42 protein-coding genes are annotated in these 52,201 nt (G+C 71.8%); 27 read left to right on the plus strand and 15 right to left on the minus strand.

The window, feature by feature from the left end:
* The 3 genes from FHG89_RS24835 to nrfD all read left to right on the plus strand — a co-directional run.
* Nucleotides 1-1,412: molybdopterin dinucleotide binding domain-containing protein (locus tag FHG89_RS24835; protein ID WP_167517516.1), on the plus strand; the 1,412-nt coding region annotated here is incomplete at its 5' end.
* Nucleotides 1,413-1,415: 3 nt separating this feature from the next.
* Nucleotides 1,416-2,459, plus strand: coding sequence for a 4Fe-4S dicluster domain-containing protein (locus FHG89_RS24840; protein WP_139586826.1), 1,044 nt, complete (start codon nucleotides 1,416-1,418; stop codon nucleotides 2,457-2,459).
* Nucleotides 2,456-3,466, plus strand: coding sequence for an NrfD/PsrC family molybdoenzyme membrane anchor subunit (nrfD, locus tag FHG89_RS24845; RefSeq protein WP_139586827.1), 1,011 nt, complete (start codon nucleotides 2,456-2,458; stop codon nucleotides 3,464-3,466). Before FHG89_RS24840 ends, nrfD begins: the two co-directional genes overlap by 4 nt.
* A gap of 14 nt (nucleotides 3,467-3,480) precedes the next feature.
* Here the strand turns inward: nrfD and FHG89_RS24850 are convergent, their stop codons facing one another.
* From FHG89_RS24850 to FHG89_RS24875, 6 genes are all read right to left on the minus strand, one after another.
* A complete protein-coding gene (locus tag FHG89_RS24850) occupies nucleotides 3,481-5,040 on the minus strand; it encodes an OFA family MFS transporter (RefSeq protein WP_139586861.1) in 1,560 nt (519 codons plus the stop codon).
* A 243-nt stretch (nucleotides 5,041-5,283) separates the two neighbouring features.
* The gene (locus FHG89_RS24855) at nucleotides 5,284-6,111 is read right to left on the minus strand and encodes an alpha/beta fold hydrolase (RefSeq protein WP_139586828.1); all 828 of its coding nucleotides are present in this window, start codon (nucleotides 6,109-6,111) and stop codon (nucleotides 5,284-5,286) included.
* Nucleotides 6,108-6,980 carry an SDR family oxidoreductase gene (locus FHG89_RS24860; RefSeq protein WP_139586829.1) on the minus strand — a complete coding sequence of 291 codons (873 nt, stop codon included), beginning with the start codon at nucleotides 6,978-6,980 and terminating at the stop codon, nucleotides 6,108-6,110. The genes FHG89_RS24855 and FHG89_RS24860 overlap by 4 nt, the downstream gene beginning before the upstream one ends.
* Nucleotides 6,970-8,463: a flavin-containing monooxygenase gene (locus FHG89_RS24865; RefSeq protein ID WP_139586830.1), complete on the minus strand. Its 1,494-nt coding sequence runs from the start codon at nucleotides 8,461-8,463 to the stop codon at nucleotides 6,970-6,972. The genes FHG89_RS24860 and FHG89_RS24865 overlap by 11 nt, the downstream gene beginning before the upstream one ends.
* Nucleotides 8,463-8,762 carry a DUF4873 domain-containing protein gene (locus FHG89_RS24870; protein ID WP_139586831.1) on the minus strand — a complete coding sequence of 100 codons (300 nt, stop codon included), beginning with the start codon at nucleotides 8,760-8,762 and terminating at the stop codon, nucleotides 8,463-8,465. The genes FHG89_RS24865 and FHG89_RS24870 overlap by 1 nt, the downstream gene beginning before the upstream one ends.
* Nucleotides 8,759-9,487 carry a TetR family transcriptional regulator gene (locus FHG89_RS24875; protein ID WP_139586832.1) on the minus strand — a complete coding sequence of 243 codons (729 nt, stop codon included), beginning with the start codon at nucleotides 9,485-9,487 and terminating at the stop codon, nucleotides 8,759-8,761. Before FHG89_RS24875 ends, FHG89_RS24870 begins: the two co-directional genes overlap by 4 nt.
* Nucleotides 9,488-9,535: 48 nt before the next feature.
* Between FHG89_RS24875 and FHG89_RS24880 the strand changes: the two genes are divergently transcribed.
* Nucleotides 9,536-10,426, plus strand: a complete 891-nt coding sequence (locus FHG89_RS24880; protein ID WP_139586833.1) for an AurF N-oxygenase family protein — start codon at nucleotides 9,536-9,538, stop codon at nucleotides 10,424-10,426.
* Between the two features lie 28 nt (nucleotides 10,427-10,454).
* Here FHG89_RS24880 and FHG89_RS24885 read toward each other — a convergent pair whose 3' ends face one another.
* Nucleotides 10,455-11,054, minus strand: a complete 600-nt coding sequence (locus FHG89_RS24885) for a winged helix-turn-helix domain-containing protein (RefSeq protein ID WP_139586834.1) — start codon at nucleotides 11,052-11,054, stop codon at nucleotides 10,455-10,457.
* A 236-nt stretch (nucleotides 11,055-11,290) separates the two neighbouring features.
* Here FHG89_RS24885 and FHG89_RS24890 point away from each other — a divergent pair, with 236 nt between their 5' ends.
* Nucleotides 11,291-15,661 carry a S8 family serine peptidase gene (locus FHG89_RS24890; RefSeq protein ID WP_244295804.1) on the plus strand — a complete coding sequence of 1,457 codons (4,371 nt, stop codon included), beginning with the start codon at nucleotides 11,291-11,293 and terminating at the stop codon, nucleotides 15,659-15,661.
* Between the two features lie 70 nt (nucleotides 15,662-15,731).
* Here the strand turns inward: FHG89_RS24890 and FHG89_RS24895 are convergent, their stop codons facing one another.
* On the minus strand, nucleotides 15,732-16,238 hold the full coding sequence (locus FHG89_RS24895; RefSeq protein WP_139586836.1) for a winged helix-turn-helix domain-containing protein: 507 nt from the start codon (nucleotides 16,236-16,238) through the stop codon (nucleotides 15,732-15,734).
* 237 nt (nucleotides 16,239-16,475) lie between these two features.
* On the opposite strand from FHG89_RS24895, the gene FHG89_RS24900 reads away from it, so the two are divergent.
* Genes FHG89_RS24900 through FHG89_RS24915 form a run of 4 tightly spaced genes read left to right on the plus strand, consistent with a single transcriptional unit; the run spans nucleotide 16,476 to nucleotide 20,140 of the window.
* Nucleotides 16,476-17,417 (plus strand): phosphatase PAP2 family protein, encoded by a 942-nt coding sequence (locus tag FHG89_RS24900; RefSeq protein WP_167517517.1) that lies wholly within the window; start codon nucleotides 16,476-16,478, stop codon nucleotides 17,415-17,417.
* Between the two features lie 28 nt (nucleotides 17,418-17,445).
* Nucleotides 17,446-18,141 carry a response regulator transcription factor gene (locus FHG89_RS24905; protein ID WP_139586838.1) on the plus strand — a complete coding sequence of 232 codons (696 nt, stop codon included), beginning with the start codon at nucleotides 17,446-17,448 and terminating at the stop codon, nucleotides 18,139-18,141.
* Nucleotides 18,138-19,598 carry a sensor histidine kinase gene (locus FHG89_RS24910; protein WP_139586839.1) on the plus strand — a complete coding sequence of 487 codons (1,461 nt, stop codon included), beginning with the start codon at nucleotides 18,138-18,140 and terminating at the stop codon, nucleotides 19,596-19,598. Before FHG89_RS24905 ends, FHG89_RS24910 begins: the two co-directional genes overlap by 4 nt.
* Nucleotides 19,595-20,140 carry a hypothetical protein gene (locus FHG89_RS24915; protein ID WP_139586840.1) on the plus strand — a complete coding sequence of 182 codons (546 nt, stop codon included), beginning with the start codon at nucleotides 19,595-19,597 and terminating at the stop codon, nucleotides 20,138-20,140. Before FHG89_RS24910 ends, FHG89_RS24915 begins: the two co-directional genes overlap by 4 nt.
* On the opposite strand, the gene FHG89_RS24920 is transcribed toward FHG89_RS24915, so the two are convergent.
* Genes FHG89_RS24920 through FHG89_RS24930 form a run of 3 tightly spaced genes read right to left on the minus strand, consistent with a single transcriptional unit; the run spans nucleotide 20,133 to nucleotide 23,400 of the window.
* Entirely contained in the window at nucleotides 20,133-21,137 is a 1,005-nt protein-coding gene (locus tag FHG89_RS24920; RefSeq protein ID WP_139586841.1) for a D-alanine--D-alanine ligase family protein, read from the minus strand. The genes FHG89_RS24915 and FHG89_RS24920 overlap by 8 nt on opposite strands.
* Entirely contained in the window at nucleotides 21,134-22,276 is a 1,143-nt protein-coding gene (gene alr / locus FHG89_RS24925; protein WP_139586842.1) for an alanine racemase, read from the minus strand. Before alr ends, FHG89_RS24920 begins: the two co-directional genes overlap by 4 nt.
* Entirely contained in the window at nucleotides 22,273-23,400 is a 1,128-nt protein-coding gene (locus FHG89_RS24930; protein WP_139586843.1) for an acyltransferase family protein, read from the minus strand. Before FHG89_RS24930 ends, alr begins: the two co-directional genes overlap by 4 nt.
* A gap of 59 nt (nucleotides 23,401-23,459) precedes the next feature.
* Between FHG89_RS24930 and FHG89_RS24935 the strand changes: the two genes are divergently transcribed.
* A complete protein-coding gene (locus tag FHG89_RS24935) occupies nucleotides 23,460-24,419 on the plus strand; it encodes an LLM class F420-dependent oxidoreductase (protein ID WP_244295807.1) in 960 nt (319 codons plus the stop codon).
* 89 nt (nucleotides 24,420-24,508) lie between these two features.
* Here the strand turns inward: FHG89_RS24935 and FHG89_RS24940 are convergent, their stop codons facing one another.
* Entirely contained in the window at nucleotides 24,509-26,770 is a 2,262-nt protein-coding gene (locus tag FHG89_RS24940) for a catalase (RefSeq protein ID WP_139586844.1), read from the minus strand.
* A 206-nt stretch (nucleotides 26,771-26,976) separates the two neighbouring features.
* Between FHG89_RS24940 and FHG89_RS24945 the strand changes: the two genes are divergently transcribed.
* The 10 genes from FHG89_RS24945 to FHG89_RS24990 all read left to right on the plus strand — a co-directional run bounded on the left by FHG89_RS24945 (nucleotide 26,977) and on the right by FHG89_RS24990 (nucleotide 38,272).
* Nucleotides 26,977-27,834: an alpha/beta hydrolase family protein gene (locus FHG89_RS24945; RefSeq protein WP_139586863.1), complete on the plus strand. Its 858-nt coding sequence runs from the start codon at nucleotides 26,977-26,979 to the stop codon at nucleotides 27,832-27,834.
* A gap of 131 nt (nucleotides 27,835-27,965) precedes the next feature.
* Nucleotides 27,966-28,748 (plus strand): ABC transporter ATP-binding protein, encoded by a 783-nt coding sequence (locus FHG89_RS24950; RefSeq protein ID WP_139586845.1) that lies wholly within the window; start codon nucleotides 27,966-27,968, stop codon nucleotides 28,746-28,748.
* Complete coding sequence (locus tag FHG89_RS24955) at nucleotides 28,745-29,467, plus strand: ABC transporter ATP-binding protein (RefSeq protein WP_208761099.1); 723 nt, start codon at nucleotides 28,745-28,747, stop codon at nucleotides 29,465-29,467. Before FHG89_RS24950 ends, FHG89_RS24955 begins: the two co-directional genes overlap by 4 nt.
* A 29-nt stretch (nucleotides 29,468-29,496) precedes the next feature.
* Nucleotides 29,497-30,375 carry a branched-chain amino acid ABC transporter permease gene (locus FHG89_RS24960; RefSeq protein ID WP_139586846.1) on the plus strand — a complete coding sequence of 293 codons (879 nt, stop codon included), beginning with the start codon at nucleotides 29,497-29,499 and terminating at the stop codon, nucleotides 30,373-30,375.
* Nucleotides 30,372-31,484: a branched-chain amino acid ABC transporter permease gene (locus FHG89_RS24965; protein ID WP_139586847.1), complete on the plus strand. Its 1,113-nt coding sequence runs from the start codon at nucleotides 30,372-30,374 to the stop codon at nucleotides 31,482-31,484. The genes FHG89_RS24960 and FHG89_RS24965 overlap by 4 nt, the downstream gene beginning before the upstream one ends.
* Before the next feature lie 83 nt (nucleotides 31,485-31,567).
* Nucleotides 31,568-32,854, plus strand: a complete 1,287-nt coding sequence (locus FHG89_RS24970; RefSeq protein ID WP_139586848.1) for an ABC transporter substrate-binding protein — start codon at nucleotides 31,568-31,570, stop codon at nucleotides 32,852-32,854.
* A gap of 246 nt (nucleotides 32,855-33,100) precedes the next feature.
* Nucleotides 33,101-33,712 (plus strand): TetR/AcrR family transcriptional regulator, encoded by a 612-nt coding sequence (locus FHG89_RS24975; RefSeq protein ID WP_139586849.1) that lies wholly within the window; start codon nucleotides 33,101-33,103, stop codon nucleotides 33,710-33,712.
* 63 nt (nucleotides 33,713-33,775) lie between these two features.
* On the plus strand, nucleotides 33,776-36,595 hold the full coding sequence (locus tag FHG89_RS24980) for a helix-turn-helix transcriptional regulator (RefSeq protein ID WP_139586850.1): 2,820 nt from the start codon (nucleotides 33,776-33,778) through the stop codon (nucleotides 36,593-36,595).
* A 46-nt stretch (nucleotides 36,596-36,641) separates the two neighbouring features.
* Nucleotides 36,642-37,790, plus strand: coding sequence for an acyl-CoA dehydrogenase family protein (locus FHG89_RS24985; protein ID WP_139586851.1), 1,149 nt, complete (start codon nucleotides 36,642-36,644; stop codon nucleotides 37,788-37,790).
* A 17-nt stretch (nucleotides 37,791-37,807) separates the two neighbouring features.
* Nucleotides 37,808-38,272: a MaoC family dehydratase gene (locus tag FHG89_RS24990; protein WP_139586852.1), complete on the plus strand. Its 465-nt coding sequence runs from the start codon at nucleotides 37,808-37,810 to the stop codon at nucleotides 38,270-38,272.
* Nucleotides 38,273-38,320: 48 nt separating this feature from the next.
* Here the strand turns inward: FHG89_RS24990 and FHG89_RS24995 are convergent, their stop codons facing one another.
* Both FHG89_RS24995 and FHG89_RS25000 read right to left on the minus strand, forming a co-directional pair.
* Nucleotides 38,321-39,316 carry an acetylxylan esterase gene (locus tag FHG89_RS24995; protein ID WP_139586853.1) on the minus strand — a complete coding sequence of 332 codons (996 nt, stop codon included), beginning with the start codon at nucleotides 39,314-39,316 and terminating at the stop codon, nucleotides 38,321-38,323.
* A gap of 14 nt (nucleotides 39,317-39,330) precedes the next feature.
* Nucleotides 39,331-40,368: a LacI family DNA-binding transcriptional regulator gene (locus tag FHG89_RS25000; RefSeq protein ID WP_139586854.1), complete on the minus strand. Its 1,038-nt coding sequence runs from the start codon at nucleotides 40,366-40,368 to the stop codon at nucleotides 39,331-39,333.
* Nucleotides 40,369-40,681: 313 nt separating this feature from the next.
* On the opposite strand from FHG89_RS25000, the gene FHG89_RS25005 reads away from it, so the two are divergent.
* The 6 genes from FHG89_RS25005 (at nucleotide 40,682) to FHG89_RS25030 (ending at nucleotide 49,732) form a co-directional block, all read left to right on the plus strand.
* Nucleotides 40,682-43,066 (plus strand): beta-xylosidase/alpha-l-arabinosidase, encoded by a 2,385-nt coding sequence (locus tag FHG89_RS25005; RefSeq protein WP_139586855.1) that lies wholly within the window; start codon nucleotides 40,682-40,684, stop codon nucleotides 43,064-43,066.
* A gap of 10 nt (nucleotides 43,067-43,076) precedes the next feature.
* Nucleotides 43,077-44,063, plus strand: a complete 987-nt coding sequence (locus FHG89_RS25010) for an ABC transporter permease (protein WP_139586856.1) — start codon at nucleotides 43,077-43,079, stop codon at nucleotides 44,061-44,063.
* A complete protein-coding gene (locus tag FHG89_RS25015) occupies nucleotides 44,060-44,968 on the plus strand; it encodes a carbohydrate ABC transporter permease (RefSeq protein ID WP_244295813.1) in 909 nt (302 codons plus the stop codon). The genes FHG89_RS25010 and FHG89_RS25015 overlap by 4 nt, the downstream gene beginning before the upstream one ends.
* A 43-nt stretch (nucleotides 44,969-45,011) precedes the next feature.
* Entirely contained in the window at nucleotides 45,012-46,649 is a 1,638-nt protein-coding gene (locus FHG89_RS25020; protein WP_139586857.1) for an ABC transporter substrate-binding protein, read from the plus strand.
* Nucleotides 46,650-46,815: 166 nt separating this feature from the next.
* Nucleotides 46,816-47,505 (plus strand): DUF624 domain-containing protein, encoded by a 690-nt coding sequence (locus FHG89_RS25025; protein WP_139586858.1) that lies wholly within the window; start codon nucleotides 46,816-46,818, stop codon nucleotides 47,503-47,505.
* An 88-nt stretch (nucleotides 47,506-47,593) separates the two neighbouring features.
* On the plus strand, nucleotides 47,594-49,732 hold the full coding sequence (locus tag FHG89_RS25030; RefSeq protein ID WP_244295818.1) for an alpha-glucuronidase: 2,139 nt from the start codon (nucleotides 47,594-47,596) through the stop codon (nucleotides 49,730-49,732).
* Nucleotides 49,733-49,740: 8 nt separating this feature from the next.
* On the opposite strand, the gene manD is transcribed toward FHG89_RS25030, so the two are convergent.
* Entirely contained in the window at nucleotides 49,741-50,949 is a 1,209-nt protein-coding gene (gene manD / locus FHG89_RS25035) for a D-mannonate dehydratase ManD (protein ID WP_139586859.1), read from the minus strand.
* 302 nt (nucleotides 50,950-51,251) lie between these two features.
* Between manD and FHG89_RS25040 the strand changes: the two genes are divergently transcribed.
* Nucleotides 51,252-52,201: extracellular catalytic domain type 1 short-chain-length polyhydroxyalkanoate depolymerase (locus tag FHG89_RS25040; RefSeq protein ID WP_139586860.1), on the plus strand; the 950-nt coding region annotated here is incomplete at its 3' end.

The raw sequence follows: 52,201 nt of genomic DNA on the forward strand, positions 1-52,201 counted from the left end.
GTGAGATCGTGCCAGAGGAGTGCCGGACGGAGGTGTTCTTCCTGCCCGCCGCCTCGCACGTGGAGAAGGAGGGCACGTTCACCCAGACGCAGCGGTTGTTGCAGTGGCGGGAGAAGGCCGTCGAGCCGCCGGGCGACGCGCGCTCCGAGCTGTGGTTCTTCTACCACCTCGGCCGCATCATCCGGGAACGGCTGGCGCAGTCGACCCGTCCCCGGGACCGGGCGCTGCTCGACCTGAACTGGAACTATCCGACGCACGGCCCGCACGCGGAGCCGAGCGCCGAGTCGGTGCTGTACGAGATCAACGGGTACGACGTGGCCAGCGGCCGGCCGCTCTCGAGTTCCACCGAGATGAAGGACGACGGCTCCACCGCCGGCGGCTGCTGGATCTACACGGGCGTGTACGCCGACGGCGTCAACCAGGCGGCCCGCCGCAAACCCGGCGCCGAGCAGTCCCTGGTGGCTCTGGAGTGGGGCTGGGCCTGGCCGTCGAACCGCCGCATCCTCTACAACCGCGCCTCCGCCGATCCGGACGGCAACCCGTGGAGCGAACGCAAGAAGTACGTCTGGTGGGACCCCGACAAGGGCGAGTGGACCGGCTACGACGTGCCGGACTTCGAGAAGACCAAAGCGCCGTCGTACCGGCCGCCGCCGAACACGGCGGGCGTGGCGGGCATCGCGGGCGACGACCCGTTCATCCTTCAGGGGGACGGAAAGGGCTGGCTGTACGCGCCCAGTGGTGTCCTGGACGGGCCGCTGCCGACGCACTACGAGCCGGTGGAGTCGCCGGTGCGCAACCCGCTGTACCGCCAGCAGGCCAACCCGACCCGGAAGGTCTACACCCACCCGATCAACACGCTGAACCCGAGCCCGCCGGAGGACCACAGCGACGTCTTCCCCCTCGTGTTCACGGTCAGCCGACTCACCGAGCACCACACGGCTGGTGGGATGAGCCGGACGGTGTCGCCGCTGGCGGAGTTGCAGCCGGAGATGTTCGTCGAGGTGTCGCCGGAGCTGGCGGCCGAACGCGGACTCGACCACCTCGGCTGGGCGCACCTGATCACCACCCGTGCGGCCATCGAGGCGCGGGTCCTAGTGACCGACCGCGTCACCCCGCTGCGGGTCGACGGCCGGGTCATCCACCAGGTCTGGGTGCCGTACCACTTCGGCTACGAGGGCCTCGTGACCGGCGACTCGGCGAACGACCTGTTCGGCATCAGCCTGGACCCGAACGTGCTGATCCAGGAGAGCAAGGTCGGCACCTGCGACATCCGGCCCGGACGACGCCCGAGAGGACCGGATCTGCGGGACCTCGTCTACGACTACCGGCGGCGGTCGGGGGACCTGAGCCACCGCTATCCACCGGTGGTCACGACCGACGTCGCCGACAGCAGCAGCGACCAGGAGGGCTGACCGATGCCCCACGCCAACGCCCTGTACGGGCCGCTGGACCCGGCGCCCGACGCCGGCTATGTGGACGCGCCACCCCGGATGGGGTTCTTCACCGACACCAGCGTGTGTATCGGCTGCAAGGCATGCGAGGTGGCCTGCAAGGAGTGGAATCTCGTCCCGGAGAGCGGCCTCGACCTGCTGGGCATGTCGTACGACAACACCGGGGCGTTGACAGCGAACTCGTGGCGGCACGTCGCGTTCGTCGAGCAGCCCCGCTCGACGGGCCAGGAGATCCCGGCGTTCGAGGGGCAACCGGACGGGCCGTCGGTCAGCCCGGCGACGGCGGCGGTCGGTGCGCGGACCAGCAGCGACACCGGAACGGATCCGGGCCTGCCGCCCGGCTCGCCCGCCGCGGCGACACGCATGTCGGCCGGGCCGGAGTTTCTGGGGATGCCTGGTGCGCAGCCGCCGGGGCGGGGTTCTGGTGCGCAGGGGCGGACGGATTTCCGCTGGTTGATGATGTCGGATGTGTGCAAGCACTGCACGCATGCGGCGTGTCTGGATGTGTGTCCGACGGGTTCGTTGTTCCGGACCGAGTTCGGCACGGTGGTGGTGCAGGAGGACATCTGCAACGGCTGCGGCTACTGCATTTCGGCGTGCCCGTACGGGGTCATCGATCAGCGCAAGGGTGATGGTCGGGCGTGGAAGTGCACGCTGTGCTACGACCGGCTCGGGGCCGGGATGACGCCGGCGTGCGCGCAGGCGTGTCCGACGGAATCGATCCAGTACGGGCCCTTGGAGGAGTTGCGCGAACGTGCTGCCGCCCGGGTCGAGACGTTGCACGAGCGGGGTGTGCCCGAGGCGCGGTTGTACGGGGAGGACCCGAACGACGGTGTGGGTGGCGACGCCGCGTTCTTCCTGCTGCTGGATGAGCCTGAGGTGTACGGGCTGCCACCGGACCCGATCGTGACCACCCGTGACCTGCCGGCCATGTGGAAACGCGCAGGCCTCGCCGCGATGACGATGGCCGCCGTCACGGTGGTCGCGTTCCTGGGCAGGCGGCCATGACGGACACGACATCGTCCGACGGGCACCGGCGGCGGGGACGCGGCGGGGACGGCGAACAGCTCACCGTCCCGCCCGCCGACTTCAGCTCCTACTACGGCCGGCCGGTGCTCAAACCGCCGGTCTGGAAGCACGACATCGCCGGGTACCTGTTCACCGGCGGCCTCGCCGCCGGCGGCGCGCTGATCGGTGCCGGCGCACAGGTGACCGGCCGTCCCGAGCTGCGCACAGTCGGCCGTTGGACGGCCCTCGGCGGTGTCACCGCCAGCACGTACCTGCTGGTTCACGACCTCGGGCGGCCGGACCGGTTCCACCACATGCTGCGGGTCGCGAAGCTGACCTCGCCCATGTCCGTCGGCACCTGGATCCTCGCCGCGTTCGGGCCACTGGCCGGGGTGGCGGCGGTCGCCGAACTCGCGCCGCTGCTCCCACAGCACGGCGTGCTCGGCCTCGCCCGCCGGCTGGCGCCCCCGGTCGGCCACGCCGCCGGTCTGGCCGCCGCCGCCGTCGCGCCGGCGCTGGCCACGTACACCGGGGTGCTCCTCGCCGACACGGCCGTGCCGTCCTGGCACGACGCCTACCCGTCGCTGCCGTTCGTCTTCGCCGGAAGCGCGCTCGCCGCCGCGTCCGGGGTCGGCCTGATCGCGGCGCCGGCCACGCAGACAGCCCCGCTGCGGCGACTCGCCCTCGCCGGCGCGACAGTCGAGATGGTCGGCGGACGGCGGCTGGAGCGGCTGGGTCTGACCGGTGAGCCGTACGCGCGTGGCCGCAGCGGCCGGATGATCACCGCGGGGCGCGTACTGCTCACCGTGGGCACCGCCGCGGCGCTGGTGAGCCGCTGCAGCCGGCTTCTGGCGGCGATCGCCGGCGCGGCCCTCGTGGCCTCGTCGGTGGCCACCCGGTTCGGCGTCTTCGAGGCGGGCCGGGTCTCGGCGCGCGACCCGAAGTACACGGTCGTGCCCCAGCGGGAGAGACTCGATGAGAAGAACGGCCCCGCGATCCGGCCCTGAACGGGCGCGACACGTCAGCTGGTGAACAGTTTCGCGGCGGTGATGGCGGTCTGGACGATGCCGTAGCCGAGCAGTGCCGCGACGAGCAGCCACGACACCCAGAGCCGCCCGGTCTGGGTACCGACGTGCTGCGGTACCGGAGGGTTGCTCTGCGGGCCGAGGGCGACCGGCTCGGTGACAGTGGCCTTGGCCACGGGTGACGTCGGTCCCCGGTCCGGCTCGTGGAACCGGTCGGGCACCGGACGGACCAGCAGGTTGGCGATGAAGCCGATGGCCAGAATGCCGACCATGGTGAACAGCGCGGGCCGGTACGCCGAGGCGGTGAGGGTGCCGGGCTTGCCCTGGGTGTCGAGGATCCCGTTGACGATCAGTGGGCCGGCGACACCCGCGGCCGACCAGGCGGTCAGGATCCGGCCGTGGATGGCGCCGACCTGGAAGGTGCCGAACAGGTCGCGCAGGTACGCGGGCATGGTGGCGAAGCCACCGCCGTAGAAGGAGATGATCGCAGCGGCGATCAGCACGAAGACGGCGGTCGCGGAGTGGCCGGCCACGGCGAGCAGCACGTACAGCACCATGCCGACGCCGAGGTACACCATGTAGATGGGTTTGCGGCCGATGAGGTCGGAGGTCGTCGACCAGACGAACCGCCCTGCCATGTTGAACAGGGACAGCACTCCCACGAAACCGGCGGCCGCCGTCACCGAGACGGTGGTGGCGGTCCCGTTGTCCCGGAAGAAGTCCTGGATCATCGGGCTGGCCTGCTCCAGGATGCCGATGCCGGCCGTGACGTTGCAGAACAACACGATCCACAGCAGCCAGAACGACCGGGTACGCACGGCATTCGTCGCGGACACGCTCGCCCTCGTCACCAGAGGGCGACTGGCGATGGTCGCGGGGTCGAATCCGGCGGGCCGCCAGTCCGGCGCCGGAACCCGGACGTTGAACGGGCCGAACATCATGATCACGAAGTAGCCGATGCCGAATGTGACGAAGAGCGCCACGAGCGCGTGGCCCGACGCGACGGCCGCCGGGTTGGCGGGGTTGTAGTCCGGGTCGTAGAGCGAGAGCAGTTGGCGTGCGAGCGGGCCGGCGACCAGGGCGCCGCCGCCGAACCCCATGATGGCGAGGCCGGTGGCGAGGCCCGGCCGGTCCGGGAACCACTTGATCAGGGTCGAGACCGGCGAGATGTAGCCGATTCCGAGCCCGATGCCGCCGATGACGCCGTACCCGAGATAGAGCAGCCACAGTTGGTCCGTGGCGATGCCGAGCGCGCCGACGAGGAAGCCGACGGCCCAGAAGCAGGCGGAGACGAACATCGCCCGGCGTGGCCCGTTGCGTTCCACCCACCGTCCACCCACCGCCGCGGACGAACCCAGCATGACGATGGCGATGCTGAAGATCGCACCGATCGCCGTCTGGCTGGTGTCGAAGTGCGCGATGAGGGAGTTCTTGTAGACGCTCGTCGCGTAGACCTGCCCGATGCACACGTGCACGGCCAGCGCCGCGGTCGGGATGAGCCAGCGGCTGTATCCCGGGGGAGCGACAGTGTGTCGAGGATCGAAGACCGACAGCATGGGCATCGTCCGAGCCTCCTGCGGCTGCGTGGGCCGGCGGCGGTACAGAGCTGTCCGGCGCGGCAGTTGACCGAGCGGCGCCGCGACGGTGGCGGCCCTCGGCGCACGTCTGGCGTCAGCCGTTGACCGGCTTCATCTCACGTTACGTGTCGTGAGGTTCACGTTTCGTGGTTACCGGGAAAGCGGCGCGGAGGCATCGGTGCGCCAGTGGTGGGGAGGCTGCCGTCTCCCGCTGCGCCGCCGCTAGGCGGCCATGGACGGGTCCGGTCCCTGCGCGCGGGGCACGGCGCCGGTGGTCTCCAGGATGAGCGCGGCGACCAGGTCCGGGTCGTCGCTCATCGGCACGTGTCCGCAGCCGGCCAGCGTCACCACGCGGGCCGCCGGCAGCCCGGCCCGGGCGCGCTCGGCCTGGTGGACGCCGAAGATGCGGTCGCGGTCGCCCCAGCCGATGGTCACCTGCACCGCCGCGTCGGCCAGCCGGAGGCAGTCGAAGCGGTAGTCGCGGGCGGCTCGGGCCACGGCGTTGAAGCCCACCGCTCGCCGCAGGGCGAGCGCGTCGCCCACCGCGCGGTCGACGTCCAACAGTGTCGGGCGGGCCATCAGCGGTGCGAAGCACAACGCCCGCAGGTACGCCGAGCGCAACGCGACCCGCATGATCGGGGTGGGCAGGCGCGAGTTGGCCCGCAGCATCCTGAGGATGGCCAGCGCCCGGCGCCGCTCCGCCGGTGTGAAGAATCCGGCGGGGGAGAAGGCGGTGGCCGACGCGACCGCCCCGGTGGCGGCGAGCTCCAGACCGATCGCCCCACCGAGGCTGTAACCGGCCACATGCGGACGCTCCAGCCCCCACTCGGTCAGGACGGGCAGCATCGCGGCGACGGTGGCGGCCATGTCGGCGGGCATCCCGGTGCCGGGCACCGGTGAGTTTCCGAAGCCGGGCAGGTCGAGGGCGATCACCTCGTGGTGGGCGGCGAGCCGGTCGAACACGGGCTCCCACGCCTGGTGGCGGTGACCGATGCCGTGGATGAGCACGAGCGGTTCACCGCTGCCCGCGCGACGGAAGTGGATGCTCATCCGCGCCCCTCCACGGACGACCTGCCGAAGGAGCGGCCGAGCTGGCGTACCTCGTCCTCCATCTGACCGACCATCGTCCGGCCGCCGAACCTGGTGATCAGCGCATCTGAGAAGCCGCTGAGCACCACCGGCCGCAGCGCCTGCACCAGGGCCAGCGACCGTGGCACGTACACCTTGCGTCTGCGGCGTTCGATGCCGTTCAGCAGGGCGTCGACGCACTGCTCGACGGGAACCACCGTGGACAGTGGCCACGGCAACCGGCGCAGCGTGGCGTTGAACGACGCCAGGTCGGCGCGGATGTCGCGGACCAGGTCGGTGTCGATCCAGATCGGATGCGCGGTGCCGACGGTGACGCCGGCGGCGCGGGTCTCCAGGCGCAGCACGTTGGCGAACTGCTCCACGCCCGCCTTGGACGCGCAGTAGGCGGCCATGCCGGGCATCGCCGTGAAGGCGGCGGCGGAGGAGACGATCAGGACGTGACCCCGGGCGGCGGTGACGTGCGGCAGGGCCGCGCTGACCGTGCGGATCGCGCCGCAGAGGTTCACCTCGACGGTACGCACCAACGCGTCGACCGGCCCCACGGCCACGGTGCCGAGGTTCGCGATGCCCGCGTTCGCGACGACCACGTCGACACCGCCGAACCGGTCCACGGTGGAGGCCACTGCGGCGTCCAGCGCCGCCTGGTCGGTGACGTCGCACTCGTACCAGTGCGCGTCGAGGACCTCGCCGAGCTGCCGGAGCCGCTCGCCCTCCAGACCCGCCAGGGCGACCCGGGCGCCCCGGGCGACGGCCGCGCGGGCCAGCTCGGCGCCGATGCCGCGTGCCGCCCCGGTGATGAAGATGGTCCGGCCCGCCAGGTCATACCGCATCGGCGTGCTCCCGTTCCGGTTCGTTGGGGCTGTGGTCGGCCGTGATGAGCCGGTGGTCGGCGGGGCGGAACCGGCGCAACCGCATCCGGAAGCTGGTGGCGAAGCCCGGCCAGATGGTGGTGTTGCGGCCGGTGGCGTCGAGGTACCAGCTCGAACAGCCGGTCTGCCAGACGGTGCCGGCCATCTTCCTGTCGATCTGTTCGGTCCAGCGTCGTTGCGCCTCAGTGGTCGGCTCGATGGCCTGCGCGCCGGTGGCCCGCAGGTGGCGCAGGGCCGCGAGCACCAGGCGCAGCTGCGCCTCGATCATCAGCACCACCGAGGTGTGCCCGAGCCCGGTGTTCGGGCCGAGCAGGAAGAACAGGTTGGGGAAGCCGGCGATTGTCGTGCCCCGGTACGCGTGCATGCTGGGCGCCCAGGCCGTACCCAGGCTGCACCCGCCGCCTCCGTGGATGCGCCGCACGACGGGGGAGTCGGTGACGTGGAAACCGGTGCCGAGGATGATCGTGTCCGCCGGGTGGTGCACGCCGTCGGCGGTGACCAGGCCGTCCGGCACGACCCGGGCGATGCTGTCGGTGACCACGTCGACGTTCGGCCGGGTGAGCGACGGCCAGTAGTCGTTCGAGATCAGGACCCGTTTGCAGCCCATCGCGTACCGGGGGGTGAGCTTGTCCCGTAGGGCCGGGTCGGTGACCTGGCGCCGCAGCGTCCGCAGGGACAGCCGTGCGGCGAGGCGGTTGACCGTCGGGTGCAGGAAGCCCAGGCCCATGGTCTCGCGGAGCAGGTAGAGCCCGGCCCGGGCGGCCCGCTGCGCGCCGGGCACGGTGCGGAACGCGGCCTGCTCGATCCGGCTGATCCGGCGCGAGCGCCTCGGCATGATCCACGCGGGGGAGCGCTGGAACAGCGTCAGTCTCTCGACGGCCGGCTGGATCCGCGGCACGAACTGGACCGCCGACGCGCCGGTGCCGATGACCGCGACACGGCGGCCGGTCAGGTCGTGGTCGTGCCGCCAGCGGGCGGAGTGGAAGACCGTGCCGGCGAACTCGTCGATGCCGGGCAGGTCGGGGATGGCGGGCTCGCTCAGGGGGCCGGTCGCCCAGATCAGCACCCGGGCGGTGTGGTCGCCGCCGGAGGTGCGCAGCAGCCAGCGTTGGCGCTTGTCGTCCCAGCGTGCCTCGTGCACCTCGTGGCGCAGCCGCACCTTCGGGCCGATGCCGAAGCGGTCGACGCAGCCGCGCAGGTAGTCCCTGATCTCCGGCTGGCTGGAGAAGGTGGTGGACCAGCGGGGATTGGGGGCGAAGGAGAAGGAGTAGAGGTGCGACGGGACGTCGCAGGCGCAGCCCGGGTAGGTGTTGTCCCGCCAGGTGCCGCCGACGTCGTCGCCCCGGTCGAAGACGAGGTAGTCGGTGAAGCCGGCCCGTTGCAGGGCGATGGCCGCGCCCAGGCCGCCGAAACCGGCCCCGACGATGGCAACGTCTGTCTCCATCAGTCCTCCAGATGCTCGGACGCGACGTCCGGTCCGGCCGGCGACGGCCAGGGCGGATCACCCACGCCGGTGATCCGTACGCCGCCCCACGGGTCGACCTCGGCCAGTCGGGCGGGTCGGGCCCGGTCGGCGATGCGCAGCTCGACGTCGCGGCGACCGGAGCGCAGCAGTCGTGCCACTGTCGGGTCGGGCTCGATGCGCCCACCCCAGTGGAAGCGGCCGTCGACGGGTTCCCACCGTCCGCTGAGGTGCGCCCGTACCGGGGTGCCCGCGATGCTCGCCGGACCGTGGTAGCTCACGGCACGATCCGCTCGTGGGCGCGGGTCAGCTCGGGCGGCAGGTCAGCGCTGGCCCGGACGCCCTCGATCCCGCTCCAGAGCAGGGTGGTCAGGTAGTCGGTGAGGGCGCTGCGGCTGATCGGCTGCCCGTGTGTGGTCCACCAGTCGCCGACCGCCTGCACGAAACCCACCAGGCCGTACGCCCAGGGCTCGGCCGGGCCGGCGTCCAGGCCGAGCGCGCGCAGCCGGTCGCCGATCACTCGGGCCAGCCCGGCGGCTACCTGCCGGCTGGTCCCGGCGACGACCTGGTGGATGCCGGGTTGCCCGGACTGGCTCATGAGGAACCGGTAGAGCGCGGGCTGTGACTCGATCACGCCGAGGTACGCGTCGATCGTCGCCTCGACCAGGGCGCGTTCCTCTCGGACCTGGTCGATCGCGGGCGCGATGGCGTCGACGACCCGGGCCGCCACCACCTCGCTCACCGCGATCCACAGCTGCGTCTTGTCGGTGAAGTAGCGGTAGAGCACCGGCTTGCTGACGCCGGCGATGGCGGCCACCTGGTCCATGTCGACCTCGGGTCCGTGCCGCAGCAGGGCCTGTACGGCGGCGCCGACGAGCGCCTGTCTGCGCTGCTCGCGATGGTCGGCCCAGCGGTCCCGGCGGCCGTTGCCCTTCGCTTTCGGGGCGCCGGCGCCGGATGCGTCAGGCGCGTCGGATCCATTGACATCCTTGCGCGGCGATTGCATGCTACTACTCGTAACAGTTACCGGTCGTCACGTCAATATGGAGGAACCATGGAGACGGCGGAACCCCAGGGCGCTGCGGTCGCCGAGCGACTGCTCACCTCGTCGCTGCGGACCAGCTACGACCCCGTGGTCGAGATCGACTGGGACGCCCCACACACCCCGGGCGCCTACTGGCTTCCGCCGCACCGCAGCAGCCTCTACGGCACCCCGCTCTGGTCCGGGTTGAGCGAGGAGCAGCGGATCGAACTCACCAAGCACGAGGTGGCCAGCGCCGCCAGCGCCGGGCTGTGGTTCGAGACGATCCTCATGCAGATGCTGATCCGGCAGTACTACGACGACGATCCGACCAGCCGGCAGGCCCAGTACGCGTTGACCGAGGTCGCCGACGAGTGCCGGCACTCGATCATGTTCGGCCGGCTCATCGAGGCGACCGGCTGCCCCGTCTACCGCGCGAACGCCGTCGACCACTGGCTCGGCCGGTACCTCAAGGCCACCGCCAGCGGCCCCCGGATGTACGCCGCGATCCTCATCGCCGAGGAGATCCTCGACGCGTTCCAACGCGAGATCATGGCCGACGAGTCGCTCCAGCCGCTGATCCGGATGGTCTCGCGCATCCACGTGGTCGAGGAGGCGCGGCACGTCCGGTTCGCCCGCGACGAACTGGCCCGCCAGGTCGCCGCCACCGGCCCGATCGGCATGGCGTTCGCCCGGTTGCTGGTCGGTCGCGCCGCCTACACGATCGCCAACCGCCTGGTGAACCCGAAGGCGTACGCCGCGGTGGGCATCGAGCCGGAGGTGGGTCGGGCGGCCGCTCGGGCCAACCCGCACTGGCGGGAGACCCTGCGCTGGTCGGCGTCGAGGGTGTACGACCACCTCGCGAGCGCCGGCCTGGTGGCTGGGCCGGGTCGGTTGCTGTGGACCCGCGCCGGGCTGATCTGACGCGCGAGCTGCCCACATCAGGCAGGTGTCAGGCGCGGCCGATCCGGGGTTTCTGCCGGTCGGTGAGCAGCAGACCGACGCCGCGTACCGCCTCGATCGTGGCGTTGGTGCCCAGGCTGAGCAGCTTGCGCCGCAGCCGCTTGACGAGGGACTGCACGTCCGCCTTGCGCTCGCGCCCCTCGTCGTGCCAGACCGACAGGTGCAGCTCGGCGTAGCTCCAGACCCGGACCGGTTCGGCGGTCAGGCAGGCCAGCAGGTCATGTTCCAAGCGGGTCAGGTCGACCTCGCGGCCTGCGTACCGTGCGGTGCAGCGGGCCGAGTCGATGACCAGGGCGGGTTCGGTGGTGGCGGCGGGCGCCGGTACGGCCGGTGGCGCGGTCGGAGTTCCGGGTGGTTGCGCCGGCGCCGCGATGAGCCGGCGCAGTTCGTCGAGATCGGCCACCAGCAGCAGGGGGGCGATGCCGTCGAGGCGCTCCGCGAGCCGGATGCGCTCGGCCGGCGACGGGGTCACCGCGATCAGCAGCGGGAACGGCTCGTCAGCCGGTTCCGCCTCGTCCACCGCAGCGTCCTCGTCCTCGGCCACCACACCGCCCGGGATCGAAGGGCATCCCTGCCCAGCTCTCGTCATGGTCCTGACAATGATGGGCAGGCGCCCCGCCAGCATGGCAACCGTTAGCGACAAGTTGCTCACGGCAAGTTCTTGATCGTCCTTTCTTCTCGATCATAGTGTCCACTCGGGCAACCGGCGTGACCCGCGCGGTGCATGGGGAGGTCCACCATGGCCCATCTTCACCCTGGGCCGTTCTGAGGGAGGCAGCACCGATGTTCAGACGTCCACAATGGCGGCGCACAGCCAGATCACTGGTGAGCGCCGGCGCGGCGATGATCCTCGCCGCCACATGTCTGGCCAGTACCGGCTCGGGCGCGCAGGCCGCGCCCGGTGGGATGGGCGTGGGCACCGCTCCGGGCGACAAGATCCGTCCGGACCTCGCCAAGCAGCTCCAGGCCAAGAGCGAAGGGGACTTCTGGATCCGGTTCACGGACCGGGCGGACCTGAGCAAGGCCAGCGCCGTCAAGGACTGGGCGAAGCGGGGCACCGCCGTCGCGGACGCGCTGCGCAGGACGGCCGCCGAGAGCCAGGGCCGGGTCCGCGCCGAACTGGACGGCTCGGGGGCGAAGTACCAGACCTTCTGGGCGACCAACGCCATCAAGGTCAGCAGCGGCTCCCTGGCGATGGCGCAGAAGTTCGCCAACCACGCCGAGGTGGAGGGCCTCTACGCCCCGGTCGCCTACAAGGTTCCCGAGACCATCAAGGGCACCGACGAGAAGACCGTGAACGCCCTGGAGTGGGGCGTCGCGAACATCAACGCCGACGACGTCTGGTCCCAGTACGGGGTCAGGGGCGAGGGCATCACCATCGCCAACATCGACACCGGCGTCCAGTTCGACCACCCGGCGCTTGTCAACTCCTACCGGGGCAACAACGGCGACGGCACGTTCGACCACAACTACAACTGGTTCAACGCCGCCGGATCGTGTACTGCCGCCCCCTGTGACAACGATGGACACGGCACGCACACGATGGGCACCATGGCCGGCTCCGCCGGCGCCAACCAGATCGGTGTCGCGCCCGGGGTCAGGTGGATCGCGGCGAACGGTTGCTGCCCCAGCGACGCCGCGCTCGTCGAGTCCGGTCAGTGGATGCTCGAGCCGACCGACCTCACCGGCCAGAACCCGGACGCCAGCAAGCGGCCGAACATCATCAACAACTCGTGGGGCACGCGGGATCCGTCCAACGAGCCCTTCATGGAGGACGTGACGCTGGCCTGGGCCGCCTCGGGCATCTTCGGCGTCTGGTCCAACGGCAACAGCGGACCGGCCTGCCAGACCAGTGGTTCGCCGGGCAGTCTGGCCAGCAACTACTCGACCGGCGCGTACGACATCAACAACAACATCGCCGGGTTCTCCAGCCGGGGTACCGGCCAGAACGGCGAGATCAAGCCCAACATCTCGGCTCCGGGGGTGAACATCCGGTCGAGCATCCCGGGCAGTGCCTACGGCAGTATCAGCGGCACCTCGATGGCGGCACCGCACCTGGCGGGCGCGATCGCGCTGCTGTACTCGGCGGCGCCGTCGCTGGTCGGTGACATCACCGCGACCCGGGCGCTGCTCAACGGCGCCGCGATCGACAAGTCCGACACCCAGTGTGGCGGCACCGCGGCCGACAACAACGTCTACGGCGAGGGCCTGCTGGACGCGCTCGCGCTGCTCAACGCCGCGCCCACAGGTGACATCGGCACGCTGGCCGGCACGGTGACCGACGCGGCCACCGGCGCCCCGATCGCCGGTGCGACGCTGACGCTCACCGGCCCGACCGCCCGGGAGATCACCACCGGGGCGGACGGGACGTTCTCGACCCAGCTCCCGACCGGCGAGTACCAGGTCGCCGTGGCGGCGTTCGGCTACGGCGGCACGACCAGGACGGCCACGGTCACCGACGGCGCGACCACGACGCTCACCGTCGCGCTCACGCCGGTGCCGAGCGTCAACGTCACAGGCGCCGTCACCGACGGTTCCGGGCACGGCTGGCCGCTGTACGCGAAGGTCACCGTGACGGGCGTCTCGGGCGTCTACGACTACACCACCCCGTCGAACGGCCGCTACAGCATCAAGCTGCCGGCCGGGCAGACGTACACCCTGAGGTACGAGCCCCAGTACCCCGGCTACCAGACCGTCACCAAGCAGGTCGTGGTCGGCTCGGGCAACGCCACCGCCAACGTCGCCGTGCCGGTGGACACCACCACCTGCACGACCGCGCCCGGCTACACCTTCGGGTCCGACGGTGAGTACGAGACGTTCGACGGCACGACCACGCCGGCCGGTTGGACGGTGGTGGACAACGCGGGTAGCGGGCAGGTCTGGAAGTTCACCGACGACGGCGGCCGGGGCAACCTGACCGGCGGCAGCGGCAACTTCGCCATGATCGACAGTGACGATTACGGCGCGGGCACCAGCCAGGACACCTCGCTGGTCAGCCCGGTGGTCGACCTGACCGCCGTCACGGCCCCGGTCATCCGCTTCAACCAGGACTTCAACCAGCTGGACGAGGACACCGCCGACGTCGACCTGAGCATCGACGGTGGCGCCACCTGGACGAACGTGCTCCGCCAGGAGACCGACGTCCGGGGGCCGAGGGTGACCGAGATCCCGATCCCGCAGGCGGCCGGCAAGGCGCAGGTCCAGGTCCGTTTCCACTACTACGACGCCTCGTACGAGTGGTGGTGGGAGGTCGACAACGTCCTGATCGGCAGCCAGGTCACCTGTGTGCCGGTCGACGGTGGGCTGGTGGTCGGCAACGTCCGCGACAAGAACGACAGCAGCTACGTCAACGGCGCGACCGTCACCAGCAAGGACCGGCCCGCGGAGAAGGCCGTCACCGTGGCGACCCCGGACGACCCGGGGCTGCCCGACGGCTTCTACTGGATCTACTCCACGCTGACCGGCACGCACCCGTTCACCGCGTCGGCCGGCAACTACGTCAGCCAGACCAAGCAGGTCGACGTCGAGGCCGACTGGGCGACCGCCGCGAACTTCCAGCTCGCGGCCGGCCGGCTGTCGGTGACGCCGACGCAGCTCAGCGCGACGCTCCAGATGCCCAGCGGCAAGGCCAGCAGGACGTTCACGGTGACCAACACCGGCGGCGCCCCGGTCGAGGTCGGGTTCGGTGAGCGCGACAACGGGTTCGAACTCCTGCGGGCGGACGGGTCCACGGTCACCAGGCAGCAGGTGCTCGGCAGCAGCGGCGCGCCGGAGCAGCGGCTCAAGGTCGCGACGTCGGTCGCCGCCAGGGCGTCCGGCAAGGCGGCCACCGCGGCCGTCGCCGCGGCCGGTCCGCAGGCCGCACCGTGGACCGACATCACCGACTTCCCGGCGAACATCATGGACAACCGGGTGGTCAACCTGGACGGCAAGGTGTACTCGATCGGCGGTGGCGACGGAAACGCCTCCACCACGAAGAACTACGCCTACGACCCGGTCGCGCAGACCTGGACGGCGATCGCCGACCTTCCCGGCGCCCGCAACGCCCTGACCGTGGGCGTCGTCGGTGGGAAGATCATCGCGACCGGTGGCTGGGCCGACGAGGGCCCCGACTCCGCCACCTGGTCGTACGACCCGGGGGCGAACACCTGGACGGAGCTGGCCGACAACCCGGCGCCGCGCGCCGCCGCCGGGCAGGCCGTCGCCGACGGCAAGCTGTACGCCATCGGTGGCTGCACCACGGCGGACTGCCTGCCGATGTCGAACAGCGTCGTCCGGTACAACCCGGCCAGCGACAGCTGGGAGACGCTTGCCAACTACCCGAAGTCGGTGGCCTTCGCCTCCTGCGGCGGGATCGACGGCATCGTCTACTGCACCGGTGGCAACGACGGCTCCGCCGCGCAGAAGGCCAGCTACGCGTACGACCCGGGTGCCAACACCTGGACCGCCGTCGCCGACGCGCCGGCCGACAACTGGGCCAGCTCCTACGCGGTCGCCAACGGAAAGCTCCTCGTCGTCGGTGGCTCGCAGGGTGGGGCCATCAGCAACGCCGGCTTCGCCTTCGACCCGGCCGCCGGCTCGTGGTCCAACCTGCCGAACGCCAACACGGCGCGCTACCGCGGTGGTGCGGCGTGCGGCTTCTACAAGATCGGCGGCTCGTCCGGCAGCTTCAACGCGGCGCCGGACAGCGAGGTGCTGCCGGGCTTCGAGGGCTGTGCCGAGGCGGCGGCCGACGTCAGCTGGATGACCATCGACAAGTCGACGGTCACCCTCGCACCGGGAGCGAAGGTCACGGTCACCGTCGGGATGACGGCGAACGTCGACCAGCCGGGCACGTACTCCGGCGCGGTCACGATCAAGGAGAACACGCCCTACTCGGTGGCGCCGGTCGAGGTCACCATGACGGCGAACCCTCCGAAGACCTGGGGCAAGCTGATGGGTACGGTCACCGGCACCAGCTGTCAGGGCGCGTCCTCGCCGATCGCCGGCGCGCTGGTCCAGGTCGACTCGTGGGCCATGTCGTGGACCTTCACGACCGACGCCCAGGGCCGGTACGCCTACTGGGTGGACCGCCGCAACAACCCGCTCACGATGATCGTCGCCAAGGACGGCTGGAAGCCCCAGACCCGTCAGACGAGGATCGACACCACCACGCCCACTGTGGAGAACTTCGGGTTGGCGCCCGTGCGGTGCTGACACCTGAGTGGTAGCACACCGATCCCGGCCCGCCTGGTCGTCGACCAGGCGGGCCGGACCGTGCCGGGGATCAGACGGGGGCGAGCCGGAAGCCGACCCCGCGCACCGCGTGGATCGTCGCTGTCGCGTTCAGCCGGGCGAGCTTGCGGCGTACCCGCCGGACCACCGAGTGCATGTCCGAGCCGCGACCGAGGTGGCGGTTGCCCCAGACCTCGAGGTGCAGTCGCTCGTACGTCCACACCTGCCCGGGCGCGTGGACGAGGCAGAGCAGGACGTCGTGCTCCAGCCGGGTCAGGTCGATCTCCTTGTCCCGCCACCGCACCACCCGGCGGTCGGAGTCGACGGTCAGGTCGGCCGGTGGCGGCGGCTGGTTCGGCGTCGCGTCGGCGAGGACGGCCCGGGCCGGGGGAGGTACGACGGGAGGCATCTCGACCACGCCGAGGAATTCCCGCGCCTGGTCGACGTTCGAGACGATCAGGAAGGCGTCGCTCCCACCGAGCAGTCGCGCCAGTTGTCGGCGTTCGGCCGGCGAGGACGCGATGCCGATGACCAGGGAGGCGACCGGAATTCCGGGCATTTTCCCACCCCTTCCGGTTCCAGCTCACTCCGGATGGTGTTCCGCATCACCGATCACCACATCGATCGGCGTCTTGACCCTAGTGGTGGTGCGTCTCGGCTGGGTAAAACATCGTTGCATGTAAGCACGTGAATTCGTTGCCCGGCGCGACGCCGGGGCCGGCGCAGGCGGAAACTGTGACAGAACGAAGACAATCCGCGGACCACACCGGCACCTGCCGGGACGAGCATGCTCGACATGTCCATCGGATCGTCGTACTCCGTCGGGCGGGCGACGCCCGGCCCGCCGCCGCTGCCCGATGCCCGCGCGGCCGTGTCGTCGAGCCCGCGGCTGCTCGGCGCGGCCGTCTGTGCCCTGCTCGGCCTGGGGCTCACCGGCGCGTTCTTCGTCTGGACGTACCCCGGTCAGCGGCTGGACGGGCTGCTCCTGCCGCGCGCGGAGCGCGGCGGTGGGTACGCGCAGCCGAGCACCCTGCTCGACCCGGCCCGCAGCGTGCTGGCCGCGTTCGGTAGCACGACGACGCTGGCCGGCCTGCTCGGCGCGGTGCTGCTGGTGGGTCTCGCCGGCCGGCGGCTGATGGCCGGCCTCGTGGGCGTGGGCATGGTCCTGGGCGCGGTGCTGGTCGCCGGCGCGACGAAGTCGGCGCTGCTGCGCCCGGAGCTCCAGGTCGAGACCTCCACCACCCACAACAGCTTTCCCAGTGGTCACGTGGCGGCGGCGACGACCCTGCTGTTGGCGTTCCTGCTGGTCGTGCCCGCTCGGGCGCGGCGGTGGATCGCGTTGCCGGGCGCGGCGGGTGTCACGGTGATCGCCGGTGCCACCATGGTCGCGGGCTGGCACCGGTTCAGCGACGCGCTCGGCGGGGTCCTGCTGGGGGTCGCGCTGTTCTGTCTGGCCGCGGCCGTGCTGGTTGGTCGGCCCGGTGTCGTCCGGACCACGCCCGGTGCCCCCGGCGGGGGCGCCGTCCGGCCCGGGCTCACCGAGGCGGTGGTCGGCCTGCTCGGGCTGGGGTGCGTGCTCCTGCTGGTGGTGCCCGGCCTGCGCGCGGCGCTGCCGCCCGGGGTGCTCGTCGCCGTCCTGGCGGTGGCCGGACTGACGGTCCTGGCCGTGGGATCGGCGGTGTACCTGGTGCGGTCGGTCGACTTCGCCCGACCGGCGGATCGATCGACGAAAGGCTAAACCCATTCATGATGCGATACTTAGTGACATGTCCCAGGTCCTGCTGATCGAAGATCACCAGACGGTGCGTGACGGATTGCAGCTGGCGCTGACCCGTCAGGGCCACACGGTCGACGCCGTCGCCACCGGTGAGCAGGGGCTGGAACGGGTGCGCGGGGGCTCCGCCGACGTCGTGGTGCTCGACCTGATGCTGCCCGGGATGGACGGGTTCGAGGTCTGCCGTCGGATCCGCCAGCTCGGCGACCTGCCGATCATCATGCTGACCGCCCGCAACGACGACATGGACGTGGTCGCGGGCCTGGAGGCGGGGGCCGACGACTACGTGGTCAAGCCGGTGCAGGCGCGCGTCCTGGAGGCGCGCATCCGCGCGGTGCTGCGCCGGACCGCCGGCGAGTCGCGCCGCGGCGCCGGCGACCGGTCCGGGCCGGAGCAGCACGGCGGCCTGCGCATCGACCGTGCCGCGCTGGTGGTCAGCAAGGACGGGGTGCCGGTCGGCCTCGCCCCGACTGAGCTGCGCCTGCTTCTCGAACTCTCGCACACGCCCGGGCAGGTGCTGAGCCGCCAGCAGTTGCTGGAGGCCGTGTGGGAGCACGGGTACCTCGGCGACTCGCGGCTCGTTGACGCCTGCGTGCAGCGGGTCCGCGCCAAGATCGAGGACGACTCGTCCACGCCGGTGTACATCCAGACCGTCCGCGGCTTCGGGTACCGGTTCGGGCCGCTGTGACACCGCGGCGCTGGGCCGACGCGCGCGCGTTCGGCCTGCGGGTCCGGCTGCTGCTGGCCTTCGTCCTGCTGGGCGTCACCACCACGGCCGTAGTGGCCAGCGGCAGCTACTTCCAGGCCCGGACAGTCATCCTCCAACAGGCGCAGGACGCCGCGGTGATGTCGCTGACCGACCAACTCGCCCAGCTCTACCCACTGCGTCAACTTCCGCCCACCCAGGAGGATCTCGACACGCTGGCCCAGCGCCTCTCCGATCGGGAGGGGTACGCGGTGGTCGTGTGCCGGGACATGCGGGCGCAGGGTTCCGAAGCGCCCGACCTGCTCACCCCGCAGCTGCGCCAGGCGGTCCGGGACGGTGTCGTGGCCTGGCAACGCGTCTCGGTCGACGGGGAACCGGTGCTGCTCATCGGCACCCAGCTGGAGCTGGACCGACCCGACGGCGCGTCCCTGCCGTCCGGCCTGGAGGTCTACTCGGTGCGCAGCCTCGCCCCCGAGCAGCAGAGCATCGACCGGCTCGCCACGCTGGCCTGGCTGACCGGCGGGCTCTCCCTCGTGCTCGCCGTCCTGTTGGCCCTGCTGGCGGCCCAGGGCGTGCTGCGCCCGGTACGCGAACTGGGCCGGGCGGCGCGCAGTCTGGGCGAGGGCCGGCTGACGACGCGGCTGTCGGTGCGGGGAGCCGACGAGCTGGCCGACGTGGCGCGGACCTTCAACAACACAGCGGCGACCCTGGAACGGCAGGTCGGCGAGCTGCGCCGGATGGAGGCCGACGCGCGCCGTTTCGTGGCCGACGTGTCGCACGAGCTCCGTACGCCGCTGGCCGCGATGACGGCGGTCACCGACGTGCTGGACGAGGAGGCCGACCGGCTGCCCGGGGACGCCGGTCGGGCCGCGCGACTGGTCAGCCAGGAGACGCAGAGCCTCACCCAGCTGGTCAACGACCTCATCGAGGTCAGCAGGTTCGACTCGGGCACGGCCCGGCTCGCTCTCGACGACGTCGACGTGGCCGCCGCGGTGACCGCGACCCTGCGGCTGCGCGGCTGGACCGACCGGGTCCGCGTGGACCTGCCGCCCGGGGTCGTCGCCCGCCTCGATCCCCGCCGACTGGACGTCATCGTCGCCAACCTGGTGGGCAACGCCTTCCGGCACGGCGCCGAGCCGGTGTCCCTGCGCCTGCGCGTGGAGCCGGACTGGCTCACCATCGAGGTCGCCGACGAGGGGCCGGGTCTGCGACCGGAGGTGCTGGCGCACGTCTTCGACCGCTTCTACAAGGCCGACACCGCGCGAACCCGGTCCGAGGGCAGCGGCCTGGGACTCGCCATCGCCTGGGAGAACGCGCGACTGCACCGCGCCCCCGGGCAGCAGGGCAGCCTCACCGCCGGCAACGCCCCGAACGGCGGTGCGGTGTTCACCCTCCGGCTGCCCCGGGTGGCGGCGGACGACGCCGGGCAGGCCCGATGAGCGTACGACGGGTGCTGGTCCGCCCGCTGCTCACCGGCGGGCTCCTGCTCACGCTGCTGGTGGCGGGCTGCGGCGTACGGCCCAGCGAGGTCATCACCGGCCGGCCCGCGCAGTCCGGCGCGTCGCAGGGGATCCGGCTGTACCTGCTGTGGCGCGGGCAGGTCGCGGTGGTCGTCCGTCCGACCAAGGTGAACCCATCGCCCTCGCCCGAGGCGTCGCTGGCCCTGCTGCTGGCCGGTCCGGAGGAGTACGAACGTCGCCAGGGGTTCACCAGCGAGGTGCCGGCGGGTCTGCGCGCGGTCCCCTCCGTCCCGCCGGCAGGCACCGCGCCTGGCTCCCCGCCAGCGGTGTCGGGCGGAGCGGGCGGCCTCACGGTGACGGTGACGGGGCCGGTGCGTCCGCTGTCGACCGACGCGGCAGACCAGATCATCTGCACGGTGGCCGACGCCGCCGCGCAGGCCGGTCAGGCGGAGTACTTCGTCCCGGTCACCATCGTCGGGTCCGACGGCGCCCGACCGGCCCTGCCCTGCTCGATCAGGTGACCGGGACGACCGCGCCGGGGCGGGCCCGGCCGTGGTCGGCCAACGCGCCGTCGACCAGTATGTCGAGCAGGTCGGCGAACTCCAGTCCCGCCCGCTGCCAGATCTGCGGGTACTGGGACGCCGTGGTGAAGCCGGGGAAGGTGTTCACCTCGTTCACGATGGGCTCGCGCCACCCGTGCTCGGGCAGGAAGAAGTCGACGCGCAGCAGGCCACGGCAGTCCAGGGCGTGGAAGGCGCGGATCGCCCGGTCCTGGAGCACCTCGGTCGTCGCCGCGTCGAGCGGGGCGGGGATCTGGAACACGGCCCCGCCGTCGTACTTCGCGTCGTAGTCGAAGAAGCCCGCCCCGCTCACCCGGATCTCCAGCGGCGGACCGGCCTGCACCCGGCCGTCCGCGTGTTGCAGGACGGCGACGTCGATCTCCCGCCCCCGCGCTCCCTGCTCGATCAGCACCTTCGGGTCGACCGCGCGGGCCTGCTCCAGCGCGGCGGGCAGGTCCGCCCAGTCGGTCACCCTGACCACGCCCAGGCTGGAACCGGCCCGCGCCGGCTTGACGAACACAGGCAGATCCAGCCGTCCCTGGTCGGACGCCGTCAGATCCTCGCCGGGGCGCAGGGTCACGCCGGGGCTGACCCGCAGGCCCTCCACGGCGAGCAGCCGCTTGGTGACACCCTTGTCCATGCCGGCCGCGCTGGCGAAGACCCCGTTGCCGACGTACGGCACGCCGAGCCATTCCAGCAGCGACGCGACAGTGCCGTCCTCGCCGTAGGGGCCGTGCAGGGCCGGGAACACCACGTCCTGGGCGCGCAGCACCCGCAGCGCATGGGGCAGCGGCGTCGCGCGGCCGTCGACGTGCCAGCCGCCGTCGCGGCCGATGAGCACCTCGGTGACCTGGTACCGGTCGCGGTCCAGCCCGGCGAGGATGCTCGCCGCCGACCGGCGGGACACCTCGTGCTCGCCGCTCTGCCCGCCGTACAGCAGTGCCAGTCGGGTTGTCATGAACTCTCCGCCCCTTCGTGGTGGTGATCGCGGGCCACCCGGGCCCCGATGCCGGTCAAGATCTCGTGCGGGTTGGTGCCGGCCCACCGGGCCCACTCGCCGACCGTCGGTGGGGTCCGCTCACCGTCGGCGGGGCCGAACACCACGACCGGGTCGCCGATCGACACGGGCAGGTCCCCGGCGTCGACGACGCACTGGTCCATGGCGACGCGCCCGACGACCGGGCACCGCCGACCGCCCAGCCACACCGCCGCGCGGCCCTCGGCGGCCCTGGTCAGCCCGTCGGCGTAGCCGACCGGCAGCAGCGCCAGCGTGGTCCGGCCGCACGTCACGTACTCCGGTCCGTAGGAGACGCCGGTGCCGGCCGGCACCCGCTTGACGTTGACCACTGTGGTCCGCAGCGTCATCGCGGCGCGCAGTCCGAACGCACCGGGACCGGTCGCGCCGAACGGGTCCACGCCGTAGAGGGCGAGCCCGATCCGGCAGAGGTCGTATCGGGTGGTCGGCGCCGACAGCGCGGCCGCCGAGTTGGCCAGGTGCACCAGTTCGGGGTCGAGGCCGGCGCCACGGGCGACCCGCAGCGCCTCCTCGAAGGTCGTCACCTGCCGGGCCAGGGCGGGACTGCCCGGCACGTCCGCGTCGGCCAGGTGGGACCACACGCCGCGTACCCGGACCGAGCCCTCCACCTCGTACTTGCGGGCCCAGCCGGCCAGCTCGGGCCAGTCGTCGCCGCCGGCCCCGTTGCGGGCCAGGCCGGTGTCGGCCTTGAGCTGCACCAGCGCGGGCGCGCCCAGCCGGTGCGCGGCCGCCGCGACCGCGTGCAGGTGGGTCGTCGTCGACACGCCGACGTCGACGCCGGCGGCGATCAACGAAGCGAAGTCGTCGTCGGGGCGGTGCAGCCAGCTCAGCGTGGGCGCCGTGATGCCCGCGTCGCGCAGCGCCAACGCCTCGGACGCCGAGGTCACGCCCAGCCAGCCGGCGCCGGCACGCAGGGCCGCCCGGGCGACCGGGACCGCGCCGTGGCCGAATCCGTCGGCCTTCACCACCGCCATCAGGTCGGTGCCGGTGACCGCGGCGATGGTCCGCACGTTCCCGGCGATCGCGCCGAGGTCGACCGCGGCCCGCGCCAACGCGCTCATCGGGCCGGCTCCAGCCGGCGAGTCCCGGGCAGGGCGAACAGCCAGCCCGCGCGTACCGCCAGCAGTCCCCGGTGCACGGCCAGACTCGTGCCGATCACGACCCCGGTCAGCACGACGGGGTAGCCGAGGACGATCAGGCCCTGGCCGACATCCCCCAGCCCGGAGACCGGCTCGTGCAGCAACCGGTGCAGCACCGCCAGGACGGGCATGTGGATGACGTAGACGGGCAGCGTGACGCGGCCGAGCGTGGCGAGCCGACCGCTGAGGGTGGGCCACCGTTCCAGCCGCGCGGCGGCGGTGACACCGAACGCGACAGCCACGACGGACACCAGCGGCCACACGCCCCACCACTGTTGGGCGCCGGCCACCGCCATCACGGCGAGCGCGAGACCGTAGGCGCCCGAGGTCAGGACGAGCCGACGCCCGGTGGCGGTGGCCGCCCACCGTTCGATCTGCGGCCGCAGGTACAGGCCGGCGAGGAAGAAGACCAGGTTCTGGTACAGGCCCGCGCGGTTACCTGGCGTTTCCAGCAGGCCGGCGGCGGCGACCGCGGACAACACCCCGGCGGGTACGAGCACCAGCAGGCGGGGTGCCGTACGGGTCGCCTTCGCCAGGGTGAAGTAGAGCGCCAGGGCGTACAGGTACCAGAGGTTGGAGGGCGTGACGGTGAGCTGCTCCAGCAGGCCCAGGGCGGACGTGGCCCGGTCGGTCGGGAAGTCCGGCGCCACGGCGAGGACCACGGTGTGGATCAGCAGCCACAGCGCGTACAGGTAGAGGAAACCGGCGACCCGGCCGCGGGCGACGACCCGCCACGGCCGACGCACGGCGTTCGCCGCGAAGACGCCGGAGATGGTGAAGAACAGCGGCATCCGCAGCGGCAGGAACTGCTCGCCCAACGCCCCCCACAGGCCGGGCACCGGCACGCCGACGTGCCAGTCAACCTGCAGGTAGTCCTTCACGACGACGTGCCACAGGACGACCAGGATGATGCAGACGCCCTTCGCGGCGTCTGCCCACTGGGCACGTCGCGGCGCTCCGGCGGCCGGGCCGATCCCGGTGCGGCGGTGGGACCGGACTCTCGCCGCATCGGGCCGGTCGGCGGTGGCAGTCGTTCCTCGGATCACCCGACCGACGGTGTCAGCAGGATATCCGCGCGTGATCCACGAATTGTCATGAACAGGTAATGGCCGTCGCCGGGCGGCTCGGCGACGTTGTCCCGGCGGCGCGCGCCGCCGACGCGGTCTCACTAGGCTCGCGTACGGAGGTGCCGAACATGAAGCTCGGGCTGCACTACTGGAACTACTCGATCCCGGCCGATCCGGCTGCCATCGCGCCGACCCTCGCCGAGGCCGCCACCATCGCCGAACAGGCCGGGGTGGCGTCCTTCACGGTGATGGACCACTTCTTCCAGATGGAGGCGATGGCCCCGGCCGAGGAACCGATGTTGGAGGCGTACACGACGTTGGGTTTCGTTGCCGCCAGGACGCAGCGGATGACGCTGGGTGTGCTGGTCACCGGTGTGATGTACCGCTATCCGGGGCTGCTCGCCAAGACCGCGACGACCCTCGACGTGCTCTCCGGTGGTCGGGCGCGGCTCGGCATCGGGGCGTCCTGGTACGAGCGGGAGCAGCGCGGTCTCGGTGTGCCAGTGGTGCCGGTGGCCGAGCGGTTCGAGCGGCTGGAGGAGACGTTGCGCATCTGCCGGCAGATGTGGAGCGACGACAACGGGCCGTTCGAGGGGCGGCACTACCAGCTCACCGAGACGATCAACTCGCCGCAGCCGTTGAGCCGTCCGCACCCGCCCATCATGATCGGCGGCAGTGGCGAGAAGAAGACCCTGCTGCTGGTCGCCCGGTACGCCGACGCCTGCAACCTGTTCGGTACGGGCGCGCAGGGGGTGGCGCACAAGCTGGAGGTGCTGCGGGGGCACTGTGCCGCTGAGGGCCGCGACTACGACCGCATCGAGAAGACCGTGCTGGCGTCCCGGCCGCCGTTGGAAGATCTCGACGGGTTCCTCGCCGAGGTGGCCGACTACGCGGCGCTCGGGGTGAGCGAGGTCCAGGTCACGCCGGACCGGCACCCCGTGGAGTTCGCCCAGCGGCTCGGCGACGAGGTGCTGCCTCGGCTGGCCGCCATCGGCTGACGGCTGCCGGACCGGGCCGCAGGGTCGGCGCAGCACCGAGGGCTGACCTCCCCGGGTGGGAGGTCAGCCCTCGTCGACGTCCGACGGTGTCAGGCCACCGTGGCCGGGAACCGTTCCCACACCCGGTGGGCGGCCATCAACTGCTGGACCGCGGTCAGCGCCTCGGCGCCGGAGCCCGCAGTGACGGTGCCGGGGGTGCCGGTCACCCCGGCCTGCTCCAGGACGGTGACGCCGGCGCCCCAGGCGCCGATCGCCTTGACGTGCCGCCAGCACTCCTCGATGAGCAGCAGCACGCGCGGGTCCACGGTCGCCGGGCCCGGCCGGCCCGCCTTGGCGTCGCGGGCCGGGATCGCGTCCGGCGCGGGCGTCGGAGCGCCGGCCAGCAGGAGGGCGTCGAACTCGACGGACCGGCCGGTGGCGAAGGTGCGCTGCACCGGCAGGTCGCCCACCATGCCACCGTGCGGGGCGATCAGCAGCGGCACCATGCCGGCCTCGAAGATGGCCCGCCGCACCTCGCCGAGGTCGTCCAGGTCACCGTCCGGGTCCACGACGATGCCGACGGTACGGCCGTCGGTGGGCCACTCCCGGCCGACCTGCGACAGCGCGGGGCTGGGCGTGACGTCGGCGAGCGGCGCGGTCGGCTGCGGCGCGGGCAGGCCCAGGCCGGTGGCGACCTGCGCGCACAGCACCGGGTCGATGTTGGCCAGGCTCTGCAGCTGGCGTTCCTTGATCGCCTGGTGGTAGCACTTGCCCAGCTCGAAGGTGTACGCGCGGATGATGTGCTCCTGCTCCACCGGCGACATGCTCAGCCAGAACAGGCGGACCTGGCTGTAGTGGTCGTCGAAGGACGCCGGGTTGGCACGGACCTTCGGCGCCTGCGCCACCGTCACGGGCACGTCGACGAACGCGTGCTCGGCGTCGCCGGCCGGGAACGGGTTGCCACCGTCCAGCGAGTTCGGCCGGTACGGCGCCACGCCCGCGTGCACGGCGTGCTGGTGGAAGCCGTCGCGCAGCATGTCGTTCACCGCGGCGTGCGGCCGGTTGATCGGGATCTGCGAGAAGTTGGGCCCGCCGAGGCGGGTGAGCTGCGTGTCGACGTACGAGAAGAGCCGGCCCTGGAGCAGCGGGTCGTTCGTGACGTCGATGCCGGGCGGCAGGTGGCCCAGGTGGAAGGCGACCTGCTCGGTCTCGGCGAAGAAGTTCGTCGGCGTCCGGTTGAGGACCAGCCGTCCGATCGGCTGCACCTCCGCCAGCTCCTCCGGCACGATCTTCGTCGGGTCGAGCAGGTCGATGCCGGCGAAGGTCTCCTCGGGGGTGTCCGGGAAGACCTGGATGCCGAGCTCCCACTCCGGGTACGCGCCGGCCTCGATGGCGTCGTAGAGGTCGCGCCTGTGGAAGTCCGGGTCCATGCCGCTGAGCATCTGCGCCTCCTCCCAGGTCAGGGAGTGCACGCCGAGCTTCGGCTTCCAGTGGAACTTGGCCAGCACCGTCTCACCGGCCTCGTTGACGAGGCGGAAGGTGTGCACGCCGAAGCCCTCCATCGTCCGGTACGAGCGGGGGATGCCCCGGTCGGACATGTTCCAGATGGTGTGGTGCTGCGCCTCGGTGTGCAGCGAGACGAAGTCCCAGAAGGTGTCGTGGGCGCTCTGCGCCTGGGGGATCTCGCGGTCCGGGTGCGGCTTCCCGGCGTGGATGATGTCGGGGAACTTGATCGCGTCCTGGATGAAGAAGACAGGCATGTTGTTGCCGACGAGGTCGAAGGTGCCCTCGTCGGTGTAGAACTTCGTGGCGAAGCCGCGGGTGTCGCGGACGGTGTCGGCCGATCCGCGCGAGCCGAGGACTGTGGAGAACCGTACGAAGACCTCGGTCTCCCGCCCCTTCTTCAGGAAGCCGGCCCGGGTGACCGCCTCGGCGGTGCCGTACGCGGTGAAGACCCCGTGCGCGCCGGCGCCACGGGCGTGCACCACACGCTCCGGGATGCGCTCGTGGTCGAAGTGGGTGATCTTCTCGCGCAGGTGGTGGTCCTGGAGCAGGACCGGGCCGCGTGGTCCGGCCTTGAGTGAGTGGTCGGTGTCGCGCAGCCGCGCGCCGTTCGCGGTGGTCAGGTAGGCGCCCTGCTGACCGTTCGCGGTCGTCGGCGCGCCGGTCTCGGCGCCGGTGGGCGTACGCGTCTGCGGCGCGCCCTGTTCCGGCTTCGGCGGCAGGGGGTCGTGCGGGGTCGTCGGCTCATCGATCGTCGGCGGCGCGCTTCCAGGCGCGCCGGGCACCTCCGGAGTCAGTGCGTCGGCGATCTTTCCTGAGGCGGTCTTCACGACGTTCTTGACAGCCTCGGCGGGCTTGCTGGAATCCACTGGACGAACCCCTCCATGGAGCGCTTACGAGCGGGCGTTTGCCCTGCTACCCCTGGCCAGGGGGTCAAAACACAATCGATGCCGCAGGACTGGTGATTTCACCGATGCGTGGATCGCCGGTGCGGCCAAAACTGACACACGTCGATATCCCTCGACCCTAGGGAGCGCCCGACGTGTCCTCACCAACCACCACCCGTCCCCGTTCCATGGCAGCCCGGCTCGGCGTGGCCGCCGCCCTGGTCGCCGGCGCCGTCCTGGCCGGCCCGACCGGCGTCGCTCAGGCCGCGAGCCCGTACGAGCGGGGCCCCGCCCCGACCACCGCGATCCTGGAGGCCAGCCGCGGCCCGTTCGCCACCGCGTCGCAGAGTGTGTCCTCGCTGAGCGTCACCGGCTTCGGCGGCGGCGTCATCTACTACCCGACCAGCACCAGCGAGGGCGCCTTCGGCGCCATCGCCATCTCGCCCGGCTACACCGCCTCGTGGTCCAGCATCAGCTGGCTCGGACCGCGGATCGCCTCGCACGGTTTCGTGGTGATCGGCATCGAGACCAACACCCGGTTCGACCAGCCGGACAGCCGTGGCCGGCAGTTGCTCGCCGCGCTGGACTACCTCACCGAGCGCAGCTCGGTGCGCAGCCGCATCGACAGCAGTCGGCTCGCCGTGGCCGGCCACTCGATGGGCGGCGGTGGCAGTCTGGAGGCGGCCTCGGACCGGCCGTCGTTGCAGGCCGCGGTGCCGCTGGCGCCGTGGAACCTGGACAAGAGCTGGTCCGAGGTGCGGGTGCCCACGCTGATCATCGGTGGTGAGAGCGACAGTGTCGCGCCGGTCTCGTCGCACTCGGTGCCGTTCTACACGAGCATCCCGGCCTCCGCCGAGAAGGCGTACCTGGAGCTGAACGGCGCGAGCCACTTCTTCCCGCAGACGGTGAACACGCCGACCGCCCGGCAGATGGTGGCCTGGCTGAAGCGGTTCGTCGACGACGACACCCGCTACGAGCAGTTCCTCTGCCCGGGGCCGAGCGGCTCGCAGATCGAGGAGTACCGCAACACCTGCCCCAGCGCCTGACCGTTGGGTTCCGGGGCGGCCGCCGGTGGGCGGCCGCCCCTCCGCGTCGGCCCATCGAAGGTCTTGACGCAATTCCCAAGAAACGTACACTGCGAGTGTAAATAACACCCGCCACGGCAGAGGGATGGGTGATGGATCGAGGCCTCGAACTGCACCAGATCGGCGTCCGTTTCGGCGGCCTCACCGCCCTCGACGACGTCTCGCTGCGAGTGCCACCCAACCGGGTGTTGGGCGTCATCGGCCCCAACGGCGCCGGCAAGACCACGCTGTTCAACGTGATCTGCGGTTTCGTCTCGCCGCACACGGGTTCGCTCACCCTGGACGGCCGGCCGCTGCGGCCTCGGCCGCACCGGCTGACCCGGCTCGGCATCGCCCGGACCCTGCAGGGGACCGGACTGTTCGCCGGGCTCACCGTGCTGGAGAACGTGCTGACCGGCGCCTCGCACACCGCGCGTGCCGGATTCGCGGCGGCGCTGTTCGGCCTGCCGGCCAGCGACCGCGACGAGCGTCGGCTGCGCCGGGAAGCCCTGGACATCCTCGACGGCCTGGGCATCGCCGAGCACGCCGACGCCGCGCCGGGCACCCTGCCCTTCGCCGTACGCCAGCGGGTGGCCCTGGCCCGCGCGCTCGCCGCTCGGCCCCGACTGCTGCTGCTCGACGAACCCGCCGGCGGTCTCGGCGCCGACGACATCGCCGAGCTGGCCGAGCTGGTCCGCCAGCTGCCCGGCCGCGACGACGACCCGTGCGCGGTGCTGCTTGTCGAACACCACATGGATTTGGTGATGGCCGTCTGCGACGAGCTGGTGGTGCTCGACTTCGGCCGGGTGATCGCCGCCGGCACCCCGGACGAGATCCGCGACGACCCGGCGGTCACCGACGCCTACCTGGGCGCCCTGGTCGAGGATGCCGCGTGAGCGCGCCGGACCTGCTCGTGGTGCGTGGCCTGGTGGCCGGCTACGGGGCCGCGCCGGTGCTGCGGGCCGTCGACCTCACCATCCCGGCGGGCACGATCGCCGCCGTCGTCGGCGCCAACGGCGCCGGCAAGACCACCCTGCTGCGCGCGCTCTCCGGCATGATCCGCCCGAGCGCCGGTCAGGTCGTCCTGGCCGGGGAGGACCTGCGGGGTACGCCGGTGGAGCAGCTCGTCCGGCGCGGCATGGCGCACGTGCCGGAGGGGCGGGGCGTGATCAGTGAGCTGACCGTCGACGAGAACCTGCGCCTCGGCGGGCTGTGGCGGCGCGACCGGGCCGACGCGGACCGCGCCCTCGACGAGGTCTACGAGCTGTTCGAGCCGCTCGCCCGCCGCCGCCGGCACCTCGGGCACCAGCTCTCCGGCGGCGAACGGCAGATGCTCGCGCTGGGCCGGGCGCTTGTCGGTCGGCCGAGACTGCTGCTGCTCGACGAGCCGTCGCTCGGCCTGGCGCCCCGGGTGGTCGCCCGGACGATGGCCCTGCTGCGGCAACTGCGCGACCGGACCGGCCTGACCGTGCTCCTGGTCGAGCAGAACGTGCGCAGCGCGCTCGCCGTCGCCGACCAGGGCGTGGTGATGTCCCTCGGCCGGGTCGTCGTCGCCGCCCCGGCGGCCCGGTTGCGCGACGACGTCGACCTGCGCCACGCGTACCTAGGTTTCTGATCACCACCTCGTCCCTGGAAGGAGGACTGTTGGACCGCTTCGTCTTCCTCACCGTCGACGGCCTGTCCCGGGGCGCGGTGTACGCCGCGTTCGCGCTGGCCCTGGTGCTCATCTGGCGGGCGGCGCGGGTCGTCAACTTCGCCCAGGGCGCGATGGCCGTCGCCGCCGCGTACGTCGCCTACTCCGTGTCCGCCGCGACCGGCTCGTACTGGTTGGGCTTCGGGGTGGCGATCGTCGCCGGGCTGCTGCTCGGCGCGGTGGTGGACCGCGTCGTGATGCGGCACGTCGACCACGCGTCACCGCTCAACCCGGTGATCGTCGCGCTCGGGCTGGTGCTGCTGATCCAGGCCGTGCTGGGCATGGTGTACGGCAACGAGTTCCGCCCCGCCGAGACGCCGTTCTCCCGCTCGGCCCTCACCGTGGGCGGCGTCGCGGTGCTGTCGCCGTACGACCTGTTCGTCTTCGCCACGATCGGGGTGGTGGTCAGCGGTCTGGCGTGGATGTTCGCCCGGACCCCGGTCGGTCTGCGGATGCGCGCGGCGGCCTTCGCGCCCGAGGTCTCCCGCCTGCTCGGGGTCAACGTCGGTGGCATGTTGACGCTCGGCTGGGCGCTGGCCTCCGGGGTGGGCGCGCTGGCCGCCATGCTTGTCATCCCGACCGAGTTGGGGTTGCATCCGCACGCGATGGACCTGGTGTTCGTCTCGGCGTTCACCGCGGCGGTGGTCGGCGGGTTGGACAGTCCACCGGGGGCGGTGGTCGGAGGGCTCGTGGTGGGCCTGCTGCTCTCGTACGTCAGCGGGTACGCCGGCAGTGACCTCACGCCCCTGGCGGTGCTGGTCCTGCTGCTGGCGGTGCTGCTGGTCCGGCCCGGCGGGCTGTTCGCCCCGGTCGCGGCGAGGCGGGTGTGAGCGCCACCGGGGCGGTCCTGCCGCCGAGACACCGTCCGGTCGAGCCGGGTGACCGACCGGCCGACCGGCGCCGCGGCTCCACTCTGCTGCGCCACCTCGCCGTCGCGCTCGTCGTCGGGCTGCTGCTGGTGGCGGTCAGCTACACCGTCGAGCCGTTCCGCAACTTCCAGCTCGCCACGGTGGCCGCCTACCTCTGCGCGACCGCCGGCCTGACCGTCCTCACCGGGCTCAACGGTCAGCTCTCGCTCGGGCACGGCGCGTTGATGGCCGTCGGGGCGTACACGGTGGCCCTGTGCCAGAACGCGTTCGCCGACCGGGGGATGACCGGCGGCTGGCTGCTGCCGCTGTCGCTGGGCGCGGCGATCGTCAGCACTGTCGCGGTCGGCGCGGTGGTCGGCGTGGCCGCGGCCCGGCTGCGCGGCCCCTACCTGGCCGGTGTCACCCTCGCCGTGGCCGTCGTCGTGCCGGCGCTGGCAGTCACGTTCGACGGTGTCCTCAACGGCGAGCAGGGCCTGTCGGTGCCGGTGGAGCCGCCGCCGGCGTCGCTCGGACCGTACTTTCCCTACGAGCGGTGGCAGCTCTGGCTCACCGGCGCGGCGACCCTGCTCGCGTTGCTGCTGCTGGCCAACCTGATCCGCAGCCGGTACGGGCGTACCTTCCGGGCGGTCCGCGACGACGAGGTGGCCGCACGCCTCGCCGGCATCCACGTGGCCCGTACCCAGGTCCTCGCGTTCGTGGTCAGCGCCGCCACCGCCGGTCTCGGCGGTGCGCTGCTGGCGGTGCTCGCGCAGAGCGTGTCGCCCGGCGCGTTCTCGTTGACCCTGTCGCTGTTCCTGCTGATGGCCGTCGTGATCGGTGGTCTCGGCCGGCTGGCCGGCGCCCTGTGGGGGGCCGTGCTGCTCGTGGCCCTGCCCGATCTCACCCACTCCGCGACGGAGCTGCTCACGCTCTCGCCCGCGGTGGCCCAACGGCTGGAGGGCAACCTCCCGCTGGCGATCTTCGGACTCACCCTGATCGTCGTCATGATCGCCGCCCCCGGCGGTGTGCAGGGCCTGCTGTCTCGTCTGGGCCGGGCACTGCTGGACCGCTGGTCGGCCCGGCGTTCCTGAGCTGTTCCGGCCCGGCCTCGGCCGGGCGCCCCACCACCACACCATTCCCGAAATGACAGGACCGAGAAAGGTCGGTGTTTCCCATGCACCGTACGGCACAACGCGGTCTCGCGATCGTCAGCACCATCGCCTTGTTGGTCGCCGCCGCCGGCTGTAGCGGTGACGACGGCTCCGGCCCCGGCGGGGCAGCGGTGCCGGGCGTCACCGGCACCGAGATCGTCGTCGGCACCCACATGCCGCTCACCGGGCCGGCCTCGGCCGGATACTCCAAGATCGCTCCGGCGACGAAGGCGTACTTCGACTACGTCAACGCGGCCGGCGGTGTGCACGGTCGGAAGATCACCTACAAGGTCATGGACGACGGCTACAACCCGGCGAACACCCAGCAGGTGGTCCGCCAGCTCGTCCTCCAGGACAAGGTCTTCGCCATCCTCAACGGCCTCGGCACGCCGACGCACACAGGCGTGCTCGACTTCCTCAAGAGCAACCGGGTGCCCGACCTGTTCGTCGCCTCCGGCAGCCGCAGCTGGGACCAGCCGGACAAGTATCCGGGCACGTTCGGGTTCAACCCGGACTACACGGTGGAGGGCAAGATCCTCGCCAACTACGCGAAGGCGAACCTGGCCGGGCAGAAGGTGTGCTTCCTGGGCCAGGACGACGACTTCGGCCGCGACAGCCTCCTCGGCGTGGAGAAGGTCCTCGGCGCCGGGGCGGTGGCGGTCAAGCAGACGTACGTCACCAGCAACACCAACGTGGCGCCGCAGATCGGCGCGTTCAAGGCGGCCGGTTGCCAGGTCGTGGTTCTCGCCACCGTGCCGGGCTTCACGGCGCTCTCCATCGGCACCGCCGCGCGGCTGGGCTTCAAGCCGCAGTGGCTGGTCTCCAACGTGGGCGCCGACCACCCGACCCTGGCCAAGCAGCTCGGCGCCGCGGCGCCTCTGCTGGAGGGCATGATCGGCACCAACTACCTGCCGATGCAGAACGACACCGCGAACCCGTGGATCCAGCTCTTCATGAAGGTGAACAAGGAGCACAACGGGGACGCGCCGTTCGACGGCAACATCGTCTACGGCATGTCGGTCGGCTACCTGTTCGTCCAGACGCTGCTCGCCGCCGGCAAGGACCTCACCCGGGAGAAGGTGCTCCAGGCCGTGCAGAAGGGCGGCTTCCAGGGGCCCGGGCTGGTGCCGCTGCGCTTCTCCGCGAGCGACCACTCCGGCTACGGCGGCCAGCGGCTGAGCCGGGTGAGTGGGGGAGTGCAGAGTTACTTCGGGCCGGCGTACGAGACCGACGAGGCGGACGGACCGGTCAAGGAGTACACCGCCACGCCGGTCGCGCCACCCGCGAACGGGGTGCCGACCGTCTCCTGACCACCCGTACCACCGGCCGTCGACCGGGTGTGGCCGCTCGTGACCACACCCGGTCGGACGGCTGCGCGGGTTCCGGTGCGGCGGCGGTGGACGTTGACCGAGACAGATCAGCCCTCCTACTATCCGCACCATGGCTGCAAATTTATGTCCGCACTCCATCGTCACCGGCCGCCACCGGCTGATCATCGCGTGGCTAGACTCGGCGGCGCGGCGGGAGACGCCGTGGCGGTGAGGGGGCGAAGGCGCATGGAGACGGTCGAGGCGACGGGGCGGGTCGACGGGCGGACCGCCCGGGCGGAGCGCACCCGCGCGGCCATCGTCGAGGCGCACCTCGCGCTCATCTCCGAGGGCGACCTGCGGCCGACCGGGGAACGCATCGCCGAACGGGCCGGCATCTCGCTGCGGACGCTCTGGACCAACTTCAAGGACATGGAGACCCTGTTCGAGGCGAGCGGCGCCGAGGTGCTCCGCCAGCAGGACTCCGCCTACCGGCCGATCCCACCCGGGTTGCCGCTGGCCAAGCGGGTCGACGCGTACTGCCGGCAGCGAGCCCGGCTGCTCCAGCTCATCGCGCCGTCGGCGCGGGCCGCCCAGATGCGCGAGCCGGTCTCGGAGCAGTTGCGCCGTAACCGCCTCAAGCACGTCGACCGGGTTCGCGAGGAGGTCGAGCACCTCTTCGCCGCCGAGCTGGCGCGGGCCGGACGAGGGCGGGAACAGCTGCTCAACGCGCTGGTGGCGGCGAGCATGTGGTCGGCGTGGTCGATGCTGCGCGACGGCCTCGGGCTGGGCGTGGACGCGGCCCGCGCGGTGATGGCCCGTACGGTGGGCGCCCTGCTGGCCGAGGTGGCGGCCGACTGATCCCGGCCCCGGCCGGCGTCGTCCCTCTTTCCATCCGGTTACCGATGGGTGACACTGGGACGCATGGTTACTGCATCAAGAGTGCAACTAACCGTGCTGCGTGGTCGGGACGACGAGTGCCGGACCATCAAGGGCCTGCTCGACGGCGTCACCGACGGCGGCGGTTCCCTGCTGGTGCACGGTGAGCCCGGATCGGGCCGCACCGCCCTGGTCGGTCACGCCCACCGGCACGTCGAGGGTCGCGCCACCACAGTGCTCGCCGGCACCGGGCTCGCCGAGGAGGCCGCCCTGCCGTACGCCGGGCTGCAACGCCTGCTCGACCCGCTGCTCGACCACACCGCCGTCCTACCCAGGGAACAACGGCACCTGGTGCGGCGGGCGCTGGGCGGAGAGGACTGCCCCGACGCCCGCCAACTCGCGCTGTCGATGGGCGTGCTCGGGCTGCTCGCCGCCGCCGCGCGGGACCGTCCGCTGCTGGTCACGATGGACGACGTCGACCTGGGTGACCCGCAGACCGCGCGGGTGCTGGCCTTCGCCGCCCGCCGCCTGCGGCGCCTGCCGGTCGTCGTCCTGCTCACCGCGGACGCCGCCACCACGATCGACGGGATACCGGCGCACCGGCTCCGGCCGCTTACCGAACGGGAGAGCACGGCCGTCCTCACCGACCGGCTCCGGCTGCGGCGTCACCGGCGGGGCGATGTCGCCGGCACCGACCGACTGCCCGAGCGACCCGCCCCGCCGGTCGTCGCCGCGCTCGCCGCGATCGGCGGCGGTAACCCGCAGGCACTGGGGGATCTCGCCGGCGTGCTCACCCCGGGGCAGTGGCGGGGCGAGGACCCGCTGCCCACCGCGCCACCGACCGACGGCGCGCTGGGCCGCGCCTACCGGGCCCGGCTGGACCGGCTGCCGCCGTCCACCCGCCGGCTGCTGCTGCTCGCCGCCCTGGACGAGGAGACCGGACCGGGCACCCCGGTGCGGGCCGCGGCCGAGGCGCTCACCCCGGCGGAGGCCGCCGGCCTGATCCGCGTCGAGCCCGGTGGCGTCACGTTCCACCAACCGTTGGCGCGCGCGATGGTCGCGGCCAGCGCGCCGCTCGCCGAGCGTCGGGCGGCGCATCGGCTGCTCGCCGACACGCTCGATCCGCGTACGCAGCGTCTCCGCCGGGCGATGCACCTCGCCGCCGCGGCGGAGGGCACCGACCCCGCTCTCGCCGCCGAGCTGGAGCAGGCCGCGGCCGACGGGGAGCGCGACTGGTCCGCCGCCTCCGCCGCGCTGTGCCGGGCCGCCGATCTCAGCGCCGACCCGGGCCAGGCCGCTGCCCGCCTGCTGTCCGCCGCCCGCTATGCCTGGACCGCCGGTCGACCCGATCAGGCGCGACTGCTGCTCGACCGCCTTCGTACCGCCCCCGTGGGGGTCGTCGACGGGCGCGCCGGTCTGCTGCGCGGGGAGTTGGAACTGCGCTGCGAGCCGGCCGCTGACGCGTCGGCCACCCTGCTCGCCGCCGCCGGGTCGGTCGCCGACGCCGATCGGGCCCAGGCGTTGACCGGGTTCGTCCGCGCCGGAGAGGCGGTCTGCTTCGCCGGAGACCAGTACCGGTACGCGGAGGTCGGGCACCGGGCGGCGGCGCTGCGGCGCCCGAACGACCCGCCGGCGCTGGAGCTGATGAGCTGTCTGGTCGCCGGGGTGGCGGCGACGCTGCGGGGCGATCACGAGCGGGGTGGCCCCGCACTGCGCCGGGCGGTCGTGCTGGGGGGCCGGTTGACCGGCCCGGCGTCGACCCCCACCGCGCTCGCCTGCGCGGCGGCCGCCGGTCTGGTGGTCGCCGTCGACGGCGCCGCGCACCGGCTCGCCGAGCGGGCCGTCGCCCTGGCCCGGGACCGGGGCGAGCTGTCCATGCTGTCCCGGGCCCTGGAGCTGCGGGCGGTCGCCGAGTACTGGCTGGGACGGCACGAGACGGCGGCGGAGACCTCCCGCGAGGGGCTGCGGATCTCCCGCGCCACCGGTCAGACCAACGGCGCAAACGTCCACCTCGGCATGCTCGCCGTGCTGGCCGCCGTCCGGGCCGACCGCGACACCAGCCTGCGGTGGATCCGGGAGATCGGTGAGGCGCCGACACCGGGCAGCCGTCCGCACGCGCTCGCGGGGTGGGCGCTGGCGGTCCTCGACCTGGTCGACGGTCGGCACGACGAGGCGGCGACCCGACTGGCGTCGTTGGCGCGGCTGGGCACCGGGCGCGGGCAGGTCCTGGTGCAGGTGATGGCCACCCCGTACCTGGTCGAGGCGGCCGCCCACCTGGCCCACCGCCCGGCGGCGACTGCCGCTCTCAGCGTGTTCGACCGCTGGGCCAGCAGCACCGCGAGTCCACTGCGTCGGGCGCTGTCCGCCAGGTGTCACGCGTTGCTCGCACCCAGGGGCAGCGCCGAGGCCGACCGGGAGTTCCAGACCGCGCTGCGGCTGCACCCGACGGAGGCCGGCGCGTTCGAACGGGCGCGTACCGAGCTGCTCTTCGGCCGGGAGCTGCGCCGCAGCCGACGCCCCCGCGACGCCCGCGGGCACCTGCACCGCGCCCGCGAGACGTTCACCCTGCTCGGGGTGGGGTGCTGGGCCGAGCAGGCCACCTCGGAGCTGCGCGCCTCCGGGGAGTCGGTCGGGCCACCGGCCCTGCCGGCGGCGCGGCTGCTCACCGGCCAGCAGCTGCGGATCGCCCAGCTCGTCGCCGAGGGCGCCACCAACCGGGAGATCGCCGCCCGGATGTTCCTGTCCACCCGCACGATCGACCACCACCTGCGCAACGTGTTCCACCGGCTCGGGATCCGTTCCCGCACCGAGCTGGCCCGCGCGTTCGTGTCCGTGCCCGGTCCGGGGCCCGCTTCGGACCGGTGATCGTCCGCTCTGGACGCCGTAAACTATCACCGCTAGTTTATGGGCCATGGAGCTCACCCTCTCCGCCGAACAGGTGGCGGTCCGACAACTCGCCGCCGAGTTCGTCGACCGGGAGCTGGTGCCGCACGCGGCCACCTGGGACCGGCGCGAGTTCGTCGACCCCGCCGTCGTGGGCATGCTCGGAGACCTGGGCTTCCTCGGCCTGACCATCGCCGAGTCCGACGGCGGCTCCGGCGGCGACCACCTCGCGTACTGCCTCGTCCTGGAGGAACTCGGCCGGGGCGACTCGGCCGTGCGCGGCATCGTCTCGGTCTCGCTCGGCCTCGTCGCGAAGTCGATCGCCGCCCACGGCTCCGCCGCGCAGCGGGCCGAGTGGCTGCCCCGACTCTGCGCCGGCACCGCCCTGGGATGCTTCGCGCTGACCGAGCCGGACAGCGGCTCGGACGCGGCCGCGCTGCGTACCCGCGCGGCCCGCGACGGCGACGACTGGCTGCTCACCGGCACCAAGACGTTCATCACCAACGGCACCACGGCCGACGTGGCGCTCGTCTTCGCCCGCACCGGCGGCCCCGGCCACCGGGGCATCACCGCCTTCCTGGTGCCCACCGGCAGTGCGGGACTGACCCGCCGGGAGATCCACGGCAAGCTCGGCCTGCGCGGGCAGGCCACCGGCGAGCTGCGCTTCGACGAGGTACGCGTGCCCGACGCGGCCCGCCTCGGCGCCGAGGGCGCGGGGTTCCGCCTGGCCCTGGCAACCCTGGCCAAGGGGCGGATGTCGGTCGCCGCCGGCTGCGTCGGCATCGCCCAGGGCTGCCTGGACGCCGCGGTCGGCTACGCCGGGCAGCGGACCCAGTTCGGCAAGCCGATCGCCGGCCATCAGCTCGTGCAGCAGTTGCTCTCCGCCATCGCGGTGGACACCGCCGCCGCCCGCCTGCTGGTGTGGCGGGTCGCCGACCTGATCGACCGTGACCAGCCGTTCGCCACCGAGGCGTCGATGGCCAAGCTCTTCGCCAGCGAGGCCGCGGTACGCGCGGCCAACAACGCGGTCCAGGTCTTCGGGGGGTACGGCTACATCGACGAGTACCCGGTCGGCAAGTACCTGCGCGACGCCCGGGTCGCCACCCTCTACGAGGGCACCAGTCAGATCCAGCAGCTCCTCATCGGACGCGCGCTCACCGGCGTCAACGCCTTCTAGCTCGAAGGAGCCCCGGCATGAGAGTCTTCACCTCCCTCGACGAGCTGGCCACGGCGGTCGGCGAGACCGTCGGCCCCGGTCCCTGGCAGCGGATCGAGCAGAGCCGTGTCGACCTCTTCGCCGACGCCACCGATGACCACCAGTGGATCCACCTCGACCCGGTCCGGGCCGCGGCGGGACCGTTCGGCGGGACGATCGCGCACGGCTACCTCACCCTGTCGATGCTGCCGGCGCTGGCCGGAGGGCTCTACCGGGTCGAGGGGGCGGCGATGGGGGTCAACTACGGTCTGAACCGGGTGCGTTTCCCCGCCCCGGTCCGTGTCGGCGCCGCCGTCCGGGCCACCGTCACCTTCACCGAGGTGTCCCCGGTGAGCGGCGGGGTGCAGCTGGTCGCGACGGTCACCGTGGAGAGCGACAGCGCCGGCAAGCCCGTCTGCGTCGCCGAGACGGTCAGTCGGCTCTACCGGGGTACGGCGCGCTGACCGGGTCGGTCCCACCACCGACCCGGCACCCACCACCGCCGGGGTCGCTCAGCCCGCCGGACGGAGCCTCGCGCCGAGCCAGCGCAGCTGACGACGGACGTGGACGGCCTCGCCGCCCTCGTGGCCGTTGAACGGGTAGACGTGGATCTCCCGCTCCGGCGGGACCGGTCGGCCGGACCCGGCGCCGTACTGGTTGTAGGCCGCGAAGCCGGTGCTCGGTGGGCAGACGGTGTCGCGCAGGCCGATCCCGAAGTGCGCCGGCGCCGTGGCACGCTGCGCGAGACTGACCGCGTCCACATAGGACAGCGTGTGCCACACCGCCTCCTCGGCCTCCCGGTGCACGGCCAGGTAGTGGGCGATCTCGCCGTACGGCGCGAGGTGGCTGAGCTGGACGGCCCGTCGCATGTCGCAGAGGAACGGGGCGGTGGTCAGCACCGCCGCGAGGTCGTCCACCAGGCCGGACACGGCCAGCGCGAGACCACCGCCCTGACTGTTGCCGACCACGGCGACCCGGCCCGCGTCGACTCCCGGCAGGGCACGGACCGCCTCGACGGCCCGGACCGCGTCGGTGATCAACCGGCGGTAGTGGTAGTCCCGCGGATCGAGGATCCCCCAGGTGACCGGCCACGGGCCGCCGGGAGCACCGTGCGGGTCGGGAGTGTCGCCGGCGCCGTACTGCCCCGCCTGGCCCCGGTTGTCCATCAGCAGGTGCGCGTACCCGGCCACCGGCCAGGTGAGCCGCTCGTGCGGCAGGCCACGGCCGCGGCCGTAGCCGGCGTACTCCACCACGGCGGGAAGTGGACCTCGCGCGCCCGCCGGGCGGGTGTACCACGCGCGGACCGGGTCGCCGCCGAAACCCGCGAACGTGACGTTCCAGCAGCCCAGCAGCGGCAGATCGGTGGGCTCCGGCCGGACGTCGACGAGCACCGGTCGGGCGGTCGCCTCGGCGAGGGTGTCGCTCCAGAACTGGTCGAAGTCGTCGGGTTCGACGATGGTGGGCGAGTAGCGCTCAAGGTCGTCGAGGTGCGGGGGTGGGTGCGACACGGGTCCTCGCAGGGTCAGCGCGGCTGGGCGGGGGGCGCGGTGCTCTCCCGGACGACCAACTCGGTCACCAGATCGATCCGGCTGGTCGCCGGCTCGTTGCCACGGGCCAGTTCGAGCAGCATCTGGGTGGCGATGCCGGCCATGTCCCGCAGCGGCTGGTTGATGGTGGTGAGAGGCGGGTCGGTCCAGGCCGAGACGGGCAGATTGTCGTACCCGATCACCGAAAGGTCCTCGGGAACGCGCAGGCCGCACTGCCGCGCGGCCCGGAGCACCCCCATCGCCTGGATGTCCGAGCCGGCGAAGATGGCAGTGGGCCGGTCCGCCAGACGCAGCAGTTGCAGCCCGTGGGCGTGCCCGGCGCCCGCCGAGAAGCTGCCGTAACGGGTCAGCTCGCGGTCGATCGGCACCCCGGCCTCCTCGTGCGCGGACTGGAAGCCGGCGGCGCGGGCGCGGCTGCAGAGCACATCGGGTGGGCCGGAGATGATGGCGATCCGCCGGTGCCCCAGGTCCAGCAGGTGGCGGGCGGCGAGCAGGCCGCCGTTCCAGTTGTTGGACCCGACGGTGGGCACCGACGCCGAGGTCGCGCTGTCGGTGTCGACGACGACGAACGGGATGCCGTGGCGTCGCAGGTGCTGCTGCTGTACCTCGGCCAGGTGGGAGAGGACGAACACCACCCCCAGTGGACGGTCGGCGAGCAGCGCGTCCAGCCAGCGTGGCGGCGGGCGGTGCGCGCCGTCGAGTTGGGCGACGGACAGACCGAGCCCGGCGGCGGTGGTCACCGCCTCGACGCCGCGCAGGATCTCCATCGCCCAACCGGTGTCGAACTCGTGGAACACGAGATCCACGCGCCCTCCGCCGGACGAGGATCGCCGGTTGCGGCGCTGGTACCGATGGCGGTCCAGGCTCTCCTCGACCCGCGCTCTGGTGCCGGGCGCCACATCACCTCGGCCGTTGAGGACCTTGGAGACCGTCGCGACCGAGACACCGACGTCATTGGCGATTGTCGCGATGGTGGTGGAGGCGGGTGGGTCGAGCGGGCGGTGCTCTGTCATCGCAGCCTCAACAGCATCCGAAAGTTTCGGAAGACCCTAACATGACAGACCATTCGCGCCAGCCGATACGGCAGTCGGTCCCTCCGTACCCGTCGTCGGCGTCGCCCGCTCGCAACGGAGCGTCCACGGTCGCCTGACGGAGTGCAGGAACCGCCCCTGCCGAGGCATCGATGAACCTCTTGACATGCCCCGACGGGGCACTTAGGTTGCCGAAAAGGTTACGCAGGTTTCCGGAAAATTTCGGATCGTGAAATGTCCGCCGCGGAGCTGGCCCCTCAGGGCGCGGATGCGGCCGGAGCTAAGGGGTCTCGGCATGAGAAGTCAGTCGCCCGTCGACAGCGGCGTCGCGCCGTGGCGCGATCCGCACCTGCCGCCGGCCGAGCGGGTCGAGGCGCTCGTGTCGCTGATGTCGCTGGAGGAGAAGATCGCCCAGCTGGTCGGGGTCTGGGTCGGCGCCGAGGCGTCCGGCGAGGGCGTCGCTCCACACCAGTCCGACATGATCGACGGTACGCCGCCCTGGGCCGAGATCATCCAGCACGGACTGGGGCAGCTCACCCGCCCCTTCGGCACCGCGCCGGTCGACCCGGTGCTCGGCGCCCGGTCGCTTGCCGCGTCCCAGGCGCAGATCGTGGCCGCCAGTCGGTTCGGGATCCCGGCGCAGGTGCATGAGGAATGCCTCACCGGTTTCGCCGCCTGGCGGGCCACCGTCTACCCCACCCCGCTGGGCTGGGGCGCCGCCTTCGATCCCGAGCTGGTCGAGGAGATGGCCGGTCGGATCGGGCGGTCGATGCGCGCCGCCGGCGTACACCAGGGGTTGGCGCCCGTCCTCGACGTGACCCGGGACTACCGCTGGGGCCGCACCGAGGAGACGATCGGCGAGGACCCGTACCTGGTGGGGACGACCGGAGCGGCGTACGTGCGCGGTCTGGAACGCGCAGGTGTCGTGGCCACCCTGAAACACTTCGCCGGCTACTCCGCCTCCCGGGGCGGACGCAACCTCGCCCCGGTGCCGATGGGCCCCCGCGAGCTGGCCGACGTGATCCTGCCGCCCTTCGAGATGGCCCTGCGGCTCGGGGGCGCCCGCTCGGTGATGAACTCCTACGCCGAGATCGACGGCCTGCCCGTCGCCGCCGACGAGGAGCTGCTGACCGGTCTGCTGCGCGACGAGTGGGGCTTCACGGGCACCGTGGTCGCCGACTACTTCGCCGTGCGCTTCCTGCAGACCCTGCACGGCGTCGCCGCGGACGCCACCGACGCCGCCCGGCTCGCCCTGCGCGCCGGAATCGACGTCGAACTGCCCACCGTTGACGCCTTCGGCCCCCCGTTGGTGGCGGCGGTCCGCCGGGGCGAGGTCGACGAGTCGCTGATCGACCGCGCGCTCCGCCGGGTGCTCACCCAGAAGATCGAGGTCGGCCTGCTCGACGAGGACTGGCGGGAGCTGCCCGACGACGTGGCGAACCTGCGCCTCGACGACGAGACAAGCCAGGACGTCGCCGTACGCCTGGCCCGGGAATCAGTCGTCCTGCTGCGGAACACCGGCGTGCTGCCGCTGCCCGCCGGCCGGCGGGTCGCCCTGGTGGGTCCGGTCGCCGACGACCCGATGGCCCTGCTCGGCTGCTACTCCTTCCCCAACCACGTCGGCGTGCACCACAGCGGGTACGGGCTCGGGCTGGACATCCCCTCGCTGCGCGACGAACTGGCCCGGCGGGTCCCGCAGCTCGCCCACGAGCCGGGTTGCGCCGTCACCGGCGAGGACACCTCGGGCATCCCGGCGGCGGTCGCCGCGGCCACCGCCGCCGACGTCTGCGTGCTCGCCGTCGGCGACCGGGCGGGAATGTTCGGCCGGGGCACCTCCGGCGAGGGCTGCGACGCCGCCGACCTGCGACTGCCGGGCGTCCAGGCCGACCTGGTCCGGGCCGTCCTCGCCACCGGCACCCCTGTCGTCCTGGTGCTGATGACCGGGCGGCCGTACGCGCTCGGCCCCGAGTTCGACGCGGCGGCCGCCGTGGTGCAGGCGTTCTTCCTCGGCCAGCGGGGCGGGCAGGCCCTCGCCGAGGTTCTCACCGGCGGGGTGGATCCGTCCGGACGCCTGCCGGTGAGCGTTCCCCGCGACGCGGGCGGACTGCCCGGCACCTACCTGGCGCCGCCGCTGGGTCGCCGCAACGAGGTGTCGTCGGTCGATCCGACGCCGGCGTACCCGTTCGGCCACGGGCTGAGCTACACCACCTTCGACTGGTCCGACGCCACGGTGCTGGGACCGGCGGACGAGCCGTACGCCGACCCCGCCGAGCCGGCGGTCTGGCCGGTCGACGGCGCGGCCCGGGTGCGGGTCACCATCCGCAACACCGGCGCGCGGGCCGGTGTCGAGGTCGTGCAGCTCTACCTGCACGACCCGGTCGCGCAGACCACCCGCCCGGTGGTCCGGCTGGTCGGCTTCACCCGGGTGCCGTTGGAGCCCGGTGAGGCGGCGCACGTGACGTTCGACGTGCCGGCCGACGTGGCGTCGTTCGTCGGGCTGTCCGGCCGGCGCATCGTCGAACCCGGCGACGTCGAACTGCGGCTGGGCCGGTCCAGCGGCGACGCGGCGGCGACCCTTCCGCTGCGGCTGACCGGCGCCGAGCGCGCCGTCGGCCACCAACGGGAACTGCTCACGTCGGTGCGGGTCGAGCCCCTCGTGGCCGTCCCGCACTCCGACTAGGAGGCCGAGGATGACATCGACGTTACGGCCCCCGCCGCCGGCCGCGCCCCGAGCGGCGGCGGAGTCTCCGCGCCCCGCGCCGCACCCGCGGCGTCGCCGGAGCTGGCGGCAGGCCCTTCGTCGGGACTGGCAGCTCTACTCGCTCGCCGTCCTGCCGCTGCTGTTCTTCCTGATCTTCCGGTACCTGCCGATGATCGGGAACATCATCGCGTTCCGGCGCTTCAAGCCCGGCGGCAGCATCTTCGGTGAGTACTGGGTCGGCCTGCGCTACTTCCGGATGTTCTTCACCGACCCGACGTTCTGGGAGGTCTTCACCAACACGCTGGTGCTCGGGGCGCTGACGCTGCTGTTCTGCTTCCCACTGCCGATCGTGCTGGCGCTGCTGCTCAACGAGGTGCGCGCCCGCCGGTTCAAACGGTTCGTGCAGTCGGTGTCGTACCTGCCGCACTTCCTGTCGATCGTCATCGTGGCGGCGATGGTCATGCAGTTGACCTCGATCGACGGCGCGGCCAACCAACTGGTCCGGATGGTCGGCGGGGACCCGGTGGCGTTCCTCCAACAGCCGCAGTGGTTCCGCACCATCTACGTCTCGTCGGAGGTCTGGCAGACCGTCGGCTGGGGCACGATCCTCTACCTCGCCGCTCTCACCACGGTCGACGAGGACCTCTACGAGGCGGCCCGGATCGACGGCGCCAGCCGGCTGCGGCAGACCTGGCACGTCACGCTGCCCGGGATCCGGCCGACGATGGTGACGCTGCTGATCCTCAACATCGGCAGTTTCATGGCGGTCGGGTTCGAGAAGGTCTTGCTGCTCTACAACCCGTTGACGTACCCGACCGCGGACGTCGTCTCCACCTACCTGTTCCGGATGGGCTTCCAGTCCAGCAACTTCAGCTACGCGGCCGCGATCGGTCTCTTCGAGGCGGTGATCGGGCTGGTGCTGGTCCTGTCGGCGAACCTCATCTCCCGTCGCACGGTAGGGACGAGCCTGTGGTGATCCTCGGTACGAAGAGTGATGCCCCGCAGACGCGTGGACCGGTGGACAGCCGTGGTTACCGGATCTTCCGGGTGGTCAACACGATCGTCCTGATCGGCGTCGTGATCGTGACGCTGTTTCCGTTCCTCAACATCGTTGCCCGCTCGCTCAGCGATGAGGCGTACATCATCGCGGGGAAGGTGAGCCTGGTCCCGCGCGGGTTCGACCTGACCGCGTACAAGCTCGTGATGTCCGACGCGATGTTCTGGACGAACTACCGCAACACGGTGGTGTACACGGTGGTCGCCACGCTCATCTCGATCGTGCTGACCACGTGCTACGCGTACGTGCTGTCCAAGCCGCAGCTCAGGGGCCGGGGCCTGCTCGTCGGCGTCGCGCTGTTCACCATGTTCTTCTCCGGCGGCCTGATCCCCAACTACGTGCTGGTCACCAGCCTGGGAATGAAGAACACCATCTGGGCGGTGGTGATCCCCAACGCGATAAGCGTGTTCAACCTGCTGGTCATGAAGGCGTTCTTCGAGAGCCTGCCGACCGAGTTGGAGGAGGCCGCGGCCGTCGACGGGCTGAACACGTACGGCATCCTGCTGCGCATCGTGCTGCCGCTGTCGAAGGCGATCATCGCGACGATGGTGCTCTTCTACGCGGTCTCCTTCTGGAACTCGTGGTTCAGCGCGTTCCTCTACTTCGACCGGCAGGACCTGCTTCCGGTCACCGTCTACCTGCGCAACCTCATCGCGGGCGCCACCAGCGCGGAGTCGGCCGCCGCCGACGCCGACAAGGTCCAGGCGGCGGCCACGTTCCAGGCCGTGACGATCGTGCTCACCACCCTGCCCATCCTGGCGGTCTACCCCTTCGTCCAGCGGTACTTCGTCCGCGGCGTGATGCTCGGCGCGGTCAAGGGCTGAGCAGCGCACCACCTCCCACCCCCCACCACCGAAAGGACGAGCCATGATCTTCAAGCCGTGGCGTCGCGTGGCGACAGCCACCGCGGGTCTGCTCGCGCTCACCCTCATCGCCGCCTGTTCCGAGGATCCCGGCGAGTCGACGGACCTCTCGGAGAACAAGGTCGGCGCGATGGCCACCTACGGCGTCGGCGACCAGTTCAAGGCCACCGAGGCGCTGTCCTTCTCCACCCTCTACAACAACCACACCTTCTACCCGCTCAAGCAGGACTGGCTGTTCTGGTCGGAGCTGACCAAGCGGACCAACGTCACGATCGAGCCGGTCGCCGTTCCGTTGAGCGACTACGAGCAGAAGCGCAGCCTGCTGATCGGCGCCGGGGACGCCCCGCTGATCATCCCGAAGACGTACCACCCGCAGGAGAACGCGTTCGTGTCCTCCGGGGCGATCCTCCCGGTCAGTGACTACATCGACCTGATGCCCAACTTCAAGGACAAGATCGCCAAGTGGAACCTCAAGCCGGAGATCGACAACCTGCGGCAGTCCGACGGTAAGTTCTACCTGTTGCCGGGGATGCACGAGAAGCCCACGCAGGACTACACGGTCCTGATGCGCATGGACATCCTCCAGGAACTCAACCTTGCGGTCCCGAAGACCTGGGACGACCTGTACACCGTGCTCAAGGCGATGAAGGCGAAGTACCCGAACGTCTACCCGTACTCCGACCTGTTCAGCAAGCCCAACCCGACCGGCGCCCTGCTGAACATCCTCGGCTCGGCCCACGGCACCCAGGCGGGTTGGGACTACCAGCACGCCACCTGGGACCCGGCAGCGAAGAAGTTCACCTACACCGGCGCGTCCGAGCAGTACCGGCAGATGGTCACGTACCTGCACAAGCTGGTCGCCGAGGGTCTGCTCGACCCGGAGAGCTTCACCCAGACCGACGACCAGGCCCGGCAGAAGCTCGCCAACGGCAAGTCCTTCGTGGTCACCGGCAACGCGCAGACCCTGGTGAACAACCACCGGCCCGACCTGGCCAAGACCCTGCCGAACGCGAAGATGGCCAAGATCCCGCTGCCGATCGGCCCGGCCGGGGAGATCAACCCGTTCCCGCGCCTGGAGAACGGCATCATGATCTCCACGAAGGCCCGGGAGAGCAAGAACTTCGTGGCCATGATGCAGTTCATCGACTGGCTGTGGTATTCCGACGCCGGCATGGAGTTCGCCCGCTGGGGCGTCGAGGGCGTCACGTTCACCAAGGACGCCTCCGGCAAGCGCTCGGTCACCCCTGAGGTCGACGTCCTCGGGCTCAACCCGAAGGCCCCCAAGCACCTCCAGAAGGACTTCGGCTTCTACAACGGCGTCTTCGCCTACGGCGGCACCCCCGACCTGGTCCGTGGGTTCTTCTCGCCGGAGGAGCTGGAGTTCCAGAAGGTGATGGACGCCCGCCAGCCACGGGTGGTGGCGCCGCCCGCCCCGTTGACCGACGAGGAGCGCGAGCAGGTGTCGCTCTGGGAGACCCCGCTGAAGGACTACGTCACCCAGAACACGCTGAAGTTCGCCCTCGGCCAACGGCCCCTGAGCGAGTGGGACGCGTACGTGGCCGAGCTGAAGGCCAAGAACTCCGAGCAGTACATCGACCTGGTCAACAAGGCGTACGAGCGGTTCCAGAAGAGCAACGGTTGACCGGTGGGGTCCGGTCGGGCGGCGCCCCGTCGCCCGACCGGGCCCCGACGACCAAGAGGACAGCGATGAGCATCACCGTCTCCGACAAGCGCGCCGACGCCGGGCGGCGCCGTCTCGACGCCGGCCGCGGCGAGCGCCCGCTCGGGGCCGACCCGGGAGGCCAGCCGTGAGCGGCGCCGGGCACGCCTGGCGGCAGTTCGGCGACGGGCCGCTGTCCCGGGCCGCCTCCCGGGTCTACATCCTGCTCGTGGTCGAGCTGCTGCTCCTGCTCACCACACTGCCCGGCCTGCTCCCACTGCTGCTGCTCGGCCGCGACGCCAGCAACCTGCCGCTGGTGGCGCTCTTTCTGGTGCCGGTCGGCCCGGCGGTCGCCGCCGCCCTGTACGCGCTGCGCCACCAGCGCCCCGACCTGACCGAGCTGCGCCCCGCCGCCGTGTTTTGGCGCGGGTACCGGGCCGACCTGGCCGGCGCGCTGCGCGTCTGGGTGCCGACGCTGCTGTGGCTGACCGTGCTCGCCGTGAACCTCGCCTACCGAAACGCCGTCGGCCTGCCGGGCTGGTGGACGGTGCCGCTGGTCCTGATCGCGGTGGGTGTGACGCTCTGCGCGGCCAACGCCCTGCTGATCACCGCGCTGTTCGACTTCCGCACCCGCGACGTGCTCCGCCTGGCCGTGCACTTCCTCGTCCGTACCCCCGGTGTCACCGTGGGCAACGCCCTGCTGCTGGCCGCGGCGGCCGGTATCACCGCGGTGTTCTCCGAGGCGGTCCTCGCGATGCTCGCCTCGGTCGCGGTCCTGGCCTTCCTGCGCGTCGGCGAACCGATGCTCCACCTGATCCGGAAGGAGTTCACCGCGTGAGTCTGCCCGTCACCGCCACGGTGCCCTTCGGAGGCGACGACAACCTGCGTCTGCCGGCGTACGGCGTCGTCGTCGTGCGGGAGGACGGGTGAACGCCGACAAGTCCGTCGATGTGGAGCAACTGGTGTTCGTCGAGGAACCAATGGAAACCCACGAGCCGCGCGTGCACGCCGCCTGGCTGCCCCCGGAGGCGTTCCGGTCGCTGGGCGCGCGCCGCGTCCTCGTACACGGTGAGGGCCTGCTCGTCGACACCGTCCTCGACGAGGTCTCGCGTGCCTGCGCGCGCTACGGCGGACGCGTGTGGCACTCCCCGTCGTGGGACGTCGACGTGGACCTGGTGCTCGCCCTGCGGGGCGCCGGCGAGCTGCCCAATCCGGCCGTGGAGGCCGCACGGTCGGCGGGGGAGGCGGCGCTGGCCGAGATCGGCGACGGCGAACCGCTCGGTGAGGAGGGATTCCTGCTGGACCGCGACGGCGAGGTGACCGTGGTGCTGGCCGACGCGCCCGCCGGCCTGCTGTACGGGCTGTTCCACGTGGTCCGGCTCTGCGCGGCGGCCTTCGACCCGGCCCGCCCGCCGGAGCGACACCGGCCGGCGCTGCGCCGGCGCATGCTGAACCACTGGGACAACGTGGCCGTGCACCCGGTGATGGGCCAGGTCGAACGGGGGTACGCGGGCGGCTCGATCTTCTGGCGCGACGGCCGTCCGCGCGGCGACCTGGCCCGGGTGCGCGCGTACGGGCGGCTGCTCGCGGCCAGCGGCGTCAACGCGATCTCGGTGAACAACGTCAACGTCGCCCGGACGGAGGCGCTGCTGCTCACCGACCGGCTCGGCGACGTGGCCGAGATCGCCGACGCGCTGCGCCCGTACGGCATCCGGGTGCACCTGTCGGTCAGCTTCGCCGCGCCGGTGCTCCTCGGCGGGCTGTCGACCGCCGACCCGCTCGACGAGGGCGTCCGCGACTGGTGGGTCGCCACCACCCGCCGGGTGTACGACCGCATTCCGGACTTCGGCGGCTACCTGGTGAAGGCCGACTCGGAGGGGCAGCCCGGCCCGTTCACGTACGGGCGTGACCACGCCGACGGGGCGAACCTGCTCGCCGAGGCCCTCGCCCCGCACGGGGGAGTGGTGCACTGGCGGGCGTTCGTCTACGACCACCACCAGGACTGGCGGGACCGGTCCACCGACCGGGCGCGGGCCGCGTACGACCATTTCACCCCGCTCGACGGACGGTTCCGCACCAACGTGGTCCTCCAGGTGAAGTACGGGCCCGTGGACTTCCAGACGCGCGAGCCTGTCTCACCGGTCTTCGCCGCGATGCCGGCGACCCGGCTGGCGCTGGAGTTGCAGGTCACCCAGGAGTACACGGGCCAGCAGCGGCACATCTGCCATCTGGGCCCCTGGTGGGGCGAGGTGCTGCGATTCGCCCCCTGGGGCCCGGGTGGACGGACGATCGCCGACGTGGCCGTCGGGGAGGCGGGGGCCGGCGGTGGCCTGGTCGCCGTCACCAACACCGGCGACGACCCGTTCTGGACCGGACACCCGTTGGCGCAGGCGAACCTGTACACCTTCGGCCGCCTCGCCTGGGACCCGTGGCGTGACCCGACGGAGGTCCTCGACGAGTGGATGACGCTTACCTTCCCGCCGTCGGCGACCGCCGACCCGGAACTGGTCCGGCGGACCCTGCACGAGATCATGGACGACTCGTGGCGTACCTACGAGCGGTACACCGCCCCGCTGGGTGTCGGCTTCATGGTCCACCCCGGCGACCACTACGGCCCCGACGTCGACGGGTACGAGTACTCACGGTGGGGCACCTACCACTTCGCCGACCGGGACGGCGTCGGCGTGGACCGCAGCCGCGCGTCGGGCACCGGCTTCGCCGGGCAGTACCCGCCGTACTGGGCGCAGGTGTACGAGTCGCCCCGGACGTGCCCCGACGAGGTGCTGCTCTTCTTCCACCACGTCCCGTACTCACACGTCCTGCACAACGGCTCGACAGTCATCCAGCACATCTACGACACGCACTTCGCGGGCGTCGAGGAGGTGGAGACGATGCGGCGCCGGTGGCGGACGCTCAACGGGATGATCGATCCGACGGTGTACGAGCGGGTGGCCGAGCGTCTCGACGAGCAGGTGCGCTGCGCCACCGAGTGGCGCGACCAGGTCAACACGTACTTCTTCCGCAAGTCCGGTGTGCCGGACGCGCAAGGGCGACGCATCTACTGACCCGCCGGTCACCAGGGGTGGACGGTGCCGTCCTCCAACCTGTTCACCGGAAGGTACGCGGGCGCGTACGGATACCGTGCCGCCGCCTCCTCGTCGATGTCCACACCGAGACCGGGGGCTTCGGCGGGGTGCAGGTAGCCGTCGGCGTAGTGGTAGCCGTGCGGGAACACCTCGTCGGTCTGCGCGGTGTGCCGCATGTACTCCTGCAACCCGAAGTTGGGGATCGAGATGTCGAGTTGCAGTGCCGCGGCCATGCAGACGGGGGAGAGGTCGGTGGCCCCGTGCGACCCGCTGCGGACATGGTGCAGCGCCGCGAGGTCGAAGATCCGGCGCAGGTGGGTGATGCCACCGGCGTGCACCACTGTCGTCCGGATGTAGTCGATGAGTTGTTCCCGGATGAGCTGGGCGGCGTCGAAGATGCTGTTGAAGACCTCGCCGACCGCGACCGGGGTGGTGGTGTGCTGCCGGATCAACCGGAAGCCCTCCTGGAGGTCGGCGGGGACCGGATCCTCCATCCAGGTCAGCGCATACGGCTCCAGGCTGCGCCCGAGCCGGGCCGCCTCGATCGGCGTGAGCCGGTGGTGCACGTCGTGCAGCAGCCGCAGGGTGGGGCCGAACTCGTCGCGGACCCGGGCGAACACGGTCGGCACGTGCGCCAGGTAGCGCTGTGTCGACCAGGTGGCCTCGCTGGGCAGCGCCGCGTCGGCCGGCTCGTAGAAGAGCTTGTCGGCGCTGACGCCGTACGTCTTCGGCAGACCCGGGACCCCGCACTGCACCCGCACGGCCCGGTAGCCGAGGTCGACGTAGCGGGCGACCTCGACCAGCACCTCCTCGACGGTCTCGCCGTTGGCGTGGCCGTACACGGTGACGCCCTCGCGGGAACGGCCGCCGAGCAACTGGTAGACCGGTAGGCCGGCGACCTTGCCCTTGATGTCCCACAGCGCGGTGTCCACGGCGGCGATCGCGCTCATCGTGACGGGCCCGCGCCGCCAGTACGCGCCCTGGTACAGGTACTGCCAGGTGTCCTCGATGCGGGCCGGATCCCGGCCGATCAGCAGCGGCGCCACGTGGTCACGCAGGTACGACGCGACGGCCAGTTCCCGGCCGTTGAGGGTGGCGTCTCCGACTCCGGTGACGCCCTCGTCGGTGACGATCTTGAGGGTGACGAAGTTGCGGCCCGGACAGGTCACGATGACCCGGGCGTCGACGATCTTCACTCGATCTCCTTCGTGCCCACGGGTCCTGTGTGGACGCGCGCAGGGGGTGACGCGAGGGATGTGGGAAGCCCGACACGTTTCGAGAACGTCCCGATGATAGCCCGCTCATCGATGTCCGGTCAGGGCTCCTCGTGGGCAGCTCGCACGCGATCCCGCGTTCCGAAAAGATTCCGGAAGTCTTGACAATCCAGTGTGCTCGATCGAAGCTGACGTGGTCACGCGAGCCGCGGTCAGGGTCGGGCGAAGGGCAGTCCTCGACTTACTCCCCTTCCATGCGCCAATTCCCCGAGGAATCGCGAACGATGACACTCAAGACAAGGCTGTTCGGCGCCGTCCTGACGGTCCTCACGCTGGCCGCCGCCGCGCTGACGTTCGCCGCGCCGGCATCGGCGGCGACGCTGACACAGGTGACCGGCTTCGGCACCAACCCCACAAACCTCCAGATGCACCTGTACGTCCCGGACCGGGTGGCCGCCCGGCCGGCCGTCCTGCTCGCCCTGCACTACTGCACCGGATCGGGCCCCGCGTTCCACTCCGGCACCCAGTACGCGTCCCTCGCCGACCGGTACGGGTTCATCGTGATCTACCCGTCGGTGACCCGCAGCAGCAAGTGCTGGGACGTCGCCTCACCGCAGGCCCTGCGCCGCGGCGGCGGCAGTGACCCGGTCGGTCTCATGTCGATGGTCGACTACGTGAAGCAGCGGTACGCCGCCGACCCGACCCGGATCTTCGCCACCGGCACCTCGTCCGGGGCGATGATGACGAACGTCATGCTGGGCGACTACCCGGACGTGTTCGCCGCGGGCGCGTCCTTCGCCGGAGTGCCGTTCGCCTGCTTCGCCACCGGGGGCAGCTCGGAATGGAACAGCGAGTGCGCGAACGGGCAGCTCATCAAGACCGCACAGCAGTGGGGTGACCTGGTCCGCGGGGCGTACCCGGGCTACACCGGCCAGCGGCCACGGATGCAGATCTGGCACGGCACCAACGACGAGACACTGCGCTACCCGAACTTCGGCGAGCAGGTCAAGCAGTGGACCAACGTGCACGGGTTGAGCCAGACCCCGACGTACACCGACTCGCCGCAGTCCGGCTACACCCGCACCCGGTACGGCAGCAGCGGCCCGATGGCGCCGGTCGAGGCGATCAGCATGCAGGGCGTCTCGCACAACCTGCCTGTCGACGCGGCGCAGGTGATCCGCTTCTTCGGGCTGGACGGCACCACGCCGCCGCCGACCACGCCCCCGCCGACGAC

The sequence above is a fragment of the Micromonospora orduensis genome, from assembly GCF_006228125.1.
In the GTDB taxonomy this organism is placed as follows: Bacteria; Actinomycetota; Actinomycetes; order Mycobacteriales; family Micromonosporaceae; genus Micromonospora; species Micromonospora orduensis.

What these genes read in the sequence shown, in the direction of transcription:
- FHG89_RS25000 (WP_139586854.1), bottom strand. Translation starts at nt 40,368, where the DNA reads ATGACAGAGCACCGCCCGCTCGACCCACCCGCCTCCACCACCATCGCG.
- FHG89_RS24905 (WP_139586838.1), top strand. Translation starts at nt 17,446, where the DNA reads ATGTCCCAGGTCCTGCTGATCGAAGATCACCAGACGGTGCGTGACGGA.
- FHG89_RS24990 (WP_139586852.1), top strand. Translation starts at nt 37,808, where the DNA reads ATGAGAGTCTTCACCTCCCTCGACGAGCTGGCCACGGCGGTCGGCGAG.
- FHG89_RS24980 (WP_139586850.1), top strand. Translation starts at nt 33,776, where the DNA reads ATGGTTACTGCATCAAGAGTGCAACTAACCGTGCTGCGTGGTCGGGAC.
- FHG89_RS24985 (WP_139586851.1), top strand. Translation starts at nt 36,642, where the DNA reads ATGGAGCTCACCCTCTCCGCCGAACAGGTGGCGGTCCGACAACTCGCC.
- FHG89_RS24875 (WP_139586832.1), bottom strand. Translation starts at nt 9,487, where the DNA reads ATGCAATCGCCGCGCAAGGATGTCAATGGATCCGACGCGCCTGACGCA.
- FHG89_RS24935 (WP_244295807.1), top strand. Translation starts at nt 23,460, where the DNA reads ATGGCCGTCGCCGGGCGGCTCGGCGACGTTGTCCCGGCGGCGCGCGCC.
- FHG89_RS24920 (WP_139586841.1), bottom strand. Translation starts at nt 21,137, where the DNA reads ATGACAACCCGACTGGCACTGCTGTACGGCGGGCAGAGCGGCGAGCAC.
- FHG89_RS25005 (WP_139586855.1), top strand. Translation starts at nt 40,682, where the DNA reads ATGAGAAGTCAGTCGCCCGTCGACAGCGGCGTCGCGCCGTGGCGCGAT.
- FHG89_RS25010 (WP_139586856.1), top strand. Translation starts at nt 43,077, where the DNA reads ATGACATCGACGTTACGGCCCCCGCCGCCGGCCGCGCCCCGAGCGGCG.
- FHG89_RS24900 (WP_167517517.1), top strand. Translation starts at nt 16,476, where the DNA reads ATGTCCATCGGATCGTCGTACTCCGTCGGGCGGGCGACGCCCGGCCCG.
- FHG89_RS24970 (WP_139586848.1), top strand. Translation starts at nt 31,568, where the DNA reads ATGCACCGTACGGCACAACGCGGTCTCGCGATCGTCAGCACCATCGCC.
- FHG89_RS24860 (WP_139586829.1), bottom strand. Translation starts at nt 6,980, where the DNA reads ATGCGGTATGACCTGGCGGGCCGGACCATCTTCATCACCGGGGCGGCA.
- FHG89_RS24950 (WP_139586845.1), top strand. Translation starts at nt 27,966, where the DNA reads ATGGATCGAGGCCTCGAACTGCACCAGATCGGCGTCCGTTTCGGCGGC.
- FHG89_RS24850 (WP_139586861.1), bottom strand. Translation starts at nt 5,040, where the DNA reads ATGCTGTCGGTCTTCGATCCTCGACACACTGTCGCTCCCCCGGGATAC.
- FHG89_RS24975 (WP_139586849.1), top strand. Translation starts at nt 33,101, where the DNA reads ATGGAGACGGTCGAGGCGACGGGGCGGGTCGACGGGCGGACCGCCCGG.
- FHG89_RS24945 (WP_139586863.1), top strand. Translation starts at nt 26,977, where the DNA reads ATGGCAGCCCGGCTCGGCGTGGCCGCCGCCCTGGTCGCCGGCGCCGTC.
- FHG89_RS24915 (WP_139586840.1), top strand. Translation starts at nt 19,595, where the DNA reads ATGAGCGTACGACGGGTGCTGGTCCGCCCGCTGCTCACCGGCGGGCTC.
- FHG89_RS24855 (WP_139586828.1), bottom strand. Translation starts at nt 6,111, where the DNA reads ATGAGCATCCACTTCCGTCGCGCGGGCAGCGGTGAACCGCTCGTGCTC.
- FHG89_RS24895 (WP_139586836.1), bottom strand. Translation starts at nt 16,238, where the DNA reads ATGCCCGGAATTCCGGTCGCCTCCCTGGTCATCGGCATCGCGTCCTCG.
- FHG89_RS24865 (WP_139586830.1), bottom strand. Translation starts at nt 8,463, where the DNA reads ATGGAGACAGACGTTGCCATCGTCGGGGCCGGTTTCGGCGGCCTGGGC.
- nrfD (WP_139586827.1), top strand. Translation starts at nt 2,456, where the DNA reads ATGACGGACACGACATCGTCCGACGGGCACCGGCGGCGGGGACGCGGC.
- FHG89_RS25020 (WP_139586857.1), top strand. Translation starts at nt 45,012, where the DNA reads ATGATCTTCAAGCCGTGGCGTCGCGTGGCGACAGCCACCGCGGGTCTG.
- FHG89_RS24885 (WP_139586834.1), bottom strand. Translation starts at nt 11,054, where the DNA reads ATGACGAGAGCTGGGCAGGGATGCCCTTCGATCCCGGGCGGTGTGGTG.
- FHG89_RS24880 (WP_139586833.1), top strand. Translation starts at nt 9,536, where the DNA reads ATGGAGACGGCGGAACCCCAGGGCGCTGCGGTCGCCGAGCGACTGCTC.
- FHG89_RS24840 (WP_139586826.1), top strand. Translation starts at nt 1,416, where the DNA reads ATGCCCCACGCCAACGCCCTGTACGGGCCGCTGGACCCGGCGCCCGAC.
- alr (WP_139586842.1), bottom strand. Translation starts at nt 22,276, where the DNA reads ATGAGCGCGTTGGCGCGGGCCGCGGTCGACCTCGGCGCGATCGCCGGG.